Source organism: Thiomonas bhubaneswarensis, from assembly GCF_001418255.1.
Lineage (GTDB): Bacteria > Pseudomonadota > Gammaproteobacteria > Burkholderiales > Burkholderiaceae_C > Thiomonas > Thiomonas bhubaneswarensis.
This window is the reverse complement of sequence record NZ_LIPV01000016.1, coordinates 1-41,851: the sequence shown is the minus strand read 5'-3', so window position 1 is coordinate 41,851 and position 41,851 is coordinate 1. Positions and strand designations below refer to the sequence as shown.

The 41,851-nt window shown below is 66.3% G+C and carries 44 protein-coding genes and 1 pseudogene; 22 read left to right on the top strand and 23 right to left on the bottom strand.

The annotated features are described in order from the left end of the window. The 17 genes from trbB to ASC45_RS14820 all read left to right on the top strand — a co-directional run. Positions 1-736 (top strand): P-type conjugative transfer ATPase TrbB (gene trbB, locus ASC45_RS14900; RefSeq protein ID WP_055451797.1); only part of this gene is annotated, 736 nt, incomplete at its 5' end. A gap of 16 nt (positions 737-752) precedes the next feature. Continuing rightward, complete coding sequence (gene trbC / locus ASC45_RS14895) at positions 753-1,217, top strand: conjugal transfer system pilin TrbC (RefSeq protein ID WP_001149042.1); 465 nt, start codon at positions 753-755, stop codon at positions 1,215-1,217. 3 nt (positions 1,218-1,220) lie between these two features. Beyond that, positions 1,221-1,532, top strand: a complete 312-nt coding sequence (locus tag ASC45_RS14890) for a conjugal transfer protein TrbD (protein WP_001207961.1) — start codon at positions 1,221-1,223, stop codon at positions 1,530-1,532. After that, positions 1,529-4,087, top strand: coding sequence for a VirB4 family type IV secretion/conjugal transfer ATPase (locus ASC45_RS14885; RefSeq protein WP_011114047.1), 2,559 nt, complete (start codon positions 1,529-1,531; stop codon positions 4,085-4,087). The genes ASC45_RS14890 and ASC45_RS14885 overlap by 4 nt, the downstream gene beginning before the upstream one ends. Further along, complete coding sequence (locus ASC45_RS14880; protein WP_006122481.1) at positions 4,084-4,866, top strand: conjugal transfer protein TrbF; 783 nt, start codon at positions 4,084-4,086, stop codon at positions 4,864-4,866. The genes ASC45_RS14885 and ASC45_RS14880 overlap by 4 nt, the downstream gene beginning before the upstream one ends. 17 nt (positions 4,867-4,883) lie before the next feature. Beyond that, positions 4,884-5,783 carry a P-type conjugative transfer protein TrbG gene (gene trbG, locus ASC45_RS14875; RefSeq protein ID WP_006122480.1) on the top strand — a complete coding sequence of 300 codons (900 nt, stop codon included), beginning with the start codon at positions 4,884-4,886 and terminating at the stop codon, positions 5,781-5,783. A gap of 2 nt (positions 5,784-5,785) precedes the next feature. Further along, positions 5,786-6,274 (top strand): conjugal transfer protein TrbH, encoded by a 489-nt coding sequence (locus ASC45_RS14870; RefSeq protein WP_055451796.1) that lies wholly within the window; start codon positions 5,786-5,788, stop codon positions 6,272-6,274. Between the two features lie 4 nt (positions 6,275-6,278). After that, positions 6,279-7,700, top strand: coding sequence for a TrbI/VirB10 family protein (locus ASC45_RS14865; protein ID WP_000138182.1), 1,422 nt, complete (start codon positions 6,279-6,281; stop codon positions 7,698-7,700). A gap of 17 nt (positions 7,701-7,717) precedes the next feature. Continuing rightward, the gene (gene trbJ / locus ASC45_RS14860; protein ID WP_055451795.1) at positions 7,718-8,482 is read left to right on the top strand and encodes a P-type conjugative transfer protein TrbJ; all 765 of its coding nucleotides are present in this window, start codon (positions 7,718-7,720) and stop codon (positions 8,480-8,482) included. A gap of 9 nt (positions 8,483-8,491) precedes the next feature. Beyond that, positions 8,492-8,719 carry an entry exclusion lipoprotein TrbK gene (gene trbK, locus ASC45_RS14855; RefSeq protein WP_000644148.1) on the top strand — a complete coding sequence of 76 codons (228 nt, stop codon included), beginning with the start codon at positions 8,492-8,494 and terminating at the stop codon, positions 8,717-8,719. 16 nt (positions 8,720-8,735) lie between these two features. Beyond that, on the top strand, positions 8,736-10,448 hold the full coding sequence (trbL, locus tag ASC45_RS14850) for a P-type conjugative transfer protein TrbL (RefSeq protein ID WP_055451794.1): 1,713 nt from the start codon (positions 8,736-8,738) through the stop codon (positions 10,446-10,448). 17 nt (positions 10,449-10,465) lie between these two features. Beyond that, the gene (locus ASC45_RS14845; RefSeq protein ID WP_010890138.1) at positions 10,466-11,053 is read left to right on the top strand and encodes a TrbM/KikA/MpfK family conjugal transfer protein; all 588 of its coding nucleotides are present in this window, start codon (positions 10,466-10,468) and stop codon (positions 11,051-11,053) included. A 13-nt stretch (positions 11,054-11,066) separates the two neighbouring features. After that, a complete protein-coding gene (locus ASC45_RS14840; RefSeq protein WP_055451793.1) occupies positions 11,067-11,711 on the top strand; it encodes a transglycosylase SLT domain-containing protein in 645 nt (214 codons plus the stop codon). Between the two features lie 28 nt (positions 11,712-11,739). Continuing rightward, positions 11,740-12,006, top strand: a complete 267-nt coding sequence (locus ASC45_RS14835; protein WP_010890140.1) for a hypothetical protein — start codon at positions 11,740-11,742, stop codon at positions 12,004-12,006. After that, positions 12,006-12,704 carry a TraX family protein gene (locus ASC45_RS14830; RefSeq protein WP_072243091.1) on the top strand — a complete coding sequence of 233 codons (699 nt, stop codon included), beginning with the start codon at positions 12,006-12,008 and terminating at the stop codon, positions 12,702-12,704. Before ASC45_RS14835 ends, ASC45_RS14830 begins: the two co-directional genes overlap by 1 nt. Positions 12,705-12,719: 15 nt before the next feature. Continuing rightward, positions 12,720-13,151 carry an OmpA family protein gene (locus tag ASC45_RS14825; protein WP_001665065.1) on the top strand — a complete coding sequence of 144 codons (432 nt, stop codon included), beginning with the start codon at positions 12,720-12,722 and terminating at the stop codon, positions 13,149-13,151. 154 nt (positions 13,152-13,305) lie between these two features. Then, the gene (locus ASC45_RS14820; protein ID WP_001270224.1) at positions 13,306-13,980 is read left to right on the top strand and encodes a DNA adenine methylase; all 675 of its coding nucleotides are present in this window, start codon (positions 13,306-13,308) and stop codon (positions 13,978-13,980) included. 1 nt (position 13,981) lies between these two features. On the opposite strand, the gene ASC45_RS14815 is transcribed toward ASC45_RS14820, so the two are convergent. The 8 genes from ASC45_RS14815 to traJ form a co-directional block, all read right to left on the bottom strand. Continuing rightward, positions 13,982-14,833, bottom strand: a complete 852-nt coding sequence (locus tag ASC45_RS14815) for a recombinase family protein (protein WP_425427645.1) — start codon at positions 14,831-14,833, stop codon at positions 13,982-13,984. A 490-nt stretch (positions 14,834-15,323) separates the two neighbouring features. Continuing rightward, positions 15,324-19,670, bottom strand: coding sequence for a zincin-like metallopeptidase domain-containing protein (locus tag ASC45_RS14810; protein ID WP_055451792.1), 4,347 nt, complete (start codon positions 19,668-19,670; stop codon positions 15,324-15,326). Between the two features lie 3 nt (positions 19,671-19,673). Next, positions 19,674-20,063, bottom strand: a complete 390-nt coding sequence (locus ASC45_RS14805) for a protein TraD (RefSeq protein ID WP_006122510.1) — start codon at positions 20,061-20,063, stop codon at positions 19,674-19,676. 21 nt (positions 20,064-20,084) lie between these two features. Beyond that, a complete protein-coding gene (locus ASC45_RS14800) occupies positions 20,085-22,148 on the bottom strand; it encodes a DNA topoisomerase III (RefSeq protein ID WP_055451791.1) in 2,064 nt (687 codons plus the stop codon). A 12-nt stretch (positions 22,149-22,160) separates the two neighbouring features. Further along, positions 22,161-22,697, bottom strand: coding sequence for a conjugative transfer signal peptidase TraF (gene traF / locus ASC45_RS14795; RefSeq protein ID WP_011222098.1), 537 nt, complete (start codon positions 22,695-22,697; stop codon positions 22,161-22,163). Continuing rightward, complete coding sequence (locus tag ASC45_RS14790) at positions 22,694-24,607, bottom strand: type IV secretory system conjugative DNA transfer family protein (protein WP_011222099.1); 1,914 nt, start codon at positions 24,605-24,607, stop codon at positions 22,694-22,696. Before ASC45_RS14790 ends, traF begins: the two co-directional genes overlap by 4 nt. Beyond that, positions 24,604-26,844, bottom strand: a complete 2,241-nt coding sequence (gene traI, locus ASC45_RS14785) for a TraI/MobA(P) family conjugative relaxase (RefSeq protein ID WP_011222100.1) — start codon at positions 26,842-26,844, stop codon at positions 24,604-24,606. The genes ASC45_RS14790 and traI overlap by 4 nt, the downstream gene beginning before the upstream one ends. Positions 26,845-26,878: 34 nt before the next feature. Then, positions 26,879-27,253 carry a conjugal transfer transcriptional regulator TraJ gene (gene traJ / locus ASC45_RS14780; protein WP_000426567.1) on the bottom strand — a complete coding sequence of 125 codons (375 nt, stop codon included), beginning with the start codon at positions 27,251-27,253 and terminating at the stop codon, positions 26,879-26,881. 373 nt (positions 27,254-27,626) lie between these two features. Here traJ and ASC45_RS14775 point away from each other — a divergent pair, with 373 nt between their 5' ends. From ASC45_RS14775 to ASC45_RS14765, 3 genes are read left to right on the top strand one after another with little or no spacing between them, the layout of a single operon-like run. Next, a complete protein-coding gene (locus tag ASC45_RS14775) occupies positions 27,627-28,025 on the top strand; it encodes a TraK family protein (RefSeq protein WP_001127128.1) in 399 nt (132 codons plus the stop codon). Continuing rightward, positions 28,025-28,750, top strand: a complete 726-nt coding sequence (locus tag ASC45_RS14770; RefSeq protein ID WP_001062597.1) for a nucleotide-binding protein — start codon at positions 28,025-28,027, stop codon at positions 28,748-28,750. The genes ASC45_RS14775 and ASC45_RS14770 overlap by 1 nt, the downstream gene beginning before the upstream one ends. After that, a complete protein-coding gene (locus tag ASC45_RS14765; RefSeq protein WP_055451790.1) occupies positions 28,750-29,190 on the top strand; it encodes a conjugal transfer protein TraM in 441 nt (146 codons plus the stop codon). The genes ASC45_RS14770 and ASC45_RS14765 overlap by 1 nt, the downstream gene beginning before the upstream one ends. Positions 29,191-29,392: 202 nt before the next feature. Here ASC45_RS14765 and kfrC read toward each other — a convergent pair whose 3' ends face one another. From kfrC to ASC45_RS14690, 15 genes are all read right to left on the bottom strand, one after another. After that, positions 29,393-30,046, bottom strand: coding sequence for an IncP plasmid survival protein KfrC (gene kfrC, locus ASC45_RS14760; RefSeq protein WP_055451789.1), 654 nt, complete (start codon positions 30,044-30,046; stop codon positions 29,393-29,395). 28 nt (positions 30,047-30,074) lie between these two features. Beyond that, entirely contained in the window at positions 30,075-30,422 is a 348-nt protein-coding gene (kfrB, locus tag ASC45_RS14755; protein ID WP_000664557.1) for an IncP plasmid survival protein KfrB, read from the bottom strand. A gap of 172 nt (positions 30,423-30,594) precedes the next feature. Beyond that, positions 30,595-31,626: a DNA-binding protein gene (locus ASC45_RS14750; RefSeq protein ID WP_055451788.1), complete on the bottom strand. Its 1,032-nt coding sequence runs from the start codon at positions 31,624-31,626 to the stop codon at positions 30,595-30,597. A gap of 178 nt (positions 31,627-31,804) precedes the next feature. Next, a complete protein-coding gene (locus ASC45_RS14745; RefSeq protein ID WP_011114060.1) occupies positions 31,805-32,854 on the bottom strand; it encodes a transcriptional repressor gene korB in 1,050 nt (349 codons plus the stop codon). After that, positions 32,851-33,615 carry a ParA family protein gene (locus tag ASC45_RS14740; protein ID WP_000855329.1) on the bottom strand — a complete coding sequence of 255 codons (765 nt, stop codon included), beginning with the start codon at positions 33,613-33,615 and terminating at the stop codon, positions 32,851-32,853. Before ASC45_RS14740 ends, ASC45_RS14745 begins: the two co-directional genes overlap by 4 nt. Next, a complete protein-coding gene (locus ASC45_RS14735) occupies positions 33,612-33,914 on the bottom strand; it encodes a transcriptional regulator KorA (RefSeq protein WP_010890110.1) in 303 nt (100 codons plus the stop codon). Before ASC45_RS14735 ends, ASC45_RS14740 begins: the two co-directional genes overlap by 4 nt. 113 nt (positions 33,915-34,027) lie before the next feature. Continuing rightward, a complete protein-coding gene (locus tag ASC45_RS14730; protein ID WP_055451787.1) occupies positions 34,028-34,558 on the bottom strand; it encodes a DUF2761 domain-containing protein in 531 nt (176 codons plus the stop codon). 1 nt (position 34,559) lies between these two features. Then, positions 34,560-34,889 carry a KleE stable inheritance protein gene (kleE, locus tag ASC45_RS14725; RefSeq protein WP_055451786.1) on the bottom strand — a complete coding sequence of 110 codons (330 nt, stop codon included), beginning with the start codon at positions 34,887-34,889 and terminating at the stop codon, positions 34,560-34,562. Positions 34,890-35,033: 144 nt separating this feature from the next. Next, positions 35,034-35,249, bottom strand: a complete 216-nt coding sequence (locus ASC45_RS14720) for a DUF2688 domain-containing protein (protein ID WP_011222109.1) — start codon at positions 35,247-35,249, stop codon at positions 35,034-35,036. A 58-nt stretch (positions 35,250-35,307) separates the two neighbouring features. Then, positions 35,308-35,544: a stable inheritance protein KleA gene (kleA, locus tag ASC45_RS14715; protein WP_055451785.1), complete on the bottom strand. Its 237-nt coding sequence runs from the start codon at positions 35,542-35,544 to the stop codon at positions 35,308-35,310. A gap of 157 nt (positions 35,545-35,701) precedes the next feature. Beyond that, entirely contained in the window at positions 35,702-35,959 is a 258-nt protein-coding gene (korC, locus tag ASC45_RS14710; RefSeq protein WP_055451784.1) for a transcriptional repressor KorC, read from the bottom strand. A 16-nt stretch (positions 35,960-35,975) separates the two neighbouring features. After that, positions 35,976-37,184, bottom strand: a complete 1,209-nt coding sequence (locus ASC45_RS14705) for a hypothetical protein (protein WP_055451783.1) — start codon at positions 37,182-37,184, stop codon at positions 35,976-35,978. Positions 37,185-37,235: 51 nt separating this feature from the next. Next, positions 37,236-37,664, bottom strand: a complete 429-nt coding sequence (locus ASC45_RS14700) for an antirestriction protein (RefSeq protein ID WP_001095942.1) — start codon at positions 37,662-37,664, stop codon at positions 37,236-37,238. 1,470 nt (positions 37,665-39,134) lie between these two features. Further along, entirely contained in the window at positions 39,135-40,355 is a 1,221-nt protein-coding gene (gene trfA / locus ASC45_RS14695; protein ID WP_011222076.1) for a plasmid replication initiator TrfA, read from the bottom strand. A 48-nt stretch (positions 40,356-40,403) separates the two neighbouring features. Continuing rightward, the gene (locus ASC45_RS14690) at positions 40,404-40,745 is read right to left on the bottom strand and encodes a single-stranded DNA-binding protein (protein ID WP_000019167.1); all 342 of its coding nucleotides are present in this window, start codon (positions 40,743-40,745) and stop codon (positions 40,404-40,406) included. A 112-nt stretch (positions 40,746-40,857) separates the two neighbouring features. Between ASC45_RS14690 and ASC45_RS14685 the strand changes: the two genes are divergently transcribed. Together ASC45_RS14685 and ASC45_RS14680 are read left to right on the top strand one after the other, a co-directional pair. Continuing rightward, positions 40,858-41,220 carry a transcriptional regulator gene (locus tag ASC45_RS14685; protein WP_000283041.1) on the top strand — a complete coding sequence of 121 codons (363 nt, stop codon included), beginning with the start codon at positions 40,858-40,860 and terminating at the stop codon, positions 41,218-41,220. A gap of 309 nt (positions 41,221-41,529) precedes the next feature. Next, a pseudogene (locus tag ASC45_RS14680) lies at positions 41,530-41,851 on the top strand (P-type conjugative transfer ATPase TrbB); the annotation flags it as partial.

The following is a 41,851-nucleotide window of genomic DNA, read 5'->3' as shown; positions in this document are numbered from 1 at the left end:
CTACCACGGCAAGGAAGTCACGCGCTCCAAGCCGATCCTAGAAGGCGAGCTGCCCCTTGATGGCAGTCGCTTCGCCGGCCAGCTCCCGCCGGTTGTGCCCGCACCCACCTTCGCCATTCGGAAGAAGGCCGTCGCCATCTTCACGCTCGATCAGTACGTCGAGCGCGGAATCATGACCGCGCCGCAGCGCGAGGCATTGATTGCAGCGGTGCGCGCGCACCGGAACATCCTCGTGATCGGCGGCACCGGCTCGGGCAAGACCACGCTGGTGAACGCGATCATCAACGAGATGGTGATTCAAGACCCGACCGAGCGGGTTTTCATCATCGAGGACACCGGCGAAATCCAGTGCGCCGCCGAGAACTACGTCCAGTACCACACCAGCATCGACGTGAACATGACGGCGCTGCTGAAAACCACCCTCCGCATGCGCCCCGACCGAATCCTGGTCGGCGAGGTGCGCGGCCCCGAAGCCCTTGATCTGTTGATGGCCTGGAACACCGGGCACGAAGGAGGTGCTGCAACCCTGCACGCAAACAACGCCAAAGCTGGATTGGATCGGCTCGCCATGCTCATCAGCATGCACCCCGATTCCCCGAAACCCATTGAACCGCTTATCGGCGAGGCGGTTCACGTGGTTGTTCATATCGCCCGCGTCGAAGGCTCGCGGCGCATCCAGGAAATCTTGGAGGTTTCCGGGTTCGCCAACGGCCAGTACATCACCAAAACCCTCTGACTAGGAGTTACGACCAATGCAAGCAACCCTCCCGGCATTCCGCCTCAACCGCAACGCCCTGTTCTACATGGGCCTCTTCGCCCTCCTGGCGTTCTTCCTGCTGGCCCCCCAGCACGCATTCGCCTCCGAGGGCACCGGCGGCTCTCTGCCGTATGAGAGCTGGCTGACCAACCTCCGCAACTCCGTCACCGGCCCGGTGGCCTTCGCGCTGTCGATCATCGGCATCGTGGTCGCCGGCGGCATCCTGATCTTCGGCGGCGAACTCAACGGCTTCTTCCGCACGTTGATCTTCATCGTCCTGGTCATGGCCCTGCTGGTCGGCGCGCAGAACATGATGAGCACGTTCTTCGGCCGTGGCGCGGAAATCGCCGCCCTGACCGATGGCGCGCTGCACCAGGTCAAGGTCGCCGCGCTGGATGTGGCCGGCTTCCCCGGCGAAGCCGTCATGCGCTGGGCCGAGCGCGGCCACATCGCGGGGTAAGTCATGGCTCTGCGCGCGATCCCCATCCGTAGGGCCGGCAACCGAGAAAACCTGTTCATGGGCGGGGATCGTGAGCTGGTGATGTTCTCGGGCCTGCTGGCCGGCGCGCTGATTTTCAGCGCCCAAGAAGTGAGGGCAACGGTGTTCGGCATCGCCTTGTGGTTCGGCGCGCTCTTCGCGCTGCGCCTCATGGCGAAGGCCGATCCGAAGCTGCGACACGTGTACCTGCGGCACCGCCGGTACAAGCCGTACTACCCGGCTCGCAGCACGCCCTTCCGTGACAACACGCCGAGTCAAGGGAAGCAATACAAATGATCGAAGCAATCGCAATTGCCATTGCTGTGCTCGGTGCGGTTCTGTTGCTCATCCTCTTTGCCCGCATCCGGGCTGTCGATGCCGAGCTGAAGCTCAAGAAGCATCGCGCCAAGGATGCCGGCCTGGCCGATCTGCTCAATTACGCCGCCGTGGTCGATGACGGCGTGATCGTGGGTAAGAACGGCTCCTTTATGGCCGCCTGGCTGTACAAGGGGGATGACAACGCCAGCAGCACCGAGGAACAGCGGGAAATGGTGTCGTTCCGCATCAACCAGGCCCTGGCCGGCCTGGGGAACGGCTGGATGGTGCATGTCGATGCTGTGCGTCGGCCTGCGCCGAACTACTCGGAGCGGGGCGTGTCATCGTTCCCCGACTCCGTTTCCTTCGCCATTGACGAGGAACGCCGGCGCTTGTTCGAGGGCCTGGGCGCGATGTTCGAGGGCTACTTTGTCCTGACCGTCACGTGGTTCCCGCCAGTGCTGGCCCAGCGCAAGTTTGTCGAACTCATGTTCGATGACGATGCGGTGGCCCCCGACCATACGGCGCGCACTACGGGCCTGATTGCGCAGTTCAAGCGCGAGATCACCAGCCTGGAATCGCGCCTGTCCTCGGCGGTCAAGATGACGCGCCTGCGCGGCCAAAAGGTCGTGTCGGAAGAGGGCAGGGAAGTCACGCACGATGACTTCCTGAGCTGGTTGCAGTTCTGCGTGACGGGCCTCCATCACCCGGTCATGCTGCCCAGCAATCCGATGTACCTCGATGCGGTCATCGGCGGGCAAGAGCTGTGGGGCGGCGTCGTGCCCAAGATCGGGCGCAAGTTCATCCAGGTGGTCGCCATCGAAGGCTTCCCCTTGGAGTCAACGCCTGGGGTGCTCTCGGCCCTGGCCGAGCTGCCCAGCGAATACCGCTGGTCGAGCCGCTTCATCTTCATGGATCAGCACGAGTCCTTGAAGCACCTGGACAAGTTCCGCAAGAAGTGGAAGCAGAAGATTCGCGGCTTCTTCGATCAGGTGTTCAACACGAATACCGGCTCGATCAACCAGGACGCCGCCGCGATGGTCGGCGACGCCGAGGCGGCCATCGCCGAGGTCAACAGCGGCTTGGTGGCGGCCGGCTACTACACCAGCGTGGTCGTGCTGATGGACGAGGATCGGGAGCGCCTGGCGGCCTCCGCGCTCCTGGTCGAGAAGGCCGTCAACCGCCTGGCCTTCGCGGCCCGTATCGAGACGATCAACACGCTCGATGCGTACCTGGGCAGCTTGCCCGGCCACGGCGTCGAGAACGTGCGCCGGCCGCTCATCAACACGATGAACCTGGCCGACCTGCTGCCGACAAGCTCGATCTGGACGGGCAGCGCCACGGCTCCGTGCCCGATGTACCCGCCGCTGTCGCCGGCGCTCATGCACTGCGTGACGGTGGGCGCTACGCCGTTCCGCCTGAACCTGCACGTGCGCGACCTGGGCCACACCTTCATGTTCGGCCCGACCGGCGCAGGCAAATCGACGCACCTGGGCATCATCGCCGCGCAGCTCCGTCGCTACGCCGGCATGTCGATCTACGCCTTCGACAAGGGCATGTCGATGTACCCGCTCGCGGCCGGCATCCGCGCGGCCACGAAGGGCAAGAGCGGCCTGCATTTCACGGTGGCCGCCGACGATGACCGCCTGGCCTTCTGCCCGCTCCAGTTCCTCGAAACGAAGGGGGATAGGGCCTGGGCGATGGAGTGGATCGACACCATCCTGGCGTTGAACGGTGTCAACACCACGCCGGCGCAGCGCAACGAGATCGGCAACGCGATCATGAGCATGCACGCCAGCGGCGCGCGCACGCTCTCCGAGTTCTCGGTGACGATCCAGGACGAGGCGATCCGCGAGGCCATCAAACAGTACACGGTGGACGGCTCGATGGGCCACCTGCTCGACGCCGAAGAGGACGGCCTGTCGCTGTCCGACTTCACGGTGTTCGAGATCGAAGAGCTGATGAACCTGGGCGAGAAGTTCGCGCTGCCGGTGCTGCTCTACCTGTTCCGCCGCATCGAGCGCGCACTGAAAGGCCAGCCCTCCGTCATCATCCTGGACGAAGCCTGGTTGATGCTGGGCCACCCCGCGTTCCGCGCCAAGATCAGGGAATGGCTCAAGGTGCTGCGCAAGGCCAACTGCCTTGTGCTGATGGCGACGCAAAGCCTCTCCGACGCGGCCAACTCGGGCATCTTGGACGTGATCGTGGAATCGACCGCGACCAAGATTTTCCTGCCCAACGTCTACGCCAGGGATGAGGACACATCGGCGCTCTATCGCCGCATGGGCCTTAACGCGCGTCAGATCGAAATCCTGGCGACTGCCATTCCGAAGCGTCAGTACTACTACGTCTCGGAGAACGGCCGCCGTCTCTATGACCTTGCCCTGGGGCCGATGGCCCTGGCCTTCGTCGGTGCGTCCGACAAGGAATCGGTCGCCACCATCAAGAGCCTCGAAGCCAAGTTCGGCCACGAATGGGTGCATGAGTGGCTGGCCGGCCGTGGGCTGAATCTCAACGACTACCTGGAGGCCGCATGAGCATCGCCGACACCCTCAAGGGCTTGATCTTCAAGAAGCCCGCCAACTCCGCCGAGCCGCGCGATCCGCGCCGCTCGAAGGAACCGCTCGCCGGCGGCCGCCGTGCGGGCGAGGCCGAGAACCCCTACCTGGCCGCGCGCCGCACCTGGAACGATCACGTGGGCGGCGTCGTCTCGCAACGCCAGACCTGGCAGGTGATCGGCATCCTGTCGCTGTTGATCGCGCTGGCCGGCGTGGGCGGCGTGATCCACATCGGCAGCCAGTCGAAGTTCATCCCCTACGTGGTCGAGGTGGACAAGCTGGGCCAGACGGTGGCCGCCGGCCCGGTGCAGGCCGCAGGGAAGGCCGATCCGCGTGTCATCCACGCCGCCGTTGCGGACTGGATGAGCTGCGCGCGCATGGTGTCGCCTGACGTGGCCTTGCAGCGCAAGTGCGTGTTCAAGGCGTACTCGATGCTCGCCCCCAACGATCCGGCGACGCCAAAGATGAACGAGTGGTTGAACGGCACGCCCGATTCCAGCCCGTTCAAGCGCGCCGAAAAGGAAATGGTCAGCGTCGAGATCAAGACCGTCATCCCGCAAACGCCTGACACCTGGCAAGTCGAGTGGGTGGAAACCACGCGCGACCGCCAAGGCACGCTGAAAGGTCAGCCCGTCACCTGGCGCGCGCTCGTGACTACCTACATCGCCGAGGTCACGCCCAACACCACCGATGAGCAACTGCGGAACAACCCGTTGAGCATCTACGTGCGTGATTACTCCTGGTCCCGCATCCAATGAATTCGAGGTCATCCACCATGAAGAAAACCCTCTCCGCTTTGATCGTGGGCGCTGCTGTGGCGGTGCCCTCCCTGGCTCTGGCCGCCCCTGGCGACGACATTGCCGACAAGTATTTCAACAAGACCAACCCGACGCTGACCGCTCAAGAGCGCGCGGCGCTCGCCATCGCCAAACGGTGGGAAGCGGGGTCGGCGACCGGCATCAAGCCGGTGGCCGGCTCGGGCGGTGCCATCAAGTTCGTGTACGGCGCGCAGCAGCCGAGCATCGTTTGCGCGGTGCTCCAGGTGTGCGACGTGGCCTTGCAGCCCGGCGAACAAGTGAACTCGATCAACCTGGGCGACACGGCCAGGTGGACGGTGGAACCGGCCATCACCGGCAGCGGCGCGACCGAGGTTCAGCACCTCATCATCAAGCCGATGGACGTGGGCCTCGAAACCAGCCTGGTTGTGACCACGAACCGCCGCAGCTACCACTTCCGCCTGCGCTCGCATCGCACCGAGTACATGCCGCAAGTCTCGTTCACGTACCCCGAGGAAGCGCAAGCCAAGTGGGACGCGATCCAGCGCCGCGAGAAGCAGGAACGCACCGACAACACCCTGCCGGCGACGGGCGAGTACCTGGGCGATCTCTCGTTCGACTATGAGCTGTCCGGGTCGGCGAGCTGGAAACCTGTGCGCGTCTACAACGATGGCCGCAAGACCATCATCGAAATGCCCGGCACGATGCAGCAGACCGAAGCGCCGACGCTCCTGGTCGTGCGCAAAGAGGGCGGCTTGTTCACCGACGACGAAACGGTGCTGGTCAATTACCGCGTGCAGGGCAATCGCTACATCGTGGACACGGTGTTTGACCGCGCGATCCTGATTGCCGGTGTTGGCAGTAGCCAAGACCGCGTGACCATCAGCCGGAGGAAGTGACCATGCGCAAGATCGTCTCTCTCTCGCTGCTCGCCCTCGCCCTGGGCCTCGGCGGCTGCGCAACCACCAGCCAGTACGGCAACTTCGTCCAGTCGGCCGCGCTCGATCAGCAGAAGCTCGCCACCGACGCGGTGCAGCAGCTCGCCACGCTGTACGCGCCGGCGCGCACGCGCCTGGAGCTGCAACAGCCGACGCCCGATCCGTTCGGCCAGGCTCTCGTCAAGTCGCTGCGCGACAAGGGCTATGCCCTCCTGGAGTACGCCCCGGCCGGCGCTTCCACGCAGGCCCCGGCCTCGGCGGCATCGCAGGCGAGCGCACCGGCCACCACGGCCGCGTCGGGCGGCCTGCCGTTGCGCTACGTGCTCGACCAGGCTGGCGACTCGAACCTGTACCGCCTGACCTTGATGGTCGGCAATCAATCCATCACCCGCCCTTACCTGGCGCAAAACGGCACGTTCGCGCCGGCCGGGTACTGGGTGCGCAAGGAGTGACGCCATGACAGAAAACGCCGATCAGATGGCACCTGACGCTTCGCCTGGCGAAGTGTCCAAGAAGGCGGGCGTCCGTCGCGTCAACAACATGCCCATGTACATCCTCGGCGGCGTCCTGCTGTCGTTCGTGCTGGTCATGGCTCTGGTCGCGGCGGATCGCGCGGCCAAGCAGAACGCGCCGGCGGACGGCCCGAAGGAGAAGGCCGGCAACACGTCGATGTTCGCCAAGGAGATCGCCGGCGATAAGACCGGCGGCTTGATCGAGCCGGCAAGCCCGCTCAAGGTGCCCGACATGCCAACCGGCCCGGCCTCGGCCCCGCTGGAGATCGCGCGGCCGTCGAACCCGGACGCGCCGCCGGCACCGCCGGCGAACCCCGGCAACCCGGGCCAGCCGGTGAACGATGACGAGGCCCAGCGCATCCGCATGGCGAAAATGCAGATGTTCGGCGAGGCCGTGAAGGCCAAGACCACCGTGCGCGTGGATGCCCCGCGCAGCAACGGCTCCGCGCCGGGTGGCCCGAGCACCTACACCGCCACGCCGCAGACGCGCGATGAAATGCTGAACCGCATCGCAGCGGTGCAGCAGCAAATCGACGCGCAGCGCAGCAACGATCCGACCGCCGCCTATCAAGCGCGCCTGGCGCAGATTCGCGGCATGGGTGTCGGTGGTGGCGGTGCGGCCCCGGCCGGCGGCGGCATGGGCGCGGGCGGTGCGCCGCAGCTCCTGCAAACCTCGACCAGCGGCGGCGGGCGCAACAGCATGGCGCAGTTCGGCCAGGGCGGGCAGGGCGACCGCTGGAAGCTGGATTCGCAGCCGGAAGCACCGCGCACGCCGTTCGAGCTGCGCGCGGGCTTCGTGGTGCCGGCCACGCTCATTTCGGGCATCAACTCCGATCTGCCGGGCCAAATCATGGCCCAGGTCGCGCAGGACGTGTACGACACGCCGACCGGCAAGCATCTGTTGATCCCGCAGGGATCGCGCCTCGTCGGCTCGTATTCGAGCGACGTGGCCTACGGCCAGGCGCGCGTGCTGGTTGCGTGGCAGCGCATCGTGTTCCCCGATGGCAAGGCAATGGACATTGGCGCGATGCCGGGCGCGGACAGCGCGGGCTACGCGGGCTTCAACGATCAGGTGAACAACCACTATGTGCGCCTGTTCGGTTCGGCCTTCCTCATGTCCGGCGTGACGGCTGGCATCACCTACAGCCAGCGCCAGAACCAGGCCACGAACACCTACGGCGCACCGAGCGCCAGCAGTGCCCTAAGCGAAGCCCTCGGCCAGCAGCTCGGCCAGGTCACGGCGCAGCTCATCGCCAAGAACCTGAGCATTTCGCCGACGCTGGAAATCCGGCCGGGCTATCGCTTCAACGTCGTGGTCACGAAGGACATGACGTTTTCCAAGCCGTACCGTTCCTTCGATTACTAACGCCATAGGAGAGCACCATGAAGCAGAAGTTTTTAGCCGCTAAATTGGCCCTCGTCATTGCTGTTTCGAGCACGCTGACGGTCACGCCTGTGGAGGCTGGCATCCCCGTCATCGACGGCACCAACCTGTCGCAGAACATCATGACGGCCATCGAATCGGTGGCCCAAACGCTCAAGCAAATTGAGCAGTACAGCACCCAGCTCCAGCAGTATCAGAACCAGCTCCAGAACACGATGGCCCCGGCCGCGTATATCTGGGATCAGGCGCAATCGACCATCAACGGGTTGATGAACGCGGTCAACACGCTGGATTACTACAAGACCCAACTCGGCAGCCTGGACAGCTACATCGGCAAGTTCCAGGACGTGAACTACTACAAGAACTCGCCGTGCTTTACGGCGGCAGGGTGCTCCGACGCGGAACGCGCAGCACTTCGGAATGTGGCCCAGCTCGCGAGCGAGTCGCAGAAGAAGGCCAACGATGCCTTGTTCAAGGGCCTCGATAGGCAGCAAACGAATCTCACGGCCGATGCAGCGACGTTGCAGCGTCTTCAATCGGCAGCGCAGGGCGCGCAGGGCCAAATGCAGGCCATCGGCTACGCCAACCAGCTCGCCAGCCAGCAGGCCAACCAGCTCTTGCAGATTCGTGGCCTGCTGATCGCGCAGCAGAACGCGATGGCAACCAAGATGCAGGCCGACGCCGACAAGGAAGCCCAGCAGGCGGCAGCGGCCGCACAACTGCGCCAGGGCAGCTACCGGGCCAGCCCGGCGCGCACCTGGTAAGGGGGATTCATGAAAGCAATCAAGGCTCTGTCCTTGGCCTCGGCCGCCCTCGTGGCGGCCTTGGTCGCCGGCTGCGACAACAAGCCGGCCACGGCCCCCATGCCGGAAGTGAACGACGAGAACTGCAAGCCCGAGAACATCGCCAAGATCGAGGACAAGGGCGTCCAGCAGGCTTTTTCGTCGCTGTGCTTGCGTCGTGGTGGGGATTTCAAGCCCAGCCCGAAACGCGAATGGTGAGGTGCTGACGATGAGAATGCCAGCCAATCTAAAAACCCTCGCCCTGCCGCTGTTCGTCTGGCTGGCGTTCTTCGCGGTCGATGCCCACGCGGCCATCGACAACGCCGGCGTGTTCGATAGCGTGCTGGATCGCTACCAGGCCGCCGCGAGCGGCTGGGCCGGTGTCATCACCACGGCCGCAACCTGGCTCTTCTGGACGCTGGTTGTGATCTCGATGGTCTGGACGTTCGGCATGATGGCCTTGCGCAAGGCCGACATTGGCGAGTTCTTCGCGGAGTTCGTCCGCTTCACGATCTTTACCGGCTTCTTCTGGTGGGCGCTGACCAACGGCCCTAACTTCGCCTCGTCCATCTATGCGTCGTTGCGGCAGCTCGCCGGCAACGCGACGGGCCTGGGCAATGCTCTGTCGCCCTCGGGCATCGTGGACGTGGGCTTTGCGATCTTCGACAAGGTGATGGATCAGTCCTCGGTGTGGTCGCCGGTGGACAGCATGGCCGGCATCCTCATGGCCGTGGCGATCCTGGTCATCCTGGCCCTGGTCGGTGTGAATATGCTTCTGCTGCTCGCGTCGGGGTGGGTGCTCGCCTACGGCGGCGTGTTCTTCCTCGGCTTCGGTGGTTCGCGCTGGACTTCCGACATGGCGATCAACTACTACAAGGTCGTCCTGGGCGTGGCCGCGCAGCTCTTCGCAATGGTGCTCCTGGTGGGCATCGGCAAGACCTTCCTCGATGACTACTACTCGCGCATGAGCGCCGGCATCAGCCTCAAGGAAATGGGCGTGATGCTGATCGTCGTCATCATCCTCTTGGCGTTGGTCAACAAGATTCCGCCGCTCATCGCCGGGATCATCACCGGCGCGAGCGTGGGCGGTGCCGGCATCGGCCAGTTCGGTGCAGGCGCTGCGCTGGGTGCCGCAGGCATGGCGGCAGCAGCGGCCGCCACTGGCGGCGCAGCCCTGGCCGCCGGCGCAGCCTCGGCCGCCGGTGGTGCCTCTGCCGTCATGGCCGCCTTCTCGAAGGCTAATGAGAACGTGTCGGCAGGCACGGACGTTATGTCGGCCTTCTCGGGCGGCGGCAGCTCGGGCGGCGGTGCGGGCGGCGGCGGCGACGCCGGCACCGGCAGCACGCCCTTCGCTCAGGCTGCGGGCTTTAGCGGCAGCTCCGGCGGTGGCTCTTCTTCGGGTGGCGGCAGCCCCTCGACCGGCAGCAGCTCGGGCAGCTCGAAGGGCGGCGGCAAAGCCGACGCCGGCGGCCAGGGCAGCAGCTCGACGGCCAGCACCGGCAGCAGTGCCGACAAGGCCGCCAAGAACGAACCCAAGCCCGCCGGCGGGGCAGGGCAAGGCCAGCAGGGCGGCCAGCAGGCCGCACCGGGCAGCACCGGCCCCGGCTTGCTCGCATCGGCCGCATCGGCCCTCGGCACGGCCGGCCGCATCGCCGCCGACGCCGGCGCGAACTTGGCGAAGGGAACCGCCGATGTTGCCAAGGCCAAAGCCGCGAGCCTGCGCGAAGCCGCAGCCGAGCGGATCGCCGACACCACTGGCGGAAAGATCGCCGCCGCGATCAAGGCGCAAGGAAGCGGCACGGCCGAGAACATCGACGTGCCCGACCAGCAGCCCGCGCCGAGCTTCGGCGACAACAGCCTGGCAGGCGGCCCCGCCGATGCCGATCCCGAGTCCGAAGTAGCTGCGTTCGCCAACCGCGAGCAAGGCCGCGACGGCACAACTGCGTAACCAAGGAGAGTCCAACCATGAAGAAGAAACTGTTTGCCCTGGCCGCCCTCGTGGCAGCCCTCGGATCGACCGCCGGCACGGCCAGCGCGCAAGACGTGCTGACCGGCGACACGCGCCTGGCCTGCGAGGCGATCCTGTGCCTGTCGTCGGGCACGCGCCCGAGCGAATGCACGCCGTCGCTGTCGCGGTACTTCAACATCACGAAGCGCAAGCTGTCGGACACGATCCGCGCCCGCCTGAACTTCCTCCAGCTTTGCCCGGTGGCGAGCCAGACGCCGGAAATGCAGTCGCTCGTGTCGGCGATCTCGCGCGGCGCTGGCCGTTGCGACGCGCAGTCGCTGAACTCGACGTTGGTGATGTGGACGGGCGGCTACGACGATGGGCGCACGTACATCAGCAACCAGTTGCCTGACTACTGCGGGGCCTACACCGGCCACGCCTACACCGACTTCGCCAGCAGCGGCACGCTGCCGCGCTATGTCGGGACGCCAGAGCGGGGCGGGTATTGGGTCGAAGCGCGCGACTATGACCGCGCCTTGGCCGAGTACAACGAGCGCATCCGGCGCGAGGACGAAGAGCGCCGCCGTCAGTCCTGGCTGAACTGAGGGAGGGGAGGGCATGCCGTTCTTCGCCGATCTGCCGCCGCAGCTCCAGGAGCGTGTCGTCTGCTCGATCTCGGCCGCCGTCAAGTACGAGGTGCCGGTCAACATCGTGTTGGCCGTCGCCGAGAAAGAGGGCGGCAAGCCGGGCCAGTGGGTGCGCAACTCGAATGGCACGCATGACGTTGGCCCGATGCAGTTCAACACCGCGTACCTGGGCGACCTGGCCCGATACGGCATCACGGCGAACGATGTGGCGGCTGCCGGCTGCTACTCGTTCGACCTGGCCGCCTGGCGGCTGCGGATGCACATCCGCAACGACAAGGGCGACCTCTGGACGAAGGCAGCGAACTACCACTCGCGCACGCCGCAATACAACGCGGTGTACCGGGCCGACTTGATGCGCAAGGCGTCGAAGTGGGCCGATTGGCTTGAAGCCCGGTTCGTCACGCTCGACGTGACGAAGGCCGGCGCCACGCCCTCGATGCCGAGCCAGCCCGTTCCGGCGGCCACCGTGGCCCAGCAAGCCACGCCGGCGGCCAGGCCGGCACCAACACCCCAGCAGGCCGCCCCAGCGGCCGCAGCAGCTCGCAGCGTGTCGGTGGCCGGCTACGTGCCCCGCACGGTGTCTTTCAACACTTCACGCGAGGGGTCGGCCGAGTAGGCCGGCTCTTCCGATTTAGCGGCTAAACATGGACAAATTCCACGCCTTCATGATGCGGTACACGCTGGGCGTCGGCCGGTTGCTTCAAGCCTATTGCAAGTGGGCGGAAGGGCAGGCCAAGAACCAGCTCGATTTGCTTCTGCTGGGCCTCGGCCCGATCTTCGCCTTGGGCCTTCTGCTGTGGGCACTGCCGGCGTGGATCGGCAAGCCCATCGCCTTCGTACTCTCGCTGCCCGCGCTCTACATCATCTTCCTGGTGCTGCGCGCCTACGCGATTCGCGGGGGCCGGCGCTGATGAAGGCCCTGCGGATTCCTGATGGAACCGTCGAAGCGTTGAAGTGGCTCGCGCTGGCTCTCATGACCGGCGATCACGTCAACAAGTACCTGTTCAACGCGACGCTGCCGGTGCTGTTCGAGGCCGGCCGCGTGGCGCTCCCCCTTTTCGTGTTCGTCCTGGCCTACAACCTGGCGCGGCCGGGCACGCTCGAACGCGGCGTGTACGGCCGCACCATGTCGCGCCTGGCTGTGTTCGGCGCGCTGGCCTCGGTGCCCTTCGTGGCCCTCGGTGGCCTGTACGCCGGTTGGTGGCCGCTCAACGTGATGTTCACGCTGCTGGTCGTCACGGCCACGGCCTACCTGGTCGAACGTGGCGGCAAGCTGCACCTGGCGGCCGCCGGCGTCGCGTTCCTGGTCGGCGGCAGCTCGGTCGAATACTGGTGGCCGGCCGTGGCCTTCGGCCTGGCCGTGTGGTCGTACACGCGCCGGCCGAGCTGGGCCGCCGCGGCGGTCGCGGTGCTGGCCTGCGCGGCCCTGTGGTTCATCAATCGCAACCTGTGGGCCTTGGCGGCCCTGCCGGTGCTCTTCCTGGCCTCGCGTGTCGATGTGCGCGTGCCGCGCCTGCGCTGGGCCTTCTACGCCTATTACCCGCTGCACCTGGCCGCGCTCTGGTTGATCCGCATCCCCATGAGCAAGGCCGGCTACCTGTTCTTCTGATTGGAGTCCTGCCCCATGCGAAAACCCGTTCTTCTGGCCCTCTCTCTGGCGTTCCTGGTCAGCGCGCAAAGCGCACTGGCCGCCGGCGACGCCGGCAACTTCGGCACGCCGATCAAGTCCGGCGTCTCGGTTTCCTTCCCCGACAGCAGCGCGACCTTCCAGCCGACGCCCGAGGCCCTGGAACTGCTGGCCGACGCCAGGAACGCGGCGATCATCTACATCAGCGGGCGCACCAGCACGCTACGGCCCAGCGCGGCCGACGAGGCCCTTGCGCTGCGTCGTGCGCTCTCGGCCAGGTCGTACCTGGTGGCGCGCGGCGTCTCGCCGCTCAAGATCATGGTGAACTTCGCTTCGGCCGCCGACTTCGTGGCCGACAACTCGACGGCCGAGGGCCGGCGCGAGAACCAGCGCGTGGACATTGAGGTGGTCTACATCCCCACCTACTGAGCGATCCGGCATCGCCATTCTTGGCGGTGCTGCAGGTCGCTCCAGCAGCTTCGCATCGTCGGCTCTGACGATGCAGGCCCCGCCGGCTTCCCTTGACAGCATCGCCATTTCTGACGATGCTGGCCAAGTCCCGATTTACTCCAGGAAGAAGGCCATGAGATACCCCGGCGGCAAGGGCGGTGCCGGCGTCTACCAGACGATCATCAACAACATCCCGCCTCACGACACGTACATCGAAACGCACCTGGGCGGCGGCAACATCCTGGAGCGCAAGCGGCCCGCTGCCCGCAGCGTCGGCATCGACGTTGATCCCGAGGTGATCGAGGTCTGGCAGCAGCTCGACGTGCCCGGCCTGGAGCTGCACCACGGCGACGCCGTGGCCTGGCTGGAGTCACACCAGTTCACCGGCTCCGAGTTCGTCTACGTCGATCCGCCCTACGTGATGGACAGCCGGCGCGGCGGCAAGCTCTACCGCCACGAATACGACGACGCCGACCACGTGCGGCTGCTCGACGTGCTGGCCGGCCTGCCGTGCGCGGTGATGGTGTCGGGCTACAGCTCAACGATCTATGACAGCTCTCCCTTGGCGTCATGGCGAACCATCGACTTCAACGCGATGACGCGCGGCGGCATCGCTATCGAACGGCTGTGGATGAACTACCCCGAGCCGGCCGAGCTGCACGATCTGCGCTACCTCGGCAGCAACTTCCGCGAGCGCGAGCGCATCAAGCGGAAGAAAGCCCGCTGGCAAGCGAAGCTCGCCAAGCTCGATCCACTGGAGCGGGCGGCGATCATGGAATGTCTGCGCGAGCTGGAGGCGGCCGAGTAGGTCACGCCTGCGCCTGGTTGTGCAGCGCCCATACGCGCTTGACCTGGCTTTCACTGCACCCGGCCAGCCTGGCCGTCTCTGGAATGCTGTGGCCTGCGGTGCGCAGCGCCACGATGCGTTCATGCACCTTCGTGTTGGCCTTGCGGCCGGTGTAGCGGCCGGCGTCCTTCGCCAGCTCGACGCCCTGCCGCTGCCGCTCGCGGCGATCCTCGTAGTCGTCACGGGCCATCTGCAACGCCAGCTTCAAAAGCATGTCCTGGATCGACTCCAGCACCACCTTTGCCACGCCCTTCGCCTCGGCGGCCAGGTCGGATAGATCGACCACGCCAGGGACAGCCAGGCGCGCGCCCTGGGCGCGGATCGAGGCCACGAGGCGTTCGGCCTCGGGCAGCGGCAGGCGGCTGATGCGGTCGATCTTCTCCGCAACGACGACTTCACCGGGTTGCAGGTCGCCGATCATGCGTAGCAGCTCGGCGCGATCGGCGCGAGCGCCCGAAGCCTTCTCGCGGTAGATGCCGGCGACGTAGAAGCCGGCGGCCCTGGTGCTCTCCACGATGGCGGCCTGCCTGGTCAAGTCCTGCTCGTCGGTGCTGACGCGCAAGTAGATGCGCGCGACCTTGAAGGCGACGCCGGCGGCCTGGTGCTCGGTCGGCGTCCGCATGATGCGGTCGGCACCTTCGACCAGGCCATCGCCGCCGACGCGCAGCGGTGGCGTCTTGGCGAGCGCCTGCCGCGCTGCGCGTGACTGGCGCGGCATGGCCGCGATCTGTGTTTCCTGGGCGGTGCGCGGCGTGATGATCGCGCTGCCCTTCGCCTTGGTCTTGCCTGGGAAGTAGCCGTTGCGGCTGGTCATGGGTTCCTCCGGTCATTTTGGGTATACGCAAAGTGTCCGGTCATGCTACCCCCGGCCAAAAAGGCCGTCATGCGGTTTATCTTGGCCGGGTCGTTGTTGGCGGGTCTAAATGGCCGCTCCGTGGATCTCATCGCCAGAAATGGCGATGCGAGATCCAGGGCAGGGCGGCCGCCATCGTCAGACCTGGCGATGGTCGACGCCGGCGCGCATCGTCGGATGCGGCGATGCCAGCTCGAGGTCGGTGGCCACCGCCGGCGACCTGGTGCCATCGTCGGCAATGGCGATGCTGCAGCTCGACGTGCGCGCGGCCTGGTCGTCTCGGCATCGTCGGATGCGGCGATGCTCGAGCGAGGCGAAAAAAAACCGCCTCGGGGTGTCCGAGGCGGCAAGTCTGCATGCGGTTCAGGGAGGAAGAAACCGCGCCGGCGATCAGGGAGGAAAACCGCGCGGCCTGATGTGCAGCTCGGCCACTTTAGCCGGATTTTTCGACTTATCCGATGCGAGCGGCCCGCCGTGGGCGCTGCTCGATCTGCTGTTGCTTTTTCTCGACGTGCTTCTGCTCCTGGTGCTGCTGTTCGTCGCGCTGCACCTGGCTGATGGCCGCGCCGATCTGCCGCTTCACGCCCTCGATGCCCAGCTCGCTCTTGTGCGCCAGGTCGTTGAAGTCGGTGTGCTGCTTCATCGTGGACAGTGCCGCGATCTGCGCGCCGCTCAACATCGACGCCTTGAGCTTGGCCGCCTCGTCGCCGGCCAGCTCGACCTTGCCGGCGGCGGCGTCGGCAAGGCGCTGCTCGGCGCGGAGGTGGGTCTTGAAGCTGTCGGGCGTGATGGCGGGCAAGTCGCGCGGGTAGGTGTTCTCGGCCGGCGCGAAGATCGGGAAGATCGCCTTGCCGCCCACGGCCTGGGCGGCCGCCTCGGCCTTCTCCCGACCGGGGTTGTTGCCGTGGGTCATGACCAGGTGCCGGTCGTCGTCGCCGGCGATGATGACCGGCTTGTCCGGGAACTTGGCGTGCAGCGCCTTCGCCACGGCCTCAAGGTTGCCGCTGTCGAAGGCGGCGACCGTGGCGTGGCCCACGGCCTCGGCCACCTGGGCCGCCGTGGCGTAGCCCTCGGAGATCACCAGCGCCGGCGCGGCCGCCAGGGCGTCCATGCCGCCGACCGGGTGGAAGCATCCTTCCTTCTTCGAGTCCTTGGCGAACCGCTTGGTGCCGTCCTCCTGGATGTACTGCATCGTCCATTGCTTGCCATCTGCGTCGAAGGCCGGGATGTAGGTCTTCTGGCCTTCGCGGTCGGTCATCACGCCGGCCTGCGCCTGGATGCCCTTGGCTTGCAGATAGGGCGTCGGCTGCTCGATGGGCACGAGGTCGGCCATCTGCCGGCCGACGCGCTGCGCGGTAGCCTCCTGGGCTTTGTCCTGCTCGACGGCACGCTGTGCCAGCTTCTCGGCCGCCTCGGCCTGTAGCTTGGCCTTCTCCTGGTCGCTCAAGGCGTAGCCCTTGCTCTTCCAGGTAATGTCCGTGCCGGTCTTGTTGTTGATGATCCGCCCGGCCGGATGCCCGTCCAGGTGGCCCACGTAGAAGCCATCGAGCGCGCCCTTCTTGCCGCCCTCGACCGGCACGCGGTGCCGCTTGCCGTCCATGATCGGGTGATCGCCCTGGGCGTTGCTGCCGGTGAACAGGCCGGCGCTGCGCATGGCCTCGGCAAACTCCTCCCTTGGCGTCATCGCTGGCCCTTGCTGGGCCTGCACGTTCTCGGGCTTCCAGCGTTCGAGCTTCGCCGCGTCGGCACGCGGGCCGACATACCAGGACTTCGCGGCCTTGTCCCAAAGCGCGCCGGCGGCCTTGGCGGCGTTGCGCTGCTCGTAGGGCACCGCCAGGTACTGGCGGGCCTGCTGCGCCTGCTGCGAGGGCTTCTGCGCCTCGCCCTGGGCTTCGGGTGCCTGCTGGGCCGAACGCGGCTCTACGGCCGCTGTAGCGGCTCCCTGCGCCCACTTGGCGAAGGGTGCGGCATCGGTGCCCGGCGGCACGTACCAGGACTGTTGTTGCCGATCCCAGCGCGCCCCGAGGCCCTTGGCCTCGTCCTTCTCCTTGTACGGCACGTTGATGTACTGCCGTTCGGGCTTCTCGCCCTGCGGCTGCACCTGCTGCCGCTCGCGCTCCTGGCGCTCCAGCTCGGCCGCGCGGCGCTGTGCGTCGGTGTCGTTGAGCATGGCCGACGCTTCGGCGGTCTTGCGAGCCTCTTTAGCGGCTGAAATGTCCTCTTCGGTCGCGTTGGGGTCGCGCCGTACACGCTCTTCCTGCACGCGGGCCAGCTTGGCGGCGCGCTCGTGCTGGTTGTCGGTGCCCAGCGCATCGACCAGGTGCAGGCGCTCGGCCAGCGCCTCGGCCTGGCCCTCGGTGCGGGTGCCGGCCACGAAGGCAAAAGCGTCCTCGCCGAACTGCGCATCGGCCTTGCGCGCGTACACCTGGAACGCCTGCGGCTCGATGCCGGCCTGGGCGGCATCGACGGTCTGGCCGTCCTGTTCGGCCACGCCGACGATGCGCAGCTCGCCGCTCCAGTCGGGCGGCAGCTCGACGCCAAGGTGTTGACGGGTCGCGTCGGCGAACGCCTGGCCGTCGATCTCGCCGGCGGCGAGCTGCCGGCGCGCGGCGGCGGCCTGCTCGATGCCCTGCACCGCGTCGGCAGGATGGGCGGCCAGCAGGGCGGCCGCCTGGTCGTTGGTCGGTGGGGTCATGTTCGCCTCCTGGTCTGCGACGGCCGCTTGCTGCTGGGTCAGCGCCGGCAGGGCCATCAACTGGTCGGGCGCGTAGTTGTTCAGCTCGTCCAGGCTGCGAACCTGGTGGGGTTCGCCGTCCTGGTCGTGGAACGCAAAGATGCGTTGGCCGTCGCTCCACCGGGCTTCGGCGTCGATGCCGGACACGATCTGTTCGCCGTGCTGCTGAAGCTGCTGCGCGAGGTGGAGCTGTTCGGCCATGTTGGCGAACTCTTGCGCCAGGCCCTTGCGCTCCAGGTAGGCGTTGTCGGTGTCGGTGTGGCTCGGGTCAATGCCGAACACCGGCGACAGCCGGTCATGGGCGACCGCGTAGAACTGCTCGGGATCGGTGCCGGTGATGCTGCCCACGGTTTCGAGGCCACGGCTGCGCAAGGCGTCTTCCAGGGTGTCGCCCTGGAATGCCTGGTAGTGGCTGAAAGACACGTCCGGGTTGTCCAGGACTTCGGCAATGTCCACGGCGAGGGCCTGGGCCACGGCTTCGTCCTGGGCCTGGCTCTGCTGCTGGTCTTGCTCCTGAACCTGCTGCTGCTCGAAGGCCAGCACGTAGTCGTGAATCTTCTCGGCGTCGGCGGCCGCGCGGAACACCTCCAGCGGCTCGTCTTGCAGCGCCTTGATCCACGAACCCACATAGGCGGCGTGCTGGCCCGGATCGTGGCCGATGCCCAGCTCGTCGCCAACGATCATGGAAGCGATCTCGGCGCGCAGCTCTTCCTTGGCGTAACCCTCGCTCCCGAACGGGTGCGCCAGGTCGCGGTCAAGGCGCGAAGCGTGGCCCGTCCAGTGGCCCAGCTCGTGCAGCGCGGTCGCGTAGTAGCGGTCGGAGCTGGGGAACTGGCCGCGCTCCGGCAGGGTGATGCTGTCGGTCGAAGGGCGGTAGAACGCCCGATCACCGGCGACGTGGGTGATCGTTGCGCCCGAGGCTTTCAGGATGTGCTCGGCGCGCTCGACCGCGTTCCAGGTCTGTTCCTTCTTCGGCTGGAGCGGCGGCAGGCCGTCGATCTGCTCGCCGTTGAACACGGTCGCAAAGAACACGCGCGGCCGCTCCAGCATGACGGTTTCCTTGACCGGCTGGCCCTTCGCATCGAGGACGGGCCGGCCGCTGTCGTCCAGCTTGTCTTGCTCTTCGCTGAACTTCCAGTATTGAACCGGCGTGCCTTTCTCGCCCTTGCGAACCTGCGCGCCCACGGCGGCCGCCTGCTTGTAGGTCATCCAGCGCGCATCGCTGCGGCCCTGGGCCATCAGGTGAATCGCGTTGATGCCCTTGTACCGCTTGCCGGTGGTCGGGTTCATCGGCAGGTAGGCGTTGGGTTCGCCCGGCTCCCACGGCTTTTGCCACGGTGCGGTGCCGGCCTTGAGCTGCTCGATCAGCTTTTCGGCCACGACTTCGTGAAACGGCTTCTTCGGCTCCATGTTCTCGTCCCTTCGGAATAGCTCGTTGAACTGAGGGAAGTTCTGCTGCGTCCGGGAACGGTCGCGCAGGCCCTGGGCGACCATGCACACGATGTTGTGCAGGTCGTCGGCCTGCATGGGCCGCACGCGGGCGATGCAGGTTTCCGTGAATGACTGTTGGCCGCGCTGCTGCACCTGGTCGGCGACCTGGTGCTGGCTCGGCTCGATGCCCTCGCAGTGCAGGGCAAACACTTCCTCGGCGCGCACGTCCAGGGACTGGCCGGCGTAGCGCCGATTCACGTCATCCCATAGCGGCTTGAGGGTGGGTTCGTTGCGGGCGGCCGCCAGGCCGTCCAGCAAGGCGCGCTTCTCGCCAGGCGCGAAGGTATTGGCCCCGTAGTGGCCCAACACCTCGTGCCGCAACGTCATCAGCAGGTCGCCGGCGCTCTCGACGTTCTGCAAGGGCACGTCCACGCGGCCACGGTAGGCGCGGCCGGCGTGCATCGTCTCCTTGGGCACGTAGCCGCCCTTCATGTCGGCCGGCACCTCGGCCGCACGCGGCCCGTACAGCTCGGCCGCGTCCTCGCGGAACTTGTAGGCCAGCTCCAGCGCACCGGGGTAGTCGCGGACGAAAGCCCGCGTCACCCCTTGCGCCTCGGCTTTCGTGATCGGCATGGGTCAGCCCTCCGACGCCTTGCGCGCGGCGGCCTGGGCCACCGTCTCGCCGGGCCGCAGGTCGTACAGCTCGCGGGCGTTCGTGGTGGTGATGAACGGCGGGATGTCGGCACTCGGGCCTTCGTCGTCCAGGAATGCCGGCTCCAGTGCGCCATCGACTTCCACCAGGTCGTCGCCGCTCGCGGCGGCGTCCTGCTCGGACAGCGCGTCCTCCACGAACGCGCCCACGCGCTCGGCTTCGTCGGGGTCGAACTCGACCTGGAAGCCGGGCGTCAGCGCGTCGGCCATCTTCTCGCGCACGGCCTCGCGGCCGGCGGCGTCGTCGTCAACCGGCGGCAGGACGGCCAGCGGCTCGTCGTGGGCGGCGGTGTTGGTGGTGGTTTGCTCGTTCATGGTCGATCTCCTTCGCTGTGGTCATTCGGATGCCGGGCCGTTGCGGCCCTTGCTGTAGTCGGGCCGGCCCTTGAGGTCGGGGTAGGTCTGCTTGCACGTGGGGAAATTGCTGCAACCCCACCAGAATTGCCCCTTCTTCTTGCTCGGCCGGCGCGACAAGCCGCTGCCGCAGGCCATGCACTTGTGAAGGGACGACACCGGCGCGGCTTCCTTGCCGCCGGCGATGGTCACGGCTCCGCTGTTGGCCTTCGCCACCTGGTCGCGGATGAACGTCTCTTGCTTCGTGATGAAGGCGTCCAGGGCGGCCGTGCCCTGCTCGACGCCTTTCAGCATCCGCTCGTAGAGCGCAGTCAGCACCGGGCTTTTCACAACCTCGGGCAGCGCGTCGATGACGCTGCGGCCGAGGGTCGTGCTGATGATCTGCTTGCCCTTGACGGCCAGGAACTCGCGCCGCTTCAACTCGGAAATGATCGACGCGCGGGTGGCGGACGTGCCGATGCCGTCGCCCTCGCGCAGCATCTTCTTGTGCTCGGCGTCGCTGACGAACTTGTGGATGTTCTCCATCGCGCGGATCAGCGTGCCCTCGGTGAAGCGCGCCGGCGGCTTCGTCTTGGCGTCCTTGCGGGTGGCGTCCGTGCAGGTCACGGCGTCGCCCTGGGCCATCGACGGCAGGGCCTGCGTGCCGCTGTCGTCGTCGTCGTCCTTCTCGGCTTCCTCGTCGGCCTGGCTGTACACGTCACGCCAGCCGTTGCGCGTGACCACCTTGCCGCTCGCCGCGAAGTTCTCGCCCGCGATCTCGACGCCCACGGTGGTCTGCATGTACTCGTGCAGCGGGTAGAACTGCGCCAGGTAGGCGCGCACGATCAGGTCGTAGATGTTGCGCTCGCGCTCGCTGAGGGCGGCTTTGTTGCCCTTCTGCATGGTCGGCACGATGCCGTGGTGCGCGGTGATCTTGGAGTCGTCCCACGTCTTGGACTTGATGCGCGGATCGGCCCCATCGACCAGGCCGGCCAGCTCGGGGTTGACGTGCTTGATCGCCTCCAGCACGCGCGGCGCGTCGGCGTGCTGCGACTCCGGCAGGTAGGCGCAGTCGGTGCGCGGGTACGAGGTCAGCTTGTGCGTCTCGTAGAGCGCCTGGCAGGTGTTCAGCACGTCCTCGGCGCTATAGCCGAACTTGGCCGAGGCCAGGGCCGTAATGTCGGACAGGGCGAAGGCCAGCGGTTGGTTCTGCTTCTTGGCCTCCTGCTTGTACGCGGCGATGGTGCCCGGCTGGCCCTTGACGGCGGCCACCAGGGTGTCGGCGACGGCGGTATCGACAAGGCGGCCTTCGCTGTCCAGGCCGGCTTGATCCTCCTTCGCCTTCCATGCAGCGGTGAAGCTGCCGCCGGCGTGCTGCACCACCGCCCGGATGGTGTGGTACGGCACGGCCTTGAATGCCTCGATCTCGCGGTCGCGGGCGACCACGAGGGCCAGCGTCGGCGTCTGCACACGGCCCACGGTCAGCAGGGCGCGCGAGCCGCCGCGCTGCGCGCGCAGCGTGTACGCGCGGCTGAGGTTCATGCCGATCAGCCAGTCGGCGCGCTGCCGCCCGCGTGCGGCGTCGGCCCAGCCGGCATACGTGGTGTTCTCCTTCAACGCGGCCAGGCCCCGCTTGACGGAAACGGAGTCCTGCGCGCTCACCCAAAAGCGGCGCACCGGCTTGCTGTTGCGGAAGTGCTCCAGCACTTCGTCAACCAGCAACTGGCCTTCGCGGTCGGGGTCGCCGGCGTTGACGATCTCCTTGGCCTCCTTGAGTAGCTTGCCGATCACGGCGAGCTGCTTCTTCGCGTCGTCCTTGGGCTTGAGAATCCAGCTCTCGGGAATGATGGGCAGCTCATCGACGCGCCAGACCTTCTTGCCGGACTGGCCGCGCGGCACGTCATCGGGCGTGTACTCGTCGGGGTCGGCCTGTTCGAGCATGTGCCCAAAGCACCAGGTCACTTTGTCGGTGCCGCACTCGATGAAGCCGTCGCCCTTGCCGGTCGCGCCCAGCTCGCCGGCAATGGCCTTGGCGACGGACGGCTTTTCTGCGATGAAAAGGCGCATGGTGGTGTCTCCCTACCAGGTGATGACCGGACGGATCACGGTCTTGATTTGCGAACGATTGATCGGGCCGAAGTAGCGGCCGTCGAAGGATGTGGCGCTCACGTCCGACATAAGCAGCACCTCGGAATTGCCGAGGGTGTAGCTGTTGGACTGGTAGCGCGGCAGCGGCCGCCCGGCCTTGTCGGCCTTGATCGGCGCGCTGAGGGGCAGCAGCTCGCCGTTGACGCGCACGCCGTCATCGGCGACGGCCACGGCATCGTCTTTAGCGGCTAAAACGCGCTTCATCATGTAGCCGTAGCCGCCCTCGCAGAAGCCGGCCCCGATGTAGCCCCGCTCCTTGGCGTCATCGAACACGCCGAGCTGCGGCGGGCAGAAGAGGACGTAGGCCCCCTTCTCCACCGGCGCGCTGCTCGTCCAGTACAGGCCGACAGGAATGCTCTTGGTGGTGTTCACGCGGGCACCGGCGGCATAGCCGCCGGCCGCCAGCAGCAGGGCGGCCACGCCCGCGATGGCGACGCCTGCCGCGATACGTTTCAGGATGCGGCTCATATCGTGATGCCCTCCCCTTCCGTCTCGGCCTGTGCGACGGCGCGCAGGCGGTCGCTGACCTTGGGCGCGGGGATCGCGGCGCGTGCCGAGAACACCGGGTCTTTGAAGTACAGGGGTTGCTTGCCGTAGATCGCCGGGTAGCCCGCGACGTAGATCACCATGTCGCCGGCCTCTTCGATCTCGCCCTGGGCGTTCTTCTTCGGCCCCGGCATGCGCAGGCATTCGTCGGGCGTCAGCAAGGGCCGCTGCACCTCCTGGTAGGTGCGCGACACCTGGCCCAGCATCGCCGCCGTGCGGCGGCCGCTGGTCGTGATCTGCTCCTTCACCACGGTGGTCTGCCCGGTGAGGCGGGACAGGTGTTCCGCCGTCTCGACGCGGTTGGGCGGATAGGCGTTCTGCACGTGGCAGTTCGACGTGATGCTTTCGTCGTGGCCGTAGCCCGTCTCGCGGCTCTTGAGCTGGTTAATGTCCTGGCAGATGAGGTAGCACTTGATGCCGTAGCCGGCCACGAAGGCCAGCGACTCTTGCATGATCTCCAGCTTCCCGAGGCTCGGGAACTCATCCAGCATCATCAAGAGCCGGTGCTTGTAGTGCGCCACCGGGCGGCCGCCCTCGAAGTCCATCTTGTCGGCCAGCAGGCGCACGATCATGTTCACCATGACGCGCACCAGCGGCCGCAGGCGGGCCTTGTCGTTGGGCTGGGTGACGATGTAGAGGCTTACCGGGTCGTCCTCGTGCATCAACTGCTTGATGCGGAAGTCCGACCGGCTGACGTTGCGGGCCACCACGGGGTCGCGGTACAGGGCCAGGTACGACTTGGCCGTGGACAGCACCGAGCCGGCTTCTTCCTCCGGGCGATCCATCATGTCGCGGGCCGCCGAGCCGATGGCGTGATGGTTCTGGCCGTCTACGTGCCCGTAGGTCGCCATTTCCATCCAAAGCTCGCCAATGTCCCGGTTCGGGTCGGCCAGCATCGCATCGACGGACGGCAGCGTGGCGGTGCCGCCCTCGTCCTTGGCCTTGTACAGCGCGTGCAGGATCACGCCGACCAGGAGCGCGAAGGCGGTTTTCTGCCAGTGCGAGTCCAGGCCCTTGCCGTCCGGGTCAACGATCAGCGTGGCGAGGTTCTGCACGTCGCCCACCTCGTATTCAGTGCCGAGGCGGATTTCGTCCAGCGGGTTCCAGCAGACGCCGCCCGAAGTGCTGGCCGGCTCGAAGCGCAGCACCTTGTTCTTGGCGTGCTTCTGCCGCCAGCCGGCGGTCAAGGCCCACAACTCGCCCTTCAAGTCGGTGATGACGCTGCTCGCGCCCCACGACAGCAGCGTCGGCACCACCAGGCCGACGCCCTTGCCCGAGCGCGTGGGCGCGTAGGTCAGCACGTGCTCGGGGCCGCTGTGCCGCAGGTAGAAGAAATTGCCGTCCTTGTCTTGCCAGCCGCCCACGTACACGCCGGTGGCCGTGGGTGCAGCCTTGCCGGTGACGATCTCCAGGACGTTGCGCTCGCGCGGCAGCAGGCCGGCCGCCTGAATGTCCTTCTTCTCGGCCCAGCGGGCCGAGCCGTGCAGGTACTCGTTCGCCTTCGAGCTGTTGGACGTGACGACCTTCGCCACGGCCACGCCCAGCAGGCCCACGGTCGAAACCAGCATCCCCATGCTGCCGGCCTTCATGATCTCGTCCGGGTACTGGCTGTACCACTTGTACGTCCAGTGCAGGATCGACCAGGGCGCGTACACGTGGCCCACGTTGGGGCCGAGGGTCGCGTGATAGGCGAACGTGTGGGCGAAGAACTGCGTCGCGGCCTGGAGGCCGCCGACCATCGAGGCCGCGCCCAGCACCGGCAGCAGCTTGCTCGGCTTCGGTTTGGCGGTTCGGACTTGCGGCCCTACCGCGTTGTTCATCTTGATCTTCATCTACTCCTTCCTTTCGACGTTTTGATGGAGCCTTTCGCGGTGATCGAGACGGCATCGCCGACCGCGATGCGCGTCAAGCGCCGGGCCGTGGCCTGGTCGATGGGCATAACCATGACCTCTTCACCTCGCTTCAAGAGGGCCAGCGGCTGGCCCTCGACGTTCCGGGTGCCCTGGAACGTAAGGGCACCTTCACCGGCAGTATATCGGGAATGCTTCGGTATATCGAAACCTTTTAGGCGCTTCGCCTCGCGCTCGGCGATGTACTTGTCAGCAGCGACGACGCCCGGCGGCGTCTGGCCTACTCCTGTTCCTGGCCGAGAAATTCCCCGTCGCAGTGCGTGATCTGGTTGGGTTCCTTGCTGCTCCACGTGACGAGGAACATCACGCGGCAGTAGCACTTCACTTCCGCCGGCGATGCGAACCACACCGAGTTCGGACAGTGCTCGCAAACGGTGCTGGCTTTGGGGCGGCGGTTTTCTTCCAAGGCGTCCAACGTCGGGCTTCCGGTGGACGTTGGCGGCGTGAATGCCGGCGTCGGCGCGGTCGCCTCGGCCGGCTGCTGGCCGGCCGTCGCCTGCTCGGGCGACGGCTGCGGCTCCGGTAGCGTGCTGGTCGGCAGGGGGCCGCTGTCCAGGGCCGCCAGCGCCGCGTCCAGTTCGTCCTCGATGCTCTGGTCTTTCGGTTCGCTCATGGGTGTTCTCCTTGTTCAAAAGCGCCTGCCGCCGGCTCTCAAGAGCCGGATCGGTGAAGGTGATGGGTAGTTGGGAATCGACGGCGGCGCGGATCATCTGCGCCTTGAACTCCACCGTGCCGTTGACGGTGATGCGGTTGCCATAGCGTTGCATCGCCAGGCGCAGGGCTTCTTGCAGCCCTTCGCGCGTGGCCTCGCGGGAGACTTGCAGGCGGTCGCCGTCATCGCGCACGGCGCTCATGCCGGCGCGGAAGATGATCGTCCCCTTCTTCGTGATGTTGTCCACCGCCGGCGCGTGGCCGGGCTTCGCCTGGCCCTCGCCCCGGATGGTGTTGCCCTTGAGGCCCTGGGCCGCCTCGCGGGCGCGCAGGGCGGCCAGGGCGTCGGCGCTGCCGTGCTGCGCCTCCTTCTTGAGCCAGTCGGCCCACGTGCGCCGGCTGTGCTCGGCATAGAGCGCGGTGCGCTCCTGCTGGAACTGTTTGTTGATCGCCTGGATTTCGCTGCGCAGCGCCTTGCTCGCCTGGGCGTACAGCAGCTTCTTGTTCGCGCGCCCCTCGCCGACCACCTTGATCGTTGCGCGGCGCAGGCGGTTCGACCGCTTGGCCGCCTCGATCAGCCGATCCTTGCGATGCCGGGCGCGCTCCAGGGCCTGACCGCGCGCCGTGGTCAAGCTCTGCTGCTCGGCCTTGTACTTCGCGTACAGCTCCACGGTGTTGACGCGGAGACGGATGGGGTCTTTGCGGTACTGCCGCTTCACGGTGGTTTGCGCCTGCCGTTCGGGCGAAGCCTCGAACGGGCCAAGCCGCGCCTCCAGGCTCGGCTTGGAAAGGTCGCGGGCTACTGTGCTCGCCTTCACCATCGTGCCGTCGCCGGCCTCGAACACGAGGCCATTGGCGCGGACGCGCAACTCCAGGCCGTTTTCGCGCATGACCTGGTGCAGCTCCTGCCAGGACTGCGCGCCCTTGATTTCGTCCAGGCACTCGCGCTTGATCCAGCCGACCAGGCTTTCAACGCCGGCGTGCCGCTCCATGTCGGCGGCCCGGCCCTCCGCGCCGCGCTTGCGCGGCTCGTGGTTGTCGCGCTCCAGGCCGTAGTCGCGCTCCAGGGCCGTGCAGAGTTCCGCCAGCGCCCGGTGCGGGTAGTACGGCTCGTGCATCGTGTGCCGCGTCGGGTGAATCTTGTTGATGGCGATGTGGATGTGCAGGTTGTCGGTGTCGTTGTGGACGGCACTGATTCGCTGATGCTCGCCATAGCCCAGCCCGGCGCAAATGCGTTCTTCAATCGCGCGCAGGGTGTCGGCGCTGGGCTGCTCGCCGGCCCGGAAGCTGACGATCAGGTGGTAGGTCTTGTCGCCCTTCGCGCGGGTGTTCGTGTGCTGGGTCGCCAGCACCTCCGTGATGGCGTCCTGGATGGAACCGGCTTCGCAGTTCGTCGCCTGCACGTGGCCCAGCCGGTGGTCTTTGCTTTGCGCGTCGGTGATGTAGTTCGCCAGGCCCGCAAAGTCGCTCTTGCCAAGCGAGCGCATCGGCACGTGCTTGGCGATCATGGCCGGCCTCCGGGCTTTTTAGCCGCTAAAAAGCTCAAGGCTCGGCCCTCGGCTGAACCACGGCCTTCATGATCCGGCTCATTTCGTCCTGGGTGGCCTCGATCCGGCCCAGCAGGGCCAGGATGGTTGCCTCGCCGAACTGGAGCGTTCGCACGTCATCGGTCAGCCAGAGCTTGAGCAGGCCACCCAGGCGGCCAAGGTCGCCGTTGACGCGCACCAGCTCGCGCACGTGCTGGTAGTCCATGACGCCCTTGATCTGGTAGCCCTGCCCCACGTCGCGCAGGTAGCGCGCCACGCTGACGCCCGCCCTCTTGGCGTTCGCCTCGATCTCGTCTTTCTCTTCCGGGAACACCGGCACCCGCAGGTGCTGCCGCCGCCGGCGGCCGTGTTCCTTCTCGTCGTTCTCCATGCCTCGCCTCGTCTCTCATGCCGGCGGTAGCCGGCTGCCTCGCAGAGCAGGATGACCCGTTGAGCGCCCCCGGCGCGAATAAGGGACAGTGAAGATAGATAACCGGCTCGCCGGTTAGCTAACTTCACACATCCTGCCCGCCTTACGGCGTTAATAACACCAAGGAAAGTCTACACCAGCCATTCCGATTTATCCGCAACTATCGCGCTATCAGACCGCAAAAGCAGCAACGGATATAGCGAAACCTGCCACAATGGCCCATAATGCCGCTGTCGAAGCGTGCCAATGCACGCTGATAGCGGACTTTTTGCGTTTCCGTAGCGCCGCTTAGTAGCGTTACATTTGCGATGAGAGGATTAGATGGACGAACACGATGCCAAAGACCTACCCCGAAGAGCTGGCTGAATGGGTGAAGGGACGGGAAGCCAAGAAGCCGCGCCAGGACAAGCACGTGGTCGCGTTCCTGGCCGTCAAGAGCGACGTGCAAGCGGCGCTCGATGCGGGCTATGCGATGAAAACGATCTGGGAGCACATGAAGGAAACCGGCCGGCTGCGCTGTCGGTACGAAACCTTCACCCAGCACGTGAAGCGGTACATCAAGGCTGCGCCGGTAGCTTCCCCGCCGCCTCCCGCCACTCCCCCGGACAGCCAGCCCAAGGGCGCGAAGCCCGAGCCGAAGGCCGCCCCGCCGGCCTCGGAATCCAAGAGTGAACCGCCCAAGATCGGCGGCTTCACGTTTGATGCGACTCCAAAGAAAGAGGATTTACTGTAATGGCGAAAATTCACATGGTTCTGCAAGGCAAGGGCGGCGTCGGCAAGTCGATGATCGCGGCCACCATCGCGCAGTACAAAGCCGGCAAGGGACAGAAGCCGCTTTGCATCGACACCGATCCGGTGAACGCGACGTTCGAGGGCTACAAAGCCCTCAACGTGCGCCGGCTCAACATCATGGACGGCGACGAGATCAACACCCGGAATTTCGACGCCCTGGTCGAGATGATCGCGTCGGCCGAGGGCGACGTCATCATCGACAACGGGGCCAGCTCGTTCGTGCCGCTGTCGCATTACCTCATCAGCAACCAGGTGCCGGCGCTGCTCCAGGACATGGGCCACGAACTCGTGGTGCATACGGTCGTCACCGGCGGCCAGGCCCTGGTGGACACGGTGAGCGGCTTCGCCCAGCTCGCCAGCCAGTTTCCGGCCGAATGCCTGTTCGTGGTCTGGCTGAACCCGTATTGGGGGCCAATCGAGCACGAGGGCAAGGGGTTCGAGCAATTGAAGGCGTACACGGCCAACAAGGGCCGTGTGTCCGCCATCATCCAGATTCCGGCGCTGAAAGAGGAAACCTACGGCCGCGACTTCGCCGAAATGCTCCAGGATCGGCGCACCTTCGATGAGGCCCTGGCCGATTCGGCGCTCACGATCATGACGCGGCAGCGGCTCAAGATCGTGAAAACCCAGCTCTTCGCCCAGCTCGAAAACGCGGCGGTGCTCTGATGGCGGCCGACGACAAGATCGAGGAACTGATACGGGAGATCGCGGCCAAGCACGGCATCGCCGTGGGCCGCGACGATCCGATCTTGATCCTCCAGACCATCAACATGAAGCTGATGCAGGACAGCGCATCGGCGCAGCAGGAAATTCTGGACGCCTTCAAGTCGGAACTGGAGTCCATCGCCCACCGATGGGGTGATGACGCCAAGGGAAAGGCGGAAAGGACGCTCAACGCGGCGTTGGCGGCCAGCAAGGACGCTATGACGCGAGGGATGCAGGAGGGCGCGAAGGCGGCCGCCGAGGCCGTGCGGCGCGAGGTTGAGGCGGTGACGGCGCAGCTCGGCGCGCCGATCCGCGAGGCGCGGCGCGTCGCCATGATGAACATGGTCGCGGCCGGCATGGCGGTCGTGGCCGCCGGCCTGGCCCTTTGGGCCTCGCTGTAGATGGCGATGCGGGATCTCATCGTCAGAACTGGCGATGGTCGACCGCCCGCCGGCGGCATCGCCAAGTTCGGCGATGCTGGCCAGCTCCCGGCATCGTCGCTTGTGACGATGCTGCAGGATGATCGCCAGGCCCTCGGCGGGCCTCCCTCGCCAGAAGTGGCGATGCTCGAGAAAAAAGCCCGGCAACCGCCGGGCTTCGTTTTTATGCGGGCCTGGCTGACAGGCCCAAGGACTGCGATCTCCCTGGCCGCTCCTGGGCCTGGGATTGCCTGCGCTCCTGCTCCTGCTTGCGCATCAGCAGCTCATGCCGGCGGGCGGCCTCGCGCATGGCATCCCAATCGGAAGCCAGCTCGGGGTTCTCGGCGCGCATCTTGCGCGTCGCCAGCTCTTCGATCTTCGGCGAGTGCAGGCCCATGCCTTCCTTGATCTCGCGGACGGCTTCCAGGCGCGCGTGAAGCGTCTGCAAGCGGGCCTGCTGCTGCGCCTGCTGGTTCTGCCAGGCTCGCTTAGAACCAGGCAAGGACAGTCGGCCAGGCGCGGACGCCTGGGTCTGCTGCAAGCGGGCCTGCTGCCGGTCGATCAGGTTTTCTAGCCTGTCCTCGATGTGTTCCACCTGGTCGTGCTTGGCCTGCACGTAGAGCGCCAGGGTTTCGGGGTAGGACTGCTCGACCGGGGCCGCCTCTAGGGTGGCCTGCTGCTCGATCTCGGCCGCCTGGGCGGCCTCCAGCAAGTCGGCTCCGGTGTCCTCGCGCGAAGCGCCGAAGGCGGCACCGCCGAGGGTGGCCGGCGCGCTGACGCGGGCCGGCTTGGTGGCGCGGCTCTCGGTGCCGCTGCCGGGGATGGTGAGTCGTTTCAAGGGCGTGCCTCCTTTTTAGCCGCTAAAGCTACATGGAGCGCCCCCGCGTCAGTTTCGGGGCCTCTGCGGCGACTGCCGCCTTGCCCTGGGCGTTGTAGCTGATGCTCTTTGCGCTCCCGATTTCAGGTACTTTATCGAAATCTGACCGAGCGTGCATGACAAAGTTCTTGCCGATCTGCTGGTACACGTTGGTGGCGTCGGCATGAACGATCACGCCGGCGTGGGTCTGCTTCTTGTCGGCCGCTTGGGCCGTGTACAGGTTGTAGATGCCGGGCTTCAACGCGCCCGCCTTGTCTACTTTCTGATTCGTCCAAGCGCCGTCCTTTTCGGCCTGAACGATCCGCTGACCGTTCATGACCAAGAGGCGTTCTTTCATCGGGCACTCCTATGGTTGCCGTGGTTCTCAAAAGGGGTGATGGTGGCCCCATGCAAGCCGCGCTCCAACAAAAAAGCCGACCTCGGCAAAGCGAGGCCGGCTCCTTCCCTGCGGCCGGGTTGTGCGTTTTGTCAGGGTTCCAGGGTAATTTTAAGGAAAACCAACCGATTTATCAGGTCTTTTTGCGTCCGCTGCCGGCCGGATCGGCCGGCCGGCCTTGCGCCATGACGGTTTCCAGGGCCTCCAGCCGGCCGCGAAGCCCGGCCGCTTCCTCGCGGGCCTGGGCGGCGTCGCGCTTCGCCTGGTCGCGCTCGCCCTGGGCGGCGGTCAACCGCTCGGCCTGGCGGTGCGCCTCGGCCGCCATCGTCTTGCGCTGCTCCTGGTGGGCCTGCTCGGCCGCCTCGGCCTTGGCCTGCACCTTCACCAACTCGGCGCGCACCTGGTCGCGCTCGGCGGCGGCCGCCTCGGTGGCCTTCCGCTGCTCGGCCTGAGCGGCGCGCGCCTGGTCGGTCGCCTGGTTCGCCCGCTCCAGGTCGGCACGCAGCTCGCCGGCGCGGCGCTCGATCTCGGCGGTACGGCTGTTCGCGGCCGCCAAGTCGGCCCGCAGGGCCTCCACCTGGTCGGCGCTGGCCGTGGCCCGCTCCTGGGCCTTGTCGCGCTCTGCACGCGCCTGGCGGGCCTCCTGGTGGGCGTGATCCAGCTCCGTGCGCAGCTCGCCGGCCCTGGCCTCGGCCGTGGCCGCGCGCTCGCTGGTCGCCGCGAGCTTGCCGCGCAGCTCGTCGGCCTCGCCCTTGGCGGCCGCCTCGACGGCCTCTAGGGCCGCGACGCGGGCCTTGGCCTCGTCCAGCTCGCCGGTGAGCTGGTCGGCCAGCTCTGCGGCTTCCTGGCGCGCTGCTTCCGTCTCCTGGCGCACGGCCTCCAGCGCCTCGCGCTCGGCGGCCAGGCGGTTGTTCGCCATTTCCAGCGCCACGGCCCACAAGTCGCCGCCCAGCTCGGCCAGCTTGTCGGTGATCGCCTGCGGTGCCGGCTCGCGGATCGGGGCGGCCTGGCTGGCCTTGCGTGCCCGCCACTCGTTCATCGCCTCGCTGATGGTGGTGAAGCTGCCGCTGCCGAGCTGCTTGCGCACATTCGCCAGCGTGGGGTTCTGGCCGGCCGCGTCCAGTTCGTCGGCCACCGCAAATATCTGCTCCTTCGAGATCGCCATGTCGGGCCTCCTTTGGCCGGTTGTATGTTGTAGCGTGTAGCATACTACAACATACAACACTACGCAAGCGGTTTAGCTGAACTTTTTTTAGCGGCTAAAACGCGGGCGAAAAAAAGCCCCGCTCGGTGGCGGGGCGATGGGTGGGGTTGGTGGTCGGCGATGCCCGGCGCTGGGCGCGTCAGCCCTCCAGCAGCGCGACAAGCTGCACGGTGCCAAGGTCGGCCTCGAACTCCTGGCCGTCATCCTCGTATTTGAGCCAGGCCCAGCCCTCGGCCGGGGGCCGGCGGTTGAGGATCAGCCGTGCCGGCCGGTCGTCGTGCTTGACCTGGATGATGGCCTTCTTGAGCTTGTCGGGGTCGGCCTCCTTCGGCTCCTTCTTCCCCTTGGCGTCATCATCCTGCGGCCCCTGCTCGCCGTCGCCGGCCTCGGCGTCGGTCTTGCCGGTCAGCGCATCGACGGTGTTGGGATCGCGGTCGCCGTCCTCGTGACTGCGCTTGTCCTCCAGGAACTCGCGCAGCAGCTTCACCGAGCCGCGCGTCAGCTCCTGGCTGTCGTCGGCCAGCCAGGCGGCCACCTCGTCGGGGTTCTTCTTGTAGGCCGTCACCAGCTCGTTGATGACTGTCACGTCCTTGCCCCGGCCGCTGTTGAACGCCTCGGCAATGGGTTCGGGCAAGTCCAGCAGCGTGACGTGCTGCGTGACGAAGGCCGGCGACTTGCCGATCTCCTTGGCGATCTCGCCCTTCTTCTTGCCCTTCGCCAGCTCGCGGCCGATGAAGTCGGCGATCTCGCGCGCCGTCAGCTCGTTGCGTTGCAGGTTCTCGATAACCTGGTCGGCCTCGTTGTAGTCGTTGTCGATGAAGGCCGGGATCGTGGTCTTGTGCGCCCACTTCGAGCCGCGATAGCGCCGCGCACCGTGGTTGATGAGGTAGCGCCCCGGTGCGTCCGGGTTCTCGCGCACGCTGATGGGCGACTTCACGCCGCGCGCTTTGATCGTCTCGCCGATCTCCGCGATGCTCTCCGGCGAGAAGCCGGGGTTGTCGGCCGTGCGCGGCTGGTGCGGGTCTTCGTCGATCAGGTCAAGCGGCAGCTCCTGCGGGCCTGCGCCGCCGGCGTTGGCCGCCGGCTGCTCGTTCAGCAGGCCGGCCAGGTCGCCCAGCCCGTCCAGGCCCAGCCCGGACGATTGCGGCTTGTCCTGCTCCTTCTTCTTGGCGTTGGTCTTGGCGCTCATTGCGCGATCTCCATCTTCGTGAACACGTAATCCGCCAGCGCACGCACCTCCTGGGTGGCCTTCCGCGCGGCGGTCTTCTTGATCTTCCACACCGGCATCTGCTCGCCCAGCGCCTCGGCGATGCTGTCACGCGCGCCGATGCTGAACGGCAAGATGAGCTGCGGGTATGCCTGCTGCAACGTCGCCAGGTTGTTGACGTGGCGCGGCTTCCGCGCGTCCACCTTGTTCGGCACCATGCCGAGGAAGCGCAGCTTGGGGTTCTGCTTGCGCAGGTTGCTGATGACCGCGACCATCTTCTTCATGCCCTGCAAGCTGTACGCCTCCATTTCGATGGGCGACAGCATGTAGTCGGCCGTCAGCACGGCCGCCGTCATGGCGACGCCAAGGGAGGGGGCCGTGTCGATCAGGCACACGTCGAAGAACTCGCCCAGCGCGGCCACACTGGCCCGCAGCGCGGCGGCCGCCTGGGACAGCTCCATCTTGTCCAGGTTCGCCAGGTTGGCGTCTGCCGCGATCAGCGCCAGGCTCTCGCCCTCGCGCTTGCCGAACCAATACCGCAGGTCGTCGGTGTCGCCGGTGAACAACTGGCTGGCGAGGTAGCCCGATTGGTACGCCGACAGCGTGAACGATGCGTTGCCCTGGGTGTCCAGGTCGATCACGGCCACGCGAAGGCCGCGCTCCAGGAAGTCGAATGCCAGGTGGCAGGTGGCGAACGTCTTGCCTTGACCGCCCTTCTGAATTGCCGTGACCAGTGTTTTCATGACTTGGGTTCCTGTTTCCTCTTGGCGTCTGCTTCCCACTTCTTGACGATGAACGCTTGATGCTCCGGCAGTACCGCCGTCACTCGCTCGAAGCCCTCGGGGAGCTGTTCCCCTGCTGCTGCCCATACGCGACTGACCGCCTGCGACACTGCCCCCTTGGTCAGCCCCAGCGAAGTGACAAACTCCGCCTGGGGCCGGCCATCGACCAGCACGCCGCGCGCTATGTCGATGGTCTGCTGCCCGATCTCCAGCCCCTTGATGGCCGTCTGGAATTGGGCTTCGGTTAGCCGTTTCTTCATGGATTGCACCCATAACACTCCACACCCGGTTTGTTGAACAAATGGCGGTGCCAGCCGCCGACCATGTGCAGAAGTTTAGCTAAACCATGCGAAGCCGTCAAGCGTTTTAGCGGCTAAAAATTTGTCCGCGCCTTGTCGATGGCCGCTGCCGTCGCGGCCGTCGCCCGCGCCTGCCGCCAGTGGTCGGAATCCACCGCGCACGCGCAAAGCGTGGCCCCGTCCTGGTCGTAGAACACGGCCGGCCGGCCCTCCACCTTCGCCTCGATGCGCAGCGCCTCGACAGGCAACCCCAGCCCGGCCGCGATGGCCGCCAGGGTGGCGCGCTGCAAGGCCAACTCTTCCCCCTTGGCGTCAATGAGCTGTGCCGCATGGGCGGCACTGAGGAAGAACGTCATCAGCGGGCCTACGGTGCGCGTGCCGCCGCTGGCAAAGCACACATCGAAGGAACCGCCGCCTACGTGCGGATCGACGCCCTCCACGAGACGCCAGGGGTCAAGGCCCCATTCTTCGGATTGCGCGCTGTACCAGTAGGCCGGCGCGTCGCCGTTCAAGTCGCTGTCCGCGTACTCGCGCACCAGGACGGCCACGCGGCCAGTGGTCGGCTCCACGAAGCCAGGCGGGTAGGGGAGGGTCTGCTTTCCCATGTCAAAGCCCTTTCGGTTTGTAGATCGAAACGAAGTAGGTGATCGCGGTCAGTGCCGCGAAGTACGCCAGGAACGACCAGCCGGCATACACGCCGGGCGTGTTCCAGTGGTAGAGCATCCGCACGAACTGGAAGAAGGTGATGATCGCCAGCACCCACTTGAGCACCGGCCAGACCAGCACGGTCGCCACCCATACGAACTTGACCAGGCCGGCCACCAGGCCCCGGCCTTCGGCCTTGGGTGCGGCAGGCGCAGCAGCGGGCGCGGCAGGCTGCACCGGCTCGGAAGCCGGCGGCTTGCTGGCCCTGGGGAACTTGACGATGTTGGACATGGCTTGACCCTCCACGCGGTTACGTGTTGAATGCTGGATGCTCCCACTCGGAAGCATGGTTACGGTGTGCCAGCACCAGGCCAAGCGCCCCGGATCACTCCGGGGCGTTCCTCCACCTGGGGCCGTCGAACGTGTGGAATGCCGTCATTGCAGCGTCGCTCCGCTCATGCGTCGCACGGCCGCCGCCAGCAGCATTTCCGTCAGCTCGTTATCTTCCTCCGGCGTGATGCAGCCGCCGCAGATGCTGCCGAACTTCTCGCGGGCATCATCGGCGCCGATGATGCTGTGGCTCAAGGTGCGGATGCTCTTGCCGCAGCGCCGGCAGCACGTCTCGATGATCTCGATCTTGCCTTTGCTCATGGGACTGTTTCCTCTTGGCGTTCCGTGGATGACCCGGCCGAAGCCGGGCCGCCTTCCCTTACCAGCCGACGCTACGCTTGGCCTGCTCGACCGCCTGGCTCGACCATTCGCCCTTGGCACTGGCCTCCAGGCTCAAGGCGGCGAAATAGGCTTTGCCACGCAGCTCTTCCGCCTGCTTCACCAGCTCGGCAGCCTCGGCCATCGTGGCCTCGATCTGGTCGCGGCGGGCTTGGAAGTCGGTGGTTTGCACGTTCGGCAGGGCGTCAACCCAAGGCATGATCTTGTTCTTGCTCATCGGAACTCTCCGGTAATCGACCTGGGCGGAATGCCCGGCCTTCAAGTGCTATATTAGGACAAAATGTCCTATGCTGTCAAGCACTTTAGCTAAACTATTTTCGCTTTACCGTAGTCCGATGCAGGCACTTTAGCCGCTAAAACCTCTTCTCCTGGCGTCAATCCTCTTTCCAGATCAGCCCGAGGCCGGCGTAGTCGCACAGCAGCGCCCACGCGGTATATGGGATCGGCGTGTCCTCGCCCACCCAGCGCCGGATCGTCCGATCTCCCTTCGGGCCGAGGCCCAGCACTTTCGCGGCCTTGCCGCCGGTGAGGCCAGCCAGGCGCAGCACCTCCCGCACCTCTTCGCCGGTCGGCTGCGCCCACCGCTCGGCCGGCTTCAAGCACTCCAGCCGGATATTCGCGTCGTTCGTCATTCGTTCTTTCTCCTGGTCACGTGATAAGCCGCAGTTGGTCGAAGCCGTAGATCGACTGAATGCAGCTCGGGTCTGAATCCACCACGCGGCGGCCCGCGCGATTGGTCTTGTATGTCACCGGCCGGTCATCGTGCGCCCACACCTGGCGGGTGTCTGGATGCACCTTCACGATGATGACGCGCTTGCCGATCTCCTTGGCGAACACCGGATGGTGGACGCTCACGATCTCGCACCGTTGACCCGGTGCGGGCGTGAACTCCACCAGGTCGGCCGGGCCTGCATCGCCATTCCTGGCGGTGCTGCAGGATGCTTCGCCAGCGCCCGGCATCGTCGCTTCTGGCGATACAGGCCCGCCCTCGGCCTGCTCGCCATCGTCAGCTTTGGCGGTGCTGCAGCGCATCGCCGCTTCCGTCGATGCGGGATCTCGCTCGCGGCCTCCGGCCTTTCCCTTGGCGTTCGACCTGGCGGCCCTGGCCGCCTTGACCTTGCCCGCCGCGTCGGCCGCCCAGCGCCGCGCGATGAACGCCTTGTGCGCGGGCAGCACCACATCGACCAGGACGAAGCCCGGCGGAATCGTCACGGTCGCCGGCTCGCGCCGCGCCGGCGGCACCAGGCCGGCCAGCCAGTCGGGCAGGGGAGCGTCGGCCAGGCGGTCGCGGTAGCTCGCCTCGATCAGCACCGGCCGCTTCTTCTCGGCCAGCATGGCCGCCAAGATGCCGCGCGCAACCTCGTCCACGGTCATGCAGCCCCGTGCCGTGTCGAAGTGCGAGCGATAGCCCGTCGCCGAGATAAACGGCCCGTCCAGGTCAACCGCGTGGAACTGGAAGTGCGCGTTGAGCGGCCCGCCATAGCCGGCCTCGTACTCCACCAGGGCGCGCATATCGCCCGTCACGGCCAGGAACTGGCCGCGCTGGCCCCACAAGGGCACCTCGCCCGGCACCGCCGCGCAATGCCGCTCGATGACGCGGCCGGCGGCCTCGTCGTCGGCCATGCACCCGAAGTTCGTGCCGCCGTTCAGCTTCCAGATGATCGCCTCGTATCGTTCGCCGGCCAACTCGGCCGCCGCGCCGTCGCCGCGCATGACAGCGGCGTCGATCTCCACCACGGCCGCAACGGCCGCAGCCAGCAGACCATCGCGGTCTGCCGGCAGCTCGGCCAGCAGCTCGGCCGCCGGCGCGCTCCAGTCCTGGCCCGCCTGGGCCGGTTGCTTCGTTCGCTTCGCCATCGCTTGACGTGCTCCTGGTGCAGCCCCGGCCGAAGCCGGGGCCGCCCCTCATCAGTCAATAGCCCGGTAGATCGCAGCGGCCTCGGGGTGGCCGGCCGCGAAGCCGCGCAGGAAGTGATAGCGGTCGATCAGGGCGTCGGCCGCGTCCGTGCCGGCGATCTCGGCCGCGAGCTGGCCGAGCGCGAACAGGGTTGCGACAATGCCGGCGGCGTCGGCCGACAGTTCGCCCCGGAAGCCGTTGCCGTCTACCTCGATCTCCAGGCGCTCGGCCAGGTCGGGGGCCAGGTAGAAACCGCCGTCCGACAGGGTGTAGTAGTGCCAATACGCGCCGTTGTAGCGTTCGCAGAGCCGGCGCAGCCAGGCGTACACAAGGGCCTCGCCGCGCATCATCAGGCGCGGGCCGAAGTAGGTGGGCAGGAAGTCGAGGCGCTGGGCCTCGGCGACCAGGGAAGCGGTGACGGGTTGGTCTTGGGTGTTCATCGGAACTCTCCGGTAGTTGACCTGGGCGACATGCCCGGCCTTCAAGACGTATATTAGGACAAAATGGCCTAACCTGTCAAGCACTTTAGCTAAACTTTAGCCGCTAAACTGGACTTCGCCCCCTTGTCTTGACACTTGAGGGGCGCATTCACGCCCCTGGCCTGGCAGGCCGACCCCCTTCCTTGGCGTTCAACCTTGCGGCCTTCGAGCCGGCGCTGTCGTCCGTCAGGGCCACGACGCTGAAGTCACCGCGGCCTTGACAGTTGGGGAGTCCAGAGGGGGCCTTGGCCCCCTTTGGAAGAGCACGAACTTCTGCCAGGCGCTTGCGCCTGGCTATGGTCAGCCGTAGCGCCGTAGGCGCTCCATTCTTGGGGTGAAGGCCGCAGGCCGAGGGGCAACGCCCCTGGGGGGATGGGAGGCCGCTTTAGCGGCCGGGTGGGATCGAGAAGGGGGGGCACCCCCCTTCGGCGGCCGGTCATTCTGCGCGGCACCTTGGGCCGGTTTGCCGCTTTTTTCGACACCCGGTTATAACTACCAGGTTTAAGATAACGGTTATGAAGGGTTAAAAGCCGGTTAGCTTGACCGGAAAACGCGCGCAACCCGTTGATACGCCAAGGAAAAGGCTATAAGGGCCGCCCCTCAAGTGTCAATGGATAAGCCCCTCAAGGGTCAATAGTCTGCCCGCCAAGTGTCAAGGTTCGCGCCCCTCATCTGTCAGCACCCCCGCCCCTCAAGTGTCAGCACGGTAGGGGCCTTGCCAACAGGCTTATCCACAACTTCTGTGGATAAAGCCTGCCGGATCAAGCGCATAGGCCGCCTCGACGGCCGCCGGCGCAGCTCCGGGCGGCCGATTTCGAGGCCAGCCCCTCATCTGTCAGCATCGCGCCGGGGTGCGCTGCCCCTCAAGTGTCAAGAAACGCCCCTCAACTGTCACCGGCCGGCGTTTTGTCCCCAAACGATCCACAAGCCCGGCCAGGCGGCGCAGGCCCGCCACGGCCCCGAGAAGGGGCCAGGAAGGCCCGCCAGGGCCTCGTAGCCCAGCGGCGAGGGCCATCGGCCCGGTGAGCGTCGGGAAGGCGCTGGAAGCCCGCCAGGGGCGAGACGGGCGGCCTTGGCCGCTTGGCTCGATGCGCAGCACGACATAGCCGGTTCGCGCGGCCGCAGGCCGGGAGAATCCCCCGCAGCTCGGCCCCTCAAATGTCAAAGAGTGGATCTCATCGTCGGATGTGGCGATGCGAGATCCAGCGCCGGCGGCCGTCATCGTCGGATGTGGCGATGGGGCCCTCGGTGCATCGTTGGATGCGGCGATGGTCGACCGTGGCCAGGACGTGGCCAGCCTCGCCGGAAGTGACGATGCTGCAGCTCGACGTGCGCGAGCTGGTGCGCGGTACTCCCTCGCCGGAAGTGGCGATGCTCGAGAAAAAAAGCCGCCTCGATCTCGGGCGGCTCCAGGGGAGGGCAGGGCGGCGATCACCGCTTGCAATGCACCAGGTCGTCGTTCACCCACGCGCTTTCGACCAGGCCGTTTTCGCGCAGCTCGTCGCACGCTTCGCCTACCTGCTCGCGCCACTTCTTCGGCCGGGTGGAATCCGAGCCGCACATCAGCCGGAACGTCTCCAGCTTGAGCGGGTAAGGCTCCTTGTGGGTGGCGAAGTAGTCGAACATCCGCCGCGCGGTGGGCGACAGCTTGCGGTACTTCTCCCACACGAATTTCGTGTAGTGGTCGCCGGCGAACAGCACCACGATTTCGGCGTCGATCTCGACCTGGCAGCGCGACGTGCGCTTGCCGCGATCCAGGACGCGGAAGCGCCGGATCAGCGACACCGATTCGAGCCGGCCGATGCGCTGGGATGAGAACTGCATGGCCGACGCCTGGAGCCGCGTCAGGCATTCCTCGGCCCTCGTGTAGTACCGGCCGTTGATCGACCAGTCCAAGTCCTGGCACAGCTCGTAGAAGGTGAAGGAAACCGGCTCGCCGAGCGCGGTGCGCTTCGCGTACTCCAGCACCTGGGCGAATACCAGCTCGTCGTCGTCGGCGCGCAGCTCGATCCCGGTGTAGGTGATCTCCACGTCCTTGTTGACGTGGTAGATCGACTGGCCTTGCAGCGCGGCGCGCGGCACCTTCTTGTTGCGGACGGTGAAGATCGCCGACCGCCCGAAGTCGTTGGGCAGCGCCCGCATGTGATCCGGCCAGGGAGCCAGGTCGAACAGCGAGAGCTGCATGTCCTTGATCTGCTGCTTCGTGTGCTTGAGCAAGGCCGTCTGCTTGGCCTCGCTGACCTTCTCGGCCAGCTCGCCGCCGGCCGTTCGCTTCTTGGTCGCCATCGCACTACTCCGTTTGTCCTGGGCCAGCGCGCCGATCTGCTCGGCCATCTTGTTCACGGCGGTGCGCGGTTCGGGCGGCAGGCCCATCGTGCGCGCCAGCTCGGCCGATTCCTGCGCCATGCGCTCGGATCGCTCGACGGCGGCGCTTGCCGGCGTCGGTGGCTTCGGCGGCAAGGCCGCCTTGTTGTCGCCGGCCGTGGCCGGCAGCTCGAAGAGGGAACCGGCGGGGCGGAAGGCCCCGCCGGCGCTGCCCGAGTCCCTGCGAGCGGCGGCGGTACGGGCGGCAAGGTCGGTGGCGTCGGCTTCACTAAGCCCGCCCTCGATGAGCTTGCGCCTGTATTCCTGCTCGTTGAACTCGTTTGGCATCTAATCTCCCTCCTAGCATACTGCCCGGCCGTGGGCCGGGCCTGGGCCTTACTGGCCGCCGCCTGGCGCTTTGGTGTCCAGGTATTCGATTTCCTCGGCGATGAAATCGAACCCGTATTCGGTCTTGCCGTCCTTCTCGTACTTCGTCGGCTCGATGCGGCCCTGGACGAACACCTTGGAGCCTTTGCCCAGGTACTTGCCCGCGTTCTCGGCCAGGCCGCCGAACGACTTGATGCGGAAGAAGTCCGTCTGCTCCTGCTTCGCACCGGCTGCGTTGCGCCACACGCGATTGACGGCCAGGTCGAAAACGGCGCGGGCGCTGTTTTCGCTATGGCGAACGTCGGTATCGCGGGTAAGATTACCGATAAACTGGAACAGGTTGTGGCTCATTCGTCATGCTCCTTTCGCTAATGGAGTCGTCAGTTTAGCTAAACCTGCGTCCGTGGTCAAGAACTTTAGCGGCTAAAATTTCTGCCGCCCGCACCGAGAAGGCATACGGGCCTTGTACAACTACATCTTCTTCACGAACGTGCTCCGGCTGCTCGATGAGCGGCACATGACGAAAAAGGAGCTGTCGGACAGGTCGGGGGTTTCGATCTCCTTCCTGTCCGATCTCACTACTGGCAAGGCCAACCCCTCCCTAAAGGTGATGGAGGACATTGCGCAGGCCCTTGAAACTCCCCTGCCGCTCCTGCTTGAATCGACCGACCTGGACAAAGAAGCCCTTGACGCCCTAGCCGGCGGCAAGGCACCCCGAAGCCTGCCGCCAGGCTTCGAGCGCGTGGCGGCCGTGCTGCCCGAACATCAGGCGTTCATCGTCAAGAAGTGGGGCGAAGCGGCAAGGAAGAAACTTAGAGGGAGTTGACGCCAGGATGTGAGAAGGGAAGGGGAGCGGCACGGAACTGAGCCACAAGAGCCAGCCAAGTTTTAGCCGCTAAAGCCCGCCGGGGTGGCTCAACCCCCGGACAACCCACAACGCAAACGCCACGGGTTCGGCGCGAGGGCGCACGGAGCATGCGCCGCGTTGTCGCCTCTTTCGCCCATGCAATCCGCGATGCAACGTCGCGGCCGAAGTCGCCCTTGTGCGCTTCGGTGTTGCGGTCGAAATTAGTTCGGTATATCGTATGAACCTGTGTAGAATGCGCGAAACGCAACGGCATACAGGGCATACGGAATGACCGACCAGAAACCAGAACACAACAGCATCAAGGAACGGGCGAAGAAGAAGCTCGAACGCGACATGGGGCCGGAGCTGCTGGCCGCCCTCAACGATCCCAAGACCGTTGAAATCATGCTCAACGCGGACGGCAAGCTCTGGCTCGAACGCCTGGGCGAGCCGATGACGTGCATCGGCACGCTGCGCGTCGCGCAGGCGCAAGCCATCATCGAAACCATCGCGGGCTACCACGGCAAGGAAGTCACGCGCTCCAAGCCGATCCTAGAAGGCGAGCTGCCCCTTGATGGCAGTCGCTTCGCCGGCCAGCTCCCGCCGGTTG

Coding starts and splice junctions, on each gene's coding strand:
- trbC (WP_001149042.1), top strand. CDS start 753: ATGCAAGCAACCCTCCCGGCATTCCGCCTCAACCGCAACGCCCTGTTC.
- ASC45_RS14890 (WP_001207961.1), top strand. CDS start 1,221: ATGGCTCTGCGCGCGATCCCCATCCGTAGGGCCGGCAACCGAGAAAAC.
- ASC45_RS14885 (WP_011114047.1), top strand. CDS start 1,529: ATGATCGAAGCAATCGCAATTGCCATTGCTGTGCTCGGTGCGGTTCTG.
- ASC45_RS14880 (WP_006122481.1), top strand. CDS start 4,084: ATGAGCATCGCCGACACCCTCAAGGGCTTGATCTTCAAGAAGCCCGCC.
- trbG (WP_006122480.1), top strand. CDS start 4,884: ATGAAGAAAACCCTCTCCGCTTTGATCGTGGGCGCTGCTGTGGCGGTG.
- ASC45_RS14870 (WP_055451796.1), top strand. CDS start 5,786: ATGCGCAAGATCGTCTCTCTCTCGCTGCTCGCCCTCGCCCTGGGCCTC.
- ASC45_RS14865 (WP_000138182.1), top strand. CDS start 6,279: ATGACAGAAAACGCCGATCAGATGGCACCTGACGCTTCGCCTGGCGAA.
- trbJ (WP_055451795.1), top strand. CDS start 7,718: ATGAAGCAGAAGTTTTTAGCCGCTAAATTGGCCCTCGTCATTGCTGTT.
- trbK (WP_000644148.1), top strand. CDS start 8,492: ATGAAAGCAATCAAGGCTCTGTCCTTGGCCTCGGCCGCCCTCGTGGCG.
- trbL (WP_055451794.1), top strand. CDS start 8,736: ATGCCAGCCAATCTAAAAACCCTCGCCCTGCCGCTGTTCGTCTGGCTG.
- ASC45_RS14845 (WP_010890138.1), top strand. CDS start 10,466: ATGAAGAAGAAACTGTTTGCCCTGGCCGCCCTCGTGGCAGCCCTCGGA.
- ASC45_RS14840 (WP_055451793.1), top strand. CDS start 11,067: ATGCCGTTCTTCGCCGATCTGCCGCCGCAGCTCCAGGAGCGTGTCGTC.
- ASC45_RS14835 (WP_010890140.1), top strand. CDS start 11,740: ATGGACAAATTCCACGCCTTCATGATGCGGTACACGCTGGGCGTCGGC.
- ASC45_RS14830 (WP_072243091.1), top strand. CDS start 12,006: ATGAAGGCCCTGCGGATTCCTGATGGAACCGTCGAAGCGTTGAAGTGG.
- ASC45_RS14825 (WP_001665065.1), top strand. CDS start 12,720: ATGCGAAAACCCGTTCTTCTGGCCCTCTCTCTGGCGTTCCTGGTCAGC.
- ASC45_RS14820 (WP_001270224.1), top strand. CDS start 13,306: ATGAGATACCCCGGCGGCAAGGGCGGTGCCGGCGTCTACCAGACGATC.
- ASC45_RS14815 (WP_425427645.1), bottom strand. CDS start 14,833: ATGACCAGCCGCAACGGCTACTTCCCAGGCAAGACCAAGGCGAAGGGC.
- ASC45_RS14810 (WP_055451792.1), bottom strand. CDS start 19,670: ATGCCGATCACGAAAGCCGAGGCGCAAGGGGTGACGCGGGCTTTCGTC.
- ASC45_RS14805 (WP_006122510.1), bottom strand. CDS start 20,063: ATGAACGAGCAAACCACCACCAACACCGCCGCCCACGACGAGCCGCTG.
- ASC45_RS14800 (WP_055451791.1), bottom strand. CDS start 22,148: ATGCGCCTTTTCATCGCAGAAAAGCCGTCCGTCGCCAAGGCCATTGCC.
- traF (WP_011222098.1), bottom strand. CDS start 22,697: ATGAGCCGCATCCTGAAACGTATCGCGGCAGGCGTCGCCATCGCGGGC.
- ASC45_RS14790 (WP_011222099.1), bottom strand. CDS start 24,607: ATGAAGATCAAGATGAACAACGCGGTAGGGCCGCAAGTCCGAACCGCC.
- traI (WP_011222100.1), bottom strand. CDS start 26,844: ATGATCGCCAAGCACGTGCCGATGCGCTCGCTTGGCAAGAGCGACTTT.
- traJ (WP_000426567.1), bottom strand. CDS start 27,253: ATGGAGAACGACGAGAAGGAACACGGCCGCCGGCGGCGGCAGCACCTG.
- ASC45_RS14775 (WP_001127128.1), top strand. CDS start 27,627: ATGCCAAAGACCTACCCCGAAGAGCTGGCTGAATGGGTGAAGGGACGG.
- ASC45_RS14770 (WP_001062597.1), top strand. CDS start 28,025: ATGGCGAAAATTCACATGGTTCTGCAAGGCAAGGGCGGCGTCGGCAAG.
- ASC45_RS14765 (WP_055451790.1), top strand. CDS start 28,750: ATGGCGGCCGACGACAAGATCGAGGAACTGATACGGGAGATCGCGGCC.
- kfrB (WP_000664557.1), bottom strand. CDS start 30,422: ATGAAAGAACGCCTCTTGGTCATGAACGGTCAGCGGATCGTTCAGGCC.
- ASC45_RS14750 (WP_055451788.1), bottom strand. CDS start 31,626: ATGGCGATCTCGAAGGAGCAGATATTTGCGGTGGCCGACGAACTGGAC.
- ASC45_RS14745 (WP_011114060.1), bottom strand. CDS start 32,854: ATGAGCGCCAAGACCAACGCCAAGAAGAAGGAGCAGGACAAGCCGCAA.
- ASC45_RS14740 (WP_000855329.1), bottom strand. CDS start 33,615: ATGAAAACACTGGTCACGGCAATTCAGAAGGGCGGTCAAGGCAAGACG.
- ASC45_RS14735 (WP_010890110.1), bottom strand. CDS start 33,914: ATGAAGAAACGGCTAACCGAAGCCCAATTCCAGACGGCCATCAAGGGG.
- ASC45_RS14730 (WP_055451787.1), bottom strand. CDS start 34,558: ATGGGAAAGCAGACCCTCCCCTACCCGCCTGGCTTCGTGGAGCCGACC.
- kleE (WP_055451786.1), bottom strand. CDS start 34,889: ATGTCCAACATCGTCAAGTTCCCCAGGGCCAGCAAGCCGCCGGCTTCC.
- ASC45_RS14720 (WP_011222109.1), bottom strand. CDS start 35,249: ATGAGCAAAGGCAAGATCGAGATCATCGAGACGTGCTGCCGGCGCTGC.
- kleA (WP_055451785.1), bottom strand. CDS start 35,544: ATGAGCAAGAACAAGATCATGCCTTGGGTTGACGCCCTGCCGAACGTG.
- korC (WP_055451784.1), bottom strand. CDS start 35,959: ATGACGAACGACGCGAATATCCGGCTGGAGTGCTTGAAGCCGGCCGAG.
- ASC45_RS14705 (WP_055451783.1), bottom strand. CDS start 37,184: ATGGCGAAGCGAACGAAGCAACCGGCCCAGGCGGGCCAGGACTGGAGC.
- ASC45_RS14700 (WP_001095942.1), bottom strand. CDS start 37,664: ATGAACACCCAAGACCAACCCGTCACCGCTTCCCTGGTCGCCGAGGCC.
- trfA (WP_011222076.1), bottom strand. CDS start 40,355: ATGCCAAACGAGTTCAACGAGCAGGAATACAGGCGCAAGCTCATCGAG.
- ASC45_RS14690 (WP_000019167.1), bottom strand. CDS start 40,745: ATGAGCCACAACCTGTTCCAGTTTATCGGTAATCTTACCCGCGATACC.